This is a genomic window from Nocardia sp. X0981 (assembly GCF_977089955.1).
On sequence record NZ_OZ372435.1, the window covers coordinates 4,700,476 to 4,757,852 of the forward strand.

At 68.3% G+C, this 57,377-nt stretch carries 53 protein-coding genes and 1 pseudogene (2 of these 54 only partly in view); 24 read left to right on the forward strand and 30 right to left on the reverse strand.

Going from position 1 to position 57,377, the window contains the following annotated elements:
- Positions 1-584: the 3' portion of a sensor histidine kinase gene (locus ACYR7D_RS20635; protein ID WP_459546173.1), read on the forward strand. Its footprint begins 499 nt before the window's first position; the window shows 584 of its 1,083 coding nt (coding positions 500-1,083); the start codon falls outside the window, past its left edge; the stop codon is at positions 582-584.
- Complete coding sequence (locus ACYR7D_RS20640) at positions 581-1,243, forward strand: response regulator (protein ID WP_459546174.1); 663 nt, start codon at positions 581-583, stop codon at positions 1,241-1,243. Before ACYR7D_RS20635 ends, ACYR7D_RS20640 begins: the two co-directional genes overlap by 4 nt.
- A 134-nt stretch (positions 1,244-1,377) precedes the next feature.
- Here ACYR7D_RS20640 and ACYR7D_RS20645 read toward each other — a convergent pair whose 3' ends face one another.
- From ACYR7D_RS20645 to ACYR7D_RS20655, 3 genes are all read right to left on the reverse strand, one after another.
- The gene (locus tag ACYR7D_RS20645) at positions 1,378-1,581 is read right to left on the reverse strand and encodes a hypothetical protein (RefSeq protein ID WP_459546175.1); all 204 of its coding nucleotides are present in this window, start codon (positions 1,579-1,581) and stop codon (positions 1,378-1,380) included.
- Positions 1,582-1,701: 120 nt separating this feature from the next.
- Positions 1,702-3,153 (reverse strand): ATP-binding protein, encoded by a 1,452-nt coding sequence (locus tag ACYR7D_RS20650; protein WP_459546176.1) that lies wholly within the window; start codon positions 3,151-3,153, stop codon positions 1,702-1,704.
- Between the two features lie 11 nt (positions 3,154-3,164).
- A complete protein-coding gene (locus ACYR7D_RS20655) occupies positions 3,165-4,832 on the reverse strand; it encodes an NAD(P)/FAD-dependent oxidoreductase (protein ID WP_459546177.1) in 1,668 nt (555 codons plus the stop codon).
- Between the two features lie 229 nt (positions 4,833-5,061).
- Here ACYR7D_RS20655 and ACYR7D_RS20660 point away from each other — a divergent pair, with 229 nt between their 5' ends.
- Both ACYR7D_RS20660 and ACYR7D_RS20665 read left to right on the forward strand, forming a co-directional pair.
- Complete coding sequence (locus ACYR7D_RS20660; protein WP_459546178.1) at positions 5,062-6,282, forward strand: MFS transporter; 1,221 nt, start codon at positions 5,062-5,064, stop codon at positions 6,280-6,282.
- The gene (locus tag ACYR7D_RS20665; protein WP_459546179.1) at positions 6,279-6,668 is read left to right on the forward strand and encodes an ArsR/SmtB family transcription factor; all 390 of its coding nucleotides are present in this window, start codon (positions 6,279-6,281) and stop codon (positions 6,666-6,668) included. The genes ACYR7D_RS20660 and ACYR7D_RS20665 overlap by 4 nt, the downstream gene beginning before the upstream one ends.
- 144 nt (positions 6,669-6,812) lie before the next feature.
- On the opposite strand, the gene ACYR7D_RS20670 is transcribed toward ACYR7D_RS20665, so the two are convergent.
- A complete protein-coding gene (locus tag ACYR7D_RS20670; protein ID WP_459546180.1) occupies positions 6,813-11,468 on the reverse strand; it encodes an HAD-IC family P-type ATPase in 4,656 nt (1,551 codons plus the stop codon).
- A 96-nt stretch (positions 11,469-11,564) separates the two neighbouring features.
- On the opposite strand from ACYR7D_RS20670, the gene ACYR7D_RS20675 reads away from it, so the two are divergent.
- The 4 genes from ACYR7D_RS20675 to ACYR7D_RS20690 all read left to right on the forward strand — a co-directional run bounded on the left by ACYR7D_RS20675 (position 11,565) and on the right by ACYR7D_RS20690 (position 17,973).
- Positions 11,565-13,118: an SDR family oxidoreductase gene (locus ACYR7D_RS20675; RefSeq protein WP_459546181.1), complete on the forward strand. Its 1,554-nt coding sequence runs from the start codon at positions 11,565-11,567 to the stop codon at positions 13,116-13,118.
- A 76-nt stretch (positions 13,119-13,194) separates the two neighbouring features.
- Positions 13,195-14,265: a DNA glycosylase AlkZ-like family protein gene (locus tag ACYR7D_RS20680; protein ID WP_459546182.1), complete on the forward strand. Its 1,071-nt coding sequence runs from the start codon at positions 13,195-13,197 to the stop codon at positions 14,263-14,265.
- A gap of 334 nt (positions 14,266-14,599) precedes the next feature.
- The gene (locus ACYR7D_RS20685; RefSeq protein WP_459546183.1) at positions 14,600-16,633 is read left to right on the forward strand and encodes a TerD family protein; all 2,034 of its coding nucleotides are present in this window, start codon (positions 14,600-14,602) and stop codon (positions 16,631-16,633) included.
- A gap of 152 nt (positions 16,634-16,785) precedes the next feature.
- A complete protein-coding gene (locus ACYR7D_RS20690) occupies positions 16,786-17,973 on the forward strand; it encodes a zinc-dependent alcohol dehydrogenase (RefSeq protein WP_459546184.1) in 1,188 nt (395 codons plus the stop codon).
- Between the two features lie 79 nt (positions 17,974-18,052).
- Here the strand turns inward: ACYR7D_RS20690 and ACYR7D_RS20695 are convergent, their stop codons facing one another.
- Positions 18,053-18,790 carry a sulfite exporter TauE/SafE family protein gene (locus ACYR7D_RS20695; protein WP_459546185.1) on the reverse strand — a complete coding sequence of 246 codons (738 nt, stop codon included), beginning with the start codon at positions 18,788-18,790 and terminating at the stop codon, positions 18,053-18,055.
- Between the two features lie 288 nt (positions 18,791-19,078).
- On the opposite strand from ACYR7D_RS20695, the gene ACYR7D_RS20700 reads away from it, so the two are divergent.
- Entirely contained in the window at positions 19,079-19,537 is a 459-nt protein-coding gene (locus ACYR7D_RS20700; RefSeq protein ID WP_459546186.1) for a MaoC family dehydratase, read from the forward strand.
- A 19-nt stretch (positions 19,538-19,556) separates the two neighbouring features.
- On the opposite strand, the gene ACYR7D_RS20705 is transcribed toward ACYR7D_RS20700, so the two are convergent.
- The 5 genes and pseudogenes from ACYR7D_RS20705 to ACYR7D_RS20725 form a co-directional block, all read right to left on the reverse strand.
- The gene (locus ACYR7D_RS20705; RefSeq protein ID WP_459546187.1) at positions 19,557-20,684 is read right to left on the reverse strand and encodes an NDMA-dependent alcohol dehydrogenase; all 1,128 of its coding nucleotides are present in this window, start codon (positions 20,682-20,684) and stop codon (positions 19,557-19,559) included.
- Between the two features lie 156 nt (positions 20,685-20,840).
- Positions 20,841-20,981, reverse strand: a pseudogene (locus ACYR7D_RS20710) (SDR family mycofactocin-dependent oxidoreductase); the annotation flags it as partial.
- Between the two features lie 86 nt (positions 20,982-21,067).
- Entirely contained in the window at positions 21,068-21,781 is a 714-nt protein-coding gene (locus ACYR7D_RS20715) for a 3'(2'),5'-bisphosphate nucleotidase CysQ (protein WP_459546188.1), read from the reverse strand.
- A 114-nt stretch (positions 21,782-21,895) separates the two neighbouring features.
- Positions 21,896-22,042: a DUF1059 domain-containing protein gene (locus ACYR7D_RS20720; protein WP_459546189.1), complete on the reverse strand. Its 147-nt coding sequence runs from the start codon at positions 22,040-22,042 to the stop codon at positions 21,896-21,898.
- Positions 22,043-22,262: 220 nt separating this feature from the next.
- Positions 22,263-23,537 (reverse strand): cytochrome P450, encoded by a 1,275-nt coding sequence (locus tag ACYR7D_RS20725; protein ID WP_459546190.1) that lies wholly within the window; start codon positions 23,535-23,537, stop codon positions 22,263-22,265.
- Between the two features lie 310 nt (positions 23,538-23,847).
- Between ACYR7D_RS20725 and ACYR7D_RS20730 the strand changes: the two genes are divergently transcribed.
- Positions 23,848-24,870, forward strand: a complete 1,023-nt coding sequence (locus ACYR7D_RS20730; RefSeq protein ID WP_459546191.1) for an oxidoreductase — start codon at positions 23,848-23,850, stop codon at positions 24,868-24,870.
- A 45-nt stretch (positions 24,871-24,915) separates the two neighbouring features.
- On the opposite strand, the gene ACYR7D_RS20735 is transcribed toward ACYR7D_RS20730, so the two are convergent.
- From ACYR7D_RS20735 to ACYR7D_RS20750, 4 genes are all read right to left on the reverse strand, one after another.
- The gene (locus ACYR7D_RS20735) at positions 24,916-25,788 is read right to left on the reverse strand and encodes an acyl-CoA thioesterase (protein WP_459546192.1); all 873 of its coding nucleotides are present in this window, start codon (positions 25,786-25,788) and stop codon (positions 24,916-24,918) included.
- A 149-nt stretch (positions 25,789-25,937) separates the two neighbouring features.
- Entirely contained in the window at positions 25,938-26,699 is a 762-nt protein-coding gene (locus tag ACYR7D_RS20740; RefSeq protein WP_459546193.1) for an SDR family NAD(P)-dependent oxidoreductase, read from the reverse strand.
- Between the two features lie 125 nt (positions 26,700-26,824).
- Positions 26,825-27,913 carry an ADP-ribosylglycohydrolase family protein gene (locus ACYR7D_RS20745; protein WP_459546194.1) on the reverse strand — a complete coding sequence of 363 codons (1,089 nt, stop codon included), beginning with the start codon at positions 27,911-27,913 and terminating at the stop codon, positions 26,825-26,827.
- A 107-nt stretch (positions 27,914-28,020) separates the two neighbouring features.
- Positions 28,021-29,247 carry an oxygenase MpaB family protein gene (locus tag ACYR7D_RS20750; RefSeq protein WP_459546195.1) on the reverse strand — a complete coding sequence of 409 codons (1,227 nt, stop codon included), beginning with the start codon at positions 29,245-29,247 and terminating at the stop codon, positions 28,021-28,023.
- Between the two features lie 65 nt (positions 29,248-29,312).
- Here ACYR7D_RS20750 and hpnE point away from each other — a divergent pair, with 65 nt between their 5' ends.
- The 7 genes from hpnE (at position 29,313) to ACYR7D_RS20785 (ending at position 36,697) form a co-directional block, all read left to right on the forward strand.
- Entirely contained in the window at positions 29,313-30,695 is a 1,383-nt protein-coding gene (gene hpnE, locus ACYR7D_RS20755) for a hydroxysqualene dehydroxylase HpnE (protein ID WP_459546196.1), read from the forward strand.
- A 70-nt stretch (positions 30,696-30,765) separates the two neighbouring features.
- Positions 30,766-31,287 (forward strand): SRPBCC family protein, encoded by a 522-nt coding sequence (locus ACYR7D_RS20760; protein ID WP_459546197.1) that lies wholly within the window; start codon positions 30,766-30,768, stop codon positions 31,285-31,287.
- 142 nt (positions 31,288-31,429) lie between these two features.
- Complete coding sequence (locus ACYR7D_RS20765; RefSeq protein WP_459546198.1) at positions 31,430-33,655, forward strand: acyl-CoA dehydrogenase; 2,226 nt, start codon at positions 31,430-31,432, stop codon at positions 33,653-33,655.
- 32 nt (positions 33,656-33,687) lie between these two features.
- A complete protein-coding gene (locus ACYR7D_RS20770) occupies positions 33,688-34,074 on the forward strand; it encodes a hypothetical protein (RefSeq protein ID WP_459546199.1) in 387 nt (128 codons plus the stop codon).
- Between the two features lie 86 nt (positions 34,075-34,160).
- The gene (locus ACYR7D_RS20775) at positions 34,161-34,820 is read left to right on the forward strand and encodes an Rv0361 family membrane protein (protein WP_459546200.1); all 660 of its coding nucleotides are present in this window, start codon (positions 34,161-34,163) and stop codon (positions 34,818-34,820) included.
- Between the two features lie 529 nt (positions 34,821-35,349).
- Positions 35,350-36,324, forward strand: a complete 975-nt coding sequence (locus tag ACYR7D_RS20780) for a GlxA family transcriptional regulator (RefSeq protein ID WP_459546201.1) — start codon at positions 35,350-35,352, stop codon at positions 36,322-36,324.
- A 40-nt stretch (positions 36,325-36,364) separates the two neighbouring features.
- Positions 36,365-36,697 (forward strand): hypothetical protein, encoded by a 333-nt coding sequence (locus ACYR7D_RS20785; protein ID WP_459546202.1) that lies wholly within the window; start codon positions 36,365-36,367, stop codon positions 36,695-36,697.
- Positions 36,698-36,725: 28 nt separating this feature from the next.
- Here ACYR7D_RS20785 and ACYR7D_RS20790 read toward each other — a convergent pair whose 3' ends face one another.
- The 3 genes from ACYR7D_RS20790 to ACYR7D_RS20800 all read right to left on the reverse strand — a co-directional run bounded on the left by ACYR7D_RS20790 (position 36,726) and on the right by ACYR7D_RS20800 (position 40,027).
- On the reverse strand, positions 36,726-38,078 hold the full coding sequence (locus tag ACYR7D_RS20790; protein ID WP_459546203.1) for a CoA transferase: 1,353 nt from the start codon (positions 38,076-38,078) through the stop codon (positions 36,726-36,728).
- 100 nt (positions 38,079-38,178) lie between these two features.
- Complete coding sequence (locus ACYR7D_RS20795) at positions 38,179-38,556, reverse strand: DUF2784 domain-containing protein (RefSeq protein ID WP_459546204.1); 378 nt, start codon at positions 38,554-38,556, stop codon at positions 38,179-38,181.
- Positions 38,557-38,596: 40 nt separating this feature from the next.
- Positions 38,597-40,027 carry an SDR family NAD(P)-dependent oxidoreductase gene (locus ACYR7D_RS20800; protein ID WP_459546205.1) on the reverse strand — a complete coding sequence of 477 codons (1,431 nt, stop codon included), beginning with the start codon at positions 40,025-40,027 and terminating at the stop codon, positions 38,597-38,599.
- Between the two features lie 205 nt (positions 40,028-40,232).
- Here ACYR7D_RS20800 and ACYR7D_RS20805 point away from each other — a divergent pair, with 205 nt between their 5' ends.
- From ACYR7D_RS20805 to ACYR7D_RS20815, 3 genes are all read left to right on the forward strand, one after another.
- Positions 40,233-41,378: an acyl-CoA dehydrogenase family protein gene (locus ACYR7D_RS20805; protein ID WP_459546206.1), complete on the forward strand. Its 1,146-nt coding sequence runs from the start codon at positions 40,233-40,235 to the stop codon at positions 41,376-41,378.
- Between the two features lie 115 nt (positions 41,379-41,493).
- A complete protein-coding gene (locus ACYR7D_RS20810) occupies positions 41,494-42,057 on the forward strand; it encodes a TetR/AcrR family transcriptional regulator (protein ID WP_459550228.1) in 564 nt (187 codons plus the stop codon).
- A 117-nt stretch (positions 42,058-42,174) separates the two neighbouring features.
- Entirely contained in the window at positions 42,175-42,930 is a 756-nt protein-coding gene (locus ACYR7D_RS20815) for a hypothetical protein (RefSeq protein WP_459546207.1), read from the forward strand.
- Positions 42,931-42,964: 34 nt separating this feature from the next.
- On the opposite strand, the gene ligD is transcribed toward ACYR7D_RS20815, so the two are convergent.
- The 6 genes from ligD to ACYR7D_RS20845 all read right to left on the reverse strand — a co-directional run bounded on the left by ligD (position 42,965) and on the right by ACYR7D_RS20845 (position 47,606).
- The gene (gene ligD / locus ACYR7D_RS20820; protein ID WP_459546208.1) at positions 42,965-43,975 is read right to left on the reverse strand and encodes a non-homologous end-joining DNA ligase; all 1,011 of its coding nucleotides are present in this window, start codon (positions 43,973-43,975) and stop codon (positions 42,965-42,967) included.
- On the reverse strand, positions 43,972-45,057 hold the full coding sequence (locus tag ACYR7D_RS20825) for an ATP-dependent DNA ligase (protein WP_459546209.1): 1,086 nt from the start codon (positions 45,055-45,057) through the stop codon (positions 43,972-43,974). Before ACYR7D_RS20825 ends, ligD begins: the two co-directional genes overlap by 4 nt.
- Positions 45,058-45,162: 105 nt before the next feature.
- Entirely contained in the window at positions 45,163-45,546 is a 384-nt protein-coding gene (locus ACYR7D_RS20830) for a cold-shock protein (protein WP_459546210.1), read from the reverse strand.
- A gap of 26 nt (positions 45,547-45,572) precedes the next feature.
- A complete protein-coding gene (locus tag ACYR7D_RS20835; RefSeq protein ID WP_459546211.1) occupies positions 45,573-46,679 on the reverse strand; it encodes an SPFH domain-containing protein in 1,107 nt (368 codons plus the stop codon).
- A 25-nt stretch (positions 46,680-46,704) separates the two neighbouring features.
- A complete protein-coding gene (locus ACYR7D_RS20840; RefSeq protein WP_459546212.1) occupies positions 46,705-46,932 on the reverse strand; it encodes a hypothetical protein in 228 nt (75 codons plus the stop codon).
- 50 nt (positions 46,933-46,982) lie between these two features.
- Positions 46,983-47,606, reverse strand: coding sequence for a TetR/AcrR family transcriptional regulator (locus ACYR7D_RS20845; RefSeq protein WP_459546213.1), 624 nt, complete (start codon positions 47,604-47,606; stop codon positions 46,983-46,985).
- A 169-nt stretch (positions 47,607-47,775) separates the two neighbouring features.
- Here ACYR7D_RS20845 and ACYR7D_RS20850 point away from each other — a divergent pair, with 169 nt between their 5' ends.
- On the forward strand, positions 47,776-48,483 hold the full coding sequence (locus tag ACYR7D_RS20850) for a phosphatase PAP2 family protein (RefSeq protein ID WP_459546214.1): 708 nt from the start codon (positions 47,776-47,778) through the stop codon (positions 48,481-48,483).
- 10 nt (positions 48,484-48,493) lie between these two features.
- Here ACYR7D_RS20850 and ACYR7D_RS20855 read toward each other — a convergent pair whose 3' ends face one another.
- Genes ACYR7D_RS20855 through ACYR7D_RS20870 form a run of 4 tightly spaced genes read right to left on the reverse strand, consistent with a single transcriptional unit; the run spans position 48,494 to position 53,923 of the window.
- Complete coding sequence (locus tag ACYR7D_RS20855; RefSeq protein WP_459546215.1) at positions 48,494-49,813, reverse strand: pyridoxal-phosphate dependent enzyme; 1,320 nt, start codon at positions 49,811-49,813, stop codon at positions 48,494-48,496.
- Positions 49,810-51,309 carry an alanine racemase gene (locus ACYR7D_RS20860; RefSeq protein ID WP_459546216.1) on the reverse strand — a complete coding sequence of 500 codons (1,500 nt, stop codon included), beginning with the start codon at positions 51,307-51,309 and terminating at the stop codon, positions 49,810-49,812. Before ACYR7D_RS20860 ends, ACYR7D_RS20855 begins: the two co-directional genes overlap by 4 nt.
- The gene (locus ACYR7D_RS20865) at positions 51,270-52,589 is read right to left on the reverse strand and encodes a heavy-metal-associated domain-containing protein (protein WP_459546217.1); all 1,320 of its coding nucleotides are present in this window, start codon (positions 52,587-52,589) and stop codon (positions 51,270-51,272) included. Before ACYR7D_RS20865 ends, ACYR7D_RS20860 begins: the two co-directional genes overlap by 40 nt.
- Complete coding sequence (locus ACYR7D_RS20870) at positions 52,586-53,923, reverse strand: aminotransferase class V-fold PLP-dependent enzyme (protein WP_459546218.1); 1,338 nt, start codon at positions 53,921-53,923, stop codon at positions 52,586-52,588. Before ACYR7D_RS20870 ends, ACYR7D_RS20865 begins: the two co-directional genes overlap by 4 nt.
- Before the next feature lie 112 nt (positions 53,924-54,035).
- Between ACYR7D_RS20870 and ACYR7D_RS20875 the strand changes: the two genes are divergently transcribed.
- Entirely contained in the window at positions 54,036-54,452 is a 417-nt protein-coding gene (locus ACYR7D_RS20875) for a pyridoxamine 5'-phosphate oxidase family protein (RefSeq protein ID WP_459546219.1), read from the forward strand.
- Positions 54,453-54,498: 46 nt separating this feature from the next.
- Here the strand turns inward: ACYR7D_RS20875 and ACYR7D_RS20880 are convergent, their stop codons facing one another.
- The 3 genes from ACYR7D_RS20880 to ACYR7D_RS20890 all read right to left on the reverse strand — a co-directional run bounded on the left by ACYR7D_RS20880 (position 54,499) and on the right by ACYR7D_RS20890 (position 56,316).
- Positions 54,499-54,933, reverse strand: a complete 435-nt coding sequence (locus ACYR7D_RS20880) for a CBS domain-containing protein (protein WP_459546220.1) — start codon at positions 54,931-54,933, stop codon at positions 54,499-54,501.
- A 98-nt stretch (positions 54,934-55,031) separates the two neighbouring features.
- Positions 55,032-55,286, reverse strand: a complete 255-nt coding sequence (locus ACYR7D_RS20885; RefSeq protein ID WP_459546221.1) for a hypothetical protein — start codon at positions 55,284-55,286, stop codon at positions 55,032-55,034.
- Between the two features lie 232 nt (positions 55,287-55,518).
- The gene (locus tag ACYR7D_RS20890; RefSeq protein WP_459546222.1) at positions 55,519-56,316 is read right to left on the reverse strand and encodes an SAM-dependent methyltransferase; all 798 of its coding nucleotides are present in this window, start codon (positions 56,314-56,316) and stop codon (positions 55,519-55,521) included.
- Positions 56,317-56,667: 351 nt separating this feature from the next.
- Between ACYR7D_RS20890 and ACYR7D_RS20895 the strand changes: the two genes are divergently transcribed.
- A complete protein-coding gene (locus ACYR7D_RS20895; protein WP_459546223.1) occupies positions 56,668-56,886 on the forward strand; it encodes a DUF397 domain-containing protein in 219 nt (72 codons plus the stop codon).
- Positions 56,887-56,969: 83 nt separating this feature from the next.
- A protein-coding gene (locus ACYR7D_RS20900) for a helix-turn-helix domain-containing protein (RefSeq protein WP_459546224.1) crosses the window boundary here: on the forward strand, positions 56,970-57,377 show its beginning. It continues 480 nt past the right edge of the window; only the first 408 of its 888 coding nucleotides appear in the window; the start codon lies at positions 56,970-56,972; its stop codon lies off the right edge, out of view.

Sequence of the window (57,377 nt, forward strand, 5' to 3'; positions counted from 1 at the left end):
TCGCGCGGGAGCTGCACGATTCACTGACCCACCAGATCTCGGTGATCAAGGTGCAGGCCGAGGTGGCCGTCCACCTGGCCCGCCGCCGCGGGGAACAGGTGCCCGAAGCGCTGCTGGCCATTGTGGAGGCCGGGCGCGAGGCGTCCCGGGAACTGCGGGCCACCCTGGAAGCTCTGCGCGACGAGCGCGAACCCTCGCATGGGCTCGACCGAGTGGCGGAGCTGGTGGACCGGGTCCGCACGACCGGTCTGGACGCCCGGTTGACGGTAGCGGGCCGGCGCGGCACGCTACCGGCGGCCGTGGACCGGACCGCCTACCGGATCGTCCAGGAGTCGCTGACCAACATCACCCGGCACGCCGCCGCCGAAACCGCGTCGGTCCACATCGACTACCGGCCCGGCTCCCTCGTGATCCGGGTGGACGACGATGGCCGCGCCGCACCGGGCACCGAACCGGTACCGGGCGTGGGACTGCTCGGGATGTACGAGCGGGTCACCGCACTCGGCGGCCGGTTACAGGCCGCGCCCCGGAGCGGAGGCGGGTTCGCCGTCCGGGCCGAGCTGCCCGTGGACGGGGCGCCGTGATCCGCGTCCTGCTGGTCGACGACCAGCCGCTGATCCGCAGCGGTTTCCGCGCCCTGCTCGATATGGAGGACGATATCGAGGTGGTGGCCGAGGCCGGCGACGGCGCGCGAGGTGTCGAGCTGGCCCGCCAACACCTGCCCGATATCGCACTGGTGGATATCCAGATGCCCGTCGTGGACGGGGTGGAGATGACCCGGCGCATCGCCGCCGACCCGGCCTTGGCCGAGGTGCGCGTGGTGATCCTGACCAACTACGGCCTGGACGAGCACGTTTTCGACACCTTGCGCGCGGGCGCGGCCGGATTCCTGGTCAAAGACATCCACCCGGAGGATTTCCTGCATGCCGTCCGGGTCGCGGCCCGTGGGGAGGCGCTGCTCGCGCCCTCGATCACGCGCAAGCTGATCGATCGGTACGTCAGCCGACCACCGGCCTCCGGGCGGCCCCCCGCTCTGGCCGGGCTGACCAACCGTGAGCGGGAGGCGGTCGCCCTCGTGGCGCAGGGCCTGTCGAACGACGAGATCGCCGCCCATATGGTCATCAGTCCGCTGACCGCCAAGACCCACCTCAACCGGGCCATGGCCAAACTCCACGCCCGCGACCGCGCCCAACTGGTCGTGCTGGCCTATGAATCCGGGCTGGTGACCCCGCGCCGGACCTGAGCCCACCTCGCGCCGGGCGGATATCAGTCGCCACAGGCCCCGCAGGAGATGTCGAGCTGGGTGGCGGTGAGCGCCACCGCACTCACCCCGGCTGCGCCCGCCCACGCCGAGCCGCAGGCGGGCCGGTTCCCGGATCACCCTCGCGACGAGATCTGCTGCACGCCCCAACTGTTGCCGTCGGGGTCCTCGAAGAAGACGAATCCGACATTGTCGAGTGGGTCCGGTGTGGGCGAAGGATTTGCGCCCAGCACCTGGACATCGGTGACCGCGACGCCGCGCGCCACCAGTTCCTTGTGCGCCTGCTCGATATCGGGCACGACCAGCTGGAGTCCCTTCACGGAGCCGGGCTCCATCTTCGGGACCGCGCCTTCACCGATGACTATGGAGCAACCGGATCCCGGCGGTCCGGCTGGCCGGCCGGGCCGCGAACGTCGCGCGGTGGCCGGTGTCCTCCGGCGTCAGTGATCGCCGGTGCGCTCCTCGGGTGCGGACTCGGGCCGGGTGAGCGGCAGCCACACCGTGAACCGCGTATCACCGGGGCGGGAATCGACGCGAATATCCCCGCCGTGCTTGTTCACCACGATCCGGAACGAGATGTCCAAACCGAGCCCGGTGCCCTCACCCACCGGTTTGGTCGTGAAGAACGGCTCGAAGATCCGGTTCTGCGCCTCGGCCGGTACACCGGGGCCGGTATCCGAGATCTCCACTACCGCGCAATCGTTGTCGAGGCGGGTCCGCAGTGTCAGCGTGCCGCCGTCCGCCATCGCGTAGACGGCATTGTCGATCAGGTTGGTCCACACCTGGTTGAGTTCGGCGGCATAGCAGGGGATCTCGGGCAGCCTTCGATCGTAATCCTTCACCACCTCGATCGAATCGCCGATCTTGCGGCTGAGCATCACCAGTGTGCTGTCGAGCAATTCGTGCAGATCCACCACCTGGAACGGGGCCCGATCCATTTGCGAATACTGTTTGGCCGCGTGTACCAGGGTCGAGATCCGGCCGGTGGAATCGGCGATCTCGTTCATCAGCAATTCGGTTTCGATGGTGTAGTTCAGCCACCGGAACGCACCCTCGAGCACCTGGGCGGCCGAGCCCTCCAGAGTCGCCGCGACGCGTTCGAGCCAGTCGGTGTCGAAACCGGCCTGGACGAAATTGGGCGCCAGCTCCCAACCGTCGCGAATACCGTGGTCGTCGAGCCAGGCACCGAGCAGGTCCTCCCGATCCGCGGCCTCGATCGGCGACAGCTCCGGTGCCTTGGCCACCTGCGCCGCGGCCTCCTCCTGTAACCGGACCAGTGTTTCCAATACCGCGGTGTCGAATCTGCCCTGGGCCATCATGGCCAGTTTGTGCCGCATACCCGCGATACGGTCGCGCAGACCGGAGGTCGCGCGGACCGCCGCCGCCGCGGGATTGTTCAGCTCATGGGTCAGTCCGGCCGACAGCGACCCCAGCGCGAGGAGGCGTTCCCGTTGCGCGATCCGCGCATTGGTGTTGCGGTTGCCGAAGAACGCTCCCTCGAGCAGATGCACCGCCATCGGGAACCAGGTGCGCATCATCCGGGCGAAGATCTGCGCGTCGAGCACGAAGAACCGGGCTGTCCGGGTGGCGTAGAGGGAATTGCTGTAGTGGGTTTCGGCGCGCTCACCCAGATAGGAGGTCCAGGCTCCGGCATACGAGCCGCGATGGGCGGTGTGGACCATCTCGATTTCGCGGCCCCCCGACAGTTTGGTGAGCCGTACTTCGCCGTCCATCAGAACGTAGAAGCATGTCGCCGGGTCGCCCTCCCGGTACACCGGGCCGGGCTCGAGATGTTCGATACGGCCGTCGGCGCACAACCAGGCGAGCTGATCGTCGTCGAGTTTCTCGAACAGGAACAGTGTCCGCAGTTCGGTGGGATCGCAGATACTCATCCTCGGCCTTCCTACGCCAGGTATCGGTGCACGAGCATGACGGCCATGGCGCCTTCGCCGACCGCGGAGGCCACCCGTTTGGCGGATTCGGCGTGCACATCGCCGGCGACGAACACGCCCGGCACGCTGGTCTCCAGATGATGCGGTGGCCGCGGGAGCTCCCAACCCGCCGGCCGTTCGCCGTCGACGAGCAGATCGGGACCGGCAAGGACGTACCCGGCATCGTCGCGGTGCACCACGCCGTCGAGCCATTCGGTTTGCGGGGCGGCCCCGATGAACAGGAACAGCCGCTCCGCGGGGGCTTTTTCCTCGGTGCCGGTCCGGTTGTCCCGCAGTACCACGGTGTGCAGGTGGTCGTTGCCGTCGACCGCGATCACCTCGGTGCAGGTATGCACCCGGATGGTGGGCACCTGGGCGATCTGCTGGATCAGGTAGTACGACATGGACTTCTCCAGCGAGTCCCCCCGGACGACCAGGTGGACCGTGCGCGCGTGCCGGGACAGGAACATCGCCGCCTGCCCCGCCGAATTCGCACCGCCGACGATATAGACGTCGTGCCCGGCACATTCGGCGGCTTCGGTCATCGCCGAACCGTAGTAGACCCCGCGTCCCGTGTACTCGGCCACACCGGGCGCGGGATGCCGGCGGTAGTCGACGCCGGTGGCGATGATGACCGTATGGCCCGAGAGCGTGCCGCCGTCGCCGAAGCGCACGGTGCGGGCCGAACCGTTCACCTCGAGCCCGACCACCTCGCGGGTGGTGACCACCTCCGCGCCGAACTTGGCTGCCTGGCGCCGTGCCCGGTCGGCCAGCTGAGCTCCCGACAGGCCGTCCGGGAACCCCAGATAGTTCTCGATTCGGGAACTCTGTCCCGCCTGGCCCCCGGTGGCGGTGCGTTCGACCAGGACGGTCCGCAGCCCCTCCGAGGCGCCGTAGACGGCGGCTCCCAATCCGGCGGGGCCACCGCCGACGACGATGAGGTCGTAGAAATCGCCGGCCGGTTCGGTGCTCAGCCCCACGCTCGCGGCCAGTTCGCTGTCGCTGGGCTGGATCAGCGCCTGCCCGCTCTGGGTGATCACCACCGGGCAGCGGCGCGGATCGGCTCCGGCTGCCTCGAGCAGCCGCGCCCCTTCGGGCTCCTCGGCCGGGAACCAGCGATAGGGCAGCTGGTTCCGCGCCAGGAACTCCCGGATCTGCGACGAGCGGGGCGACCACCGATTGCCGACGATCTTGGTGCCGTGGACGGGGCGGTGTTCGCTGCTGCGCCAGGCGTCGAGCAGGCCGTCCAGGACCGGGTACAGCTTCTCCTCCGGGGGATCCCAGGGCTTGAGCAGGTAGTGGTCGAGATCGATGACGTTGATCGCATCGATGGCGGCATTGGTATCGGCATAGGCGGTCAGCAGTACCCGCCGGGCGTAGGGGTGGAGATCCATGGCCTGTTCGAGGAATTCGATACCGTCCATACCGGGCATCCGGTAGTCGGCGATGAGGATTGCGATGGATTGACCGCGCAACTTCATCTCCCGCAGCGCCTCCAGCGCCTGCGGACCCGATTCGGCCCGCAGGATCCGGTAGTCGCCGCCGTAGCGGCGCCGCAGATCGCGGACGACGGCCCGGGATACCCCCGGGTCGTCGTCGACACTGAGAATGGCGGGCTTGATGGCAGCGGGGGAACTCACCTGACGAGTATGGCCGTCGGTGGCCCGGCGCGCTGCACGACAACCGTTGCCCGCTTCGGCTCGGGTCCCGGCCGCTCGTCGTGGCCACGGTGGTGCGGAGGCGGTCCGGGTTCATCGGGCCCCGGATTCGGCCCGGCTCCCGGGCGTCCCGATCGGTAAGGTACCTTCTTCAGGTGCGCACTTGCGCACATGATGTAGATTTGGGAAGGCCGGACAAGGAGCACAGACCTTGCTGCACGTATTACAGGACAGGGTGTTCGGACGATTGTTCGGCGCTCAGGTGGTCGCGCTGGTAGGGACCGGCCTGTTGACCGTCGCGCTGGGCCTGCTCGCCTACGATCTGGCCGGTGGGGCGGCGGGGGAGGTACTGGGCACGGCGCTGGCGATCAAAATGGTGGCCTACGTGGTGGTGGCCCCGGTGATCGCGGCGGTGACCGGCCATCTGCCGCGGCGCGCCGTACTGGTGACCGCCGACGCGGTGCGAGCGGTGGTGGCGGCGGCTCTTCCGTTCGTGGACCAGGTATGGCAGATCTATGCGCTGATCTTCGTGCTGCAAGCCGCCTCGGCCACCTTCACCCCCGCGTTCCAGGCGGTGATCCCGCAGGTGTTGCCCCGTGAGCGCGACTATACGGAGGCGCTGTCGCTGTCCCGGCTGGCCTACGACCTGGAAGCGGTGGTGTCACCGCTGCTGGCCGCCCTCGCGCTGATCGTGCTCGACTACCACGCGTTGTTCACCGGAACGGTCGCCGGGTTCCTCCTCTCCGGGTATCTGGTGGTGACGACCCCACTGCCCACACCGGACCCCCGGCCCGCCGCACCGCTGACCGCCCGGATCGTGCGGGGTACCCGCCTGATATCCGCACAGCCGGTGTTGCGCGGGTTGCTGGCCTTGGATGTCGTCGTAGCGGCCGCGACCGCGCTCGTACTGGTGAACACCGTGGTCTACGTGCGCGATCTGTTCGCCGGAACCGATACCGGTGTCGCGGTGGCACTGGGCTGCTACGGCGCCGGATCGATGCTGATCGCGCTGCTGATGCCGCGGCTGCTGGCCGGGCTACCCGATCGTGCGGTGATGCTGGCCGGGGCCGTGCTGACCGTGGCCGGACTGGCCGCCACCACCGTGCTGCTCGTGGTGGGGCCGCCCCTCGGCCTGGTGGCGCTCCTGCTGCTGTGGAGTGTGCTCGGCGCGGGTACCTCATCGATCGTCACCCCTTCCGCGCGGCTCCTGCGCTACCGGACCCAGCCGCAGGAGCGGACCGCGGTGTTCACCGCCCATTTCTCCCTGTCGCACGCGGCATTCCTGCTCACCTACCCGGTGGCCGGCTGGCTCGGTCCCGCCGCGGGTCACGGTATCTCCGCCGCCGTCTCGACGGTGATCGCTACACTCGCAGCAATCACCGCCACGCGGCTGTGGCCCGCCAGCGAGCCCGCCGCGGTGGCAGCGCGATGAAAGTGGTGACACTCATGGCCGACCACCCGGCGCGGCGTCCGGCACGGACCCCTGCCAGCCTCACCCATCCGGTCTCACCCGACCCGGCGCACCTCGGTGCCGCCACCGCCATGTTCCAGATGCTGTCCGACCCCACCCGATTGCATCTCCTGTGGCTGCTCACCCACGGCGAAGCCGATGTCACCGCCCTCACCGAAGCCTCCGGGGCCTCCCGCACCGCCGTCAGCCAGCATCTGGCCAAACTCCGTTTCACCGGTCTCGTGGACACCCGCAAAGAAGGGCGCCGCGTCATCTACCGTCTGCGCGGCGGCCACCTCGCCCGGCTCGTCCAGGAGGGCCTCAACCATGCCGACCACATCATCACCGGGGAACCGCCCCACGAATAGGTTCCGATCGCGGAGATATGTCCCGGCCCCGGCGAACGATACGTGGCGGCAGCGGCGCGCCGAGACCATGTTCTCGCCCCGGCGCGCCCGGACCCGGATCCGCCTCGGTCCGCCACATCCGCGGAACAGAGGCGGATCTCGCGGTCACGCTTCCGCCGCGGTCTCCGTGCCGCCTTCTTCGGCCTGCGCACCGGTATCCGGCACCGCTGCCAACTCCCCGGCCGCGGTCCCGTCGGTTTCCACCGCGGGCAGTAGCCGCGGCAACAGCGTCGAACCCGCGGTGGCGGCAGCCGCGGAAGCAGTCGCCAGCGTCCAGCCGACCGGTCCCAGCGGAGTGCAGCCGAAATACGTACCGACACCCGGGGTCATCACCACCACGCCGAGGACCGCACCACTGGCGGCGGTGGTGAGCCAGACCAGCGGACTGCGGTAACCGGCGACCAGTGTCTGGCCGAGCTGGGTGCCGATGAGGGCCACCAGTCCGATGGTGTCGGCGCGGCGTTGCGTCCCGGTGTAACGACCGGCCATCCACGCCACCGAGGCGCCGGTGGCCGTGGCGATCCCACGGACCGCGATGGTGCGCACCAGGTCGGCGCCCAGATGGGCCGGCGGGATATCGGCGAGCTGGCGGGCGCGTTGCTCCACCCAGTCGTCCTCGGGATCGGTTTGCTCCTGGTCACCCGCCAGGGCCAGCGCCAGCGCCGGGAACATATCGGTCAGCAGATTGACCAGCAGGAACTGCCGGGTCCCGAGCGGGGCGCGGCCCCCGACAGCGGTACCGAACAGGGTGAAAGCCACCTCGCCGGCATTACCACCCACCAGTACCGCCACCGCGTCCGCCACCCGCTGCCACATACTGCGGCCCTCGACCAGCGCATGCAGCAGCGCGCGCGGGTCCGGTTCGGTGAGCACCAGATCGGCCGCGTTACGGGCGGCAGCCGATCCGTGGGCCGCGATACCGATTCCGATATCGGCGGTGCGGATGGCGGCGGCGTCGTTGCTGCCGTCACCGGTCATGCCCACCACGTGGCCGGTGCGTCGCAGGGCGGCGACGATACGCACCTTCTGCTCGGGATCCACTCGGGCGAAAACGGTACTGCGCTCGATCAGCTCGGTCTGCCCGGTGTCGTCGAGAGCGTCGAGATCGGCTCCGGTGGTGACGGTATCCACGGTGATACCGAGTTGCCGGGCCACCGCCGCCGCGGTGACCGGATGGTCGCCGGTGATCATCCGGACGACCACCCCGTTCTCCTCGAGAGCGCGGACCAGATAGGGGGTTTGCGGACGCGGCGTATCGGCGATACCGAGGAAGCCGAGCAGCGTGAGCTTTTCGACCGCATCCTCCACATCGCCGGGATGGTCGCTGAGATCACGCCGGGCGACCACCAGAACGCGCAGGCCCTGCTCCGCGAGATCACGCACCATCGCGTCGGCGCGTTCACGCAGCCGGGGCGTCAGTTGCGCATCGGATTTCGCCCCCTTGCGCACTCGGGTGCAGCGCGGCAGTACCACCTCCGGCGCGCCTTTGACCACCAGCCGCAACCGGTGGGCGGTCTGTCCGAAGGTCGCCGCGTATCCCCGGTTGGATTCGAACGGTATCTCGTCGATGGGGTCCCACTGCCGGGTGTCCGAACCCAGCGTCTCCTCGGCGGCGTCGAGTACGGCCCGGTCGGTGGCGTGCAGGACCGGTCCGTCCTCGGGGTCGGGGCACGCCCGCGCGGCGGCCCGCAGCAACCGCCGGACGTCCTCGGTATCGGCATCGGGCGACCACTGTTCGTCGATATCGGCGAGAGCGGTCAGGCGTAACCGGCCCTCCGTGAGGGTCCCGGTTTTGTCGAAGCACAACGTATCGACTCGGCCGAGGGCCTCCACCGCGCGATTGGCGCGTACGAGGACGCCGTAGCGGGACAACCGCCGGGCCGCGGCGAGCTGCGCCACGGTGGCGACCAGCGGCAACCCCTCGGGGACCGCGGCCACGGCGACACCCACACCGTCGGCGATCGCCGCCCGCAGGGTGCGCCCGCGCAATCCGCCGAGAGCGGTGACGATCGCGCCGCCGGACAGGGTCAGCGGTAACGCCCGGTCGGTCAGCGCCCGCAGTTGCGCCTGCACGCCGCCCTTGTCCGGCGGCAACGCCCCCGCGGTCGCCCGCCCTGCCTGGGTGTCGGCGCCCACCGCGACCACAACCGCCAGCGCCTCTCCGCTCACCACCGTGGTCCCCTCGAAGACGAGACAGGCCCGGTCGCCCAGCGCCGCGCCCGGAGTGGCCTCGACGCGCTTGGGCACCGTCACCGATTCGCCGGTGAGCCCGGATTCGTCCATTTCCAGATCATCGGCGCGCAGCAGCCGGGCATCCGCGGGCACGACCTCGCCGGCCCGTACGGTGAACACGTCGCCGACCGCCAACCGGTCGGCGGGAACAGAGACCACCGGGGGATCCTCGGCCTCGATATCGGCCCGGAGGACGATACGGCCGGTCAGCCGCTCACCCTCGATGAGTTCGTGCAGTTCGTTCTCCGCGGCCTGGCGCTGACGCGCGGAGATCATCGCGTTGACCGTGAGCACCGACGACAGCAGCACCGCGTCGGAGGGGGAGCCGAGAATAGCGGTGGCGGCGGCCCCGACGCCGAGGACCGGAGTCAGCGGATCGGCGAGTTCCCGGCGCATATGCCCCAGGTAGGCCGTCAACGGTGCCATCCGGCTCGCCAGCACGCCGCGGGCCTCCGGCTGCGCGGTGATCCGGTCGTCCGGATGTTCCGGTTCCGGGAGCCGAGCCAGTACCTCGTCCGGTTCCAGGGCATGCCAGGGCAGCAGGGGCGCCGGTGTGTCCGGGATTCCGCCGCGGACCGCGCGGAAACCGGTCATCGCGCCGCTGAACAGGCCGGCGAAGTTGGCGGCGATCATCGGCGCGGTCCGGGAGCGGGCGGCCGGGGCGGCGGCCAAGAGCAGACCGGTGAGACTGCACGCCGACAGCGCCAGGGTGCGGCCGCGTTCGCTGACCTGCCGGGCGGGTTCCACCGCGGCCAGTGTCTGCTGGACCTGTCCGAGATCGCGGCACAGGATATCGGCCGACCAGGGAACCGGGGAGGCCTCGGTTGCGCAGCCGATCAGGCCGATGGCCACATCGGCGTGGTCGAGTGCCTTGTGCGCGCAGCTGCTGAGTACGGCGACCGTATGCCCGTCCTGCTGTAGCCGCTGCACATGCGCACTGATCGAATTGCGGGCGGAAACGAATTCATCGGCGAGACCGCGCAGTTCGTTCGCATCCCGATGCGCGGCCAAGACGACACGTAGTCCCGCCCGGCGCGCGGTGTTGAGCACCTCCTGCGCCCGCGGGTCCAGTTCCCGGCCGACCAGCACCCGGCCCAGGACCCGATCGCCGTGGCGTAGTTCGCGCCAGACCGGCCGGCTGGTGGCGCCGCGGTCCGGGGCGCCGGAGTTCGGGCGTACCAGCCGGATGGGTTGGCCGTTGCCTTCGGCGCTGCCGCCGCTGTCGTTGCTGTCCCACAGCAGTCGCTGGGCGGTGCTCCAGATCCGGGAGACCGGCCAGTCCTCATGGTCGGATTCGGCATCGAGGACGATCCGCCGGGAGATGACGAGGGCGTCGCCGTCGGCGACGAGGGCCGTCAGGCGATCCAGGCGTCGCCACGCCGCCGGATGCAGGGTCAGCACACCCGCACCGGCCAGCGCGGTCGATACCGTGGCGGCGAAGACCTCGCGACCGGCCCGGGCGGCCTTGGGAGCACCCAGCATCAGCGCATCCGGCACATCGGTGGTCCGGCCGACACCGGCCAGCATGGCGGCCCCCGCGAGCGAGGCGGCCGCCATCTCGTCGGCGACCCGTTCCACCGGGCCCTGCGGCATATCGATGGGCCGCCGGTAGGGCGGTAGCGGTTCGGCGACTCCGAAATGGTCGGCATCGACGATATCGGTCTCCCATTCCCGCCACTGCGCGTGGCGGGCCACGGCCTCGGTGAGCGCGAACCCGCGCTGTACGGTATCGGCGAGCAGGTTCGTCACCCCGCCCGTCGCGCCCTCGCCGAGTGCCGTGCCCGCGGCGTTGGCGATGGCCAGGAGGAGGTCGGTGCGGGTGTTGCCGAGCCTTTCCTCCAGATGCCCGCGCAGCCGCGGCTGGGCGTCGGTGAACGCCGCCACCGCCCGTACCCCGCGCATCAGGCCGCGCATCGGCAGCACCGTGCCCGCCGCGGAGATCGCGATGGCGCAGATATCTCCCGCGACCTCGATGGCCGCGGCCAGCACCGGCTCCCGGTCGGCGGGGAATTCGGCGGCCCGGCTCCAGCCCTCGTCGGCAACATGGGATTCCTGCTCGACCTCTTCCACCACGGCCAGCAGTTCGTCGAGGTCCGCGCCGGTGGACAGCGCCGTGACGATACGTCCGGTCACGGCATTGACCCGCCACCATTCCACGCCGCGCAGCCGGCTCAGATGCTGATCCAGCGCGCGGGTGACGGCCGAGCCGTGGCCGTTGTCCAGACCCTGGATCTCGATGGTCGCCCGGTCCTCGCAGACGGTGACCCGGCGCTGCGCGCGCCGGTCCCGCGGGTCGAGCAGCGCGGTGAGGTCGTCGCGCAACCGGTTGACCCGGCTCGGGGCCAGGGGCGCGACGCCGGCGGACACCATCCCGGCGGCTTTCTCGACGGTGCGTAACGGCGTTTCGACCACCTCGAGCCCCGCTTCCACGGCGCGCTGTGCTCCGGTGCGTGCCACCGAGGTGACGGCGGAGGCGGGGGTGGTGATCCACCAGCGTGGAGACAGCATGTTGCGCGCAGAGGGGGCCATACTGGGGCATCTACCCCGCGTATGCCGGTGCAAACGCTCCCGGCGACCGTTCGGGGACGGCGGTGACCGAGCAGCACCGAGGTGAGGAGTCGTCTCATGCGTTGTGTCGTATTCGGAGCCACCGGTTACCTCGGTGGGCGGCTGGTGCCGGAGCTGCTACGCGCCGGTCATACGGTGCGGGTGCTCGCGCGTACACCCGGGAAACTCGCCGATGCCCCGTGGCGGGACCAGGTGGATATCGTGCGCGGCGATGTGACCGTGGCGGAGGATCTACGGCGGGCGCTGGCCGGGCAGGAGGTCCTGTACTACCTGGTCCACTCCCTGACCCGGTCCGATTTCGACGAGGTGGACCGGCGTGCCGCGTCCCTCGTCGCCCACGCCGCGGCGTCGGCCGGGGTGGAGCGCGTGGTCTATCTCGGCGGCACGAATCCGGCCGGTGTAGCACTGTCGCGGCACCTGTCCTCGCGTGCCGAAGTGGGCCGTATCCTGCTCGACGGCGCCGTCCCGGCGATCGTGCTGCAGGCCGCGGTGGTGATCGGTTCCGGTTCGGCCAGTTTCGAGATGTTGCGCTACCTCACCGAGCGGCTACCGGTGATGGTCACCCCGCGCTGGGTCCGTTCACGTATCCAACCCATAGCGGTCCGCGATGTGCTCTACTACCTCACCCGTGCGGCCGGTGTACCCGGCACGGTGAACGGCGCGTTCGATATCGGCGGTCCGGATGTCCTCACCTATGAGGAGATGATGCGTGTCTATGCGGAGGTGGCCGGGCTCCCGCGCCGGGTGATCGTGCCGGTACCGGTACTCACCCCCTGGCTGTCGGCCCAGTGGATCAACCTGGTGACCCCGGTACCGAAGGCGATCGCGGTACCGCTGATGGAATCGCTGGTGCACGATGTGGTGTGCGGTGAGCACACCATCGCCGACCATGTACCCGACCCGCCCCAGGGGCTCACCGGTTACCGGCGTGCGGTGGAACTGGCCCTCACCCGGATCCGGGACCTGGATGTACCGACCCGCTGGTCGGACGCGGGGCCCGAACCGTCCGAGCCGCTGCCGACGGACCCGGAATGGTCCGGTGGCTCCCTGTATCAGGATGTCCGGGAACGGCGGACCACAGCCGATCCGGCGGCGTTGTGGTCGGTGATCGAAGCGATCGGTGGGGAACACGGCTGGTACTCCTTCCCGCTGGCCTGGTCGCTGCGCGGGTGGCTGGACCGGCTGGCCGGCGGGGCCGGGCTGCGCCGCGGCCGCCGTGATCCGCACCGATTACACGAAGGGGAGGCGCTGGACTGGTGGCGGGTGGAGCGTATAGAACGGCCGTCCCTGTTGCGTCTGCGCGCGGAGATGCGAGTGCCGGGGCGGGCCTGGCTCGAATTGGGTGTTCGCTCCGCGGATTCCGAGCCGGGGGCGGTCTATCGGCAGCGGGCCGTATTCGAGCCGCGCGGGCTGGCCGGTCACCTGTACTGGAAATCGATCGCGCCCTTCCACGCCGTGATCTTCGGGGGTATGACACGTAACATCACGGGCGCCGCGGAGGCGGCCGGCGGCCCGGACCCGGGGGCCCGGCCCGGTGGTGTACTGGACCGGGTGTGGCGGCTGCGAGGACGGAACGTGGCCGGCCGGGATTCTCCTGCGCGCGGCCGGTGAGGACTCTGCCCCGGGCGGCCCCGCCGGGTGACACGGCCGTCGTAACGGGTCGGATACCGCCGCTACGCTCGCCGGCATGTCGTTGGCATGGTTACGTTCCCACGCGGTGGCCTGGTCGCTGCCGCGGACTCCGCTGTCGTTGCCCGAGGCCCTCGCCGAGATGGAATTCGTGCAGGCCGATCCGATCCGTCATCCGGCCCGGGCCCAGGATCTGATCCTGCGGCACCGGGTCCGGGGTTATCGCGTGGGTGATCTCGACCGGAACTACCGCGCTCTCGGCATCGACGAGGACGTGCTCTACGCCTACGGTTACACCGTTCCCCGGTTACGGGCGGTACTGCATCCCCGGCGCCATCCACGCGGGAGGGACGGCGCATTCCCGCACGACGCGCGCTCGGCCGAAATCCTGGAGTTCGTCCGGGAACGCGGTGTGGTGCATCCACGGGATCTCCAGGCACATTTCGGGCACCGCGGTGTGGTCAACGCCTGGGGTGGAACCTCGTCGGCGACGACGGTGGCTCTCGAGGAACTGCACCGGTACGGCCTCCTGCGGGTAGCCGACCGGGTGTCCGGTATCCGGCGCTACGAGGTGGCGCCGCAACCGGATCTCGTCCTCGAGCCGCGGGCGCGCCGGCGTGAACTGGCGCTGCGTATCGCCCGCACTCTCGCCCCCGCCACCGAATCCACGCTCGCCGCGACGGTGAACCGCGCGGTGCGTCCCCTCGGCGGAGCGACCGGATCGGCCACGCTGCGGGAGCTCCTGGACACCGGTGAACTGTCCGCCGTCAGGGTCGACGGTATCCGCTATCTGTGGCCCGCCGACCTGACCCCCACCGACCGGACTCCGCCGGCACGGGTGCGTTTCCTCGCCCCCTTCGATCCGCTGGTCTGGGACCGGCAGCGGTTCGGCCGGATCTGGGGCTGGGACTATCGATTCGAGGCCTACACCCCGGTGGCGAAGCGGATTCGCGGGTACTACGCGATGCCCGTGCTGTGGCGTGACCGAGTGATCGGCTGGGCCACCTGCGCCGGCCGGGACAGCGAAGTAGAAGTGGGTTTCGTGGACGGCGCACCGAAAGGGAAAGCCTTCGCCACCGCACTCGACACCGAGATCGGCCGCCTGCGGGATTTCCTCGCCGAGAAATAGGGCATGTGAAAGCCCTGCAGACGAAGGTATCGGCTCGCGGTTTCCCGTGCGGGACAGCGGAGCGCAGCACGGGGCCGGTGCTCTTGGGTAATTCGCTCATCAGGGGTATGCCCTGCCTCGGTTCTCGTTCCGAGTTCGCTGGGCCGTGGATTGGGTGGCGTGCTTGTCGGGATGAGAAGGGCCCACCGTGCCGCCGCCGCTTCCTGCCTTTGATCAGTGAAAAATTATGTGCAACCTAGCTTTTCGGGTACTCGTCGCGTAACGATGCGCCCGCTTCCTTCGATCCGTGTGTGACACATAACACGTTCAACTGTGGATCGAGGTGGGGATTCGAATGTCTCCGATGCTGTCCAAGGGGCAGAATATGCCGCTGCCCGGGGATGCCGTGCAGATTGATGTGGTGCTGGGCTGGAGCGAATCGGAGGTGGAGGTCGACGCATCAGCGCTGCTCCTGGACGCCACCGGGAAAGTGCGCGCGGACGCGGATTTCGTGTTCTACAACCAGCCGGAAGCGCTCGACGGTGCCGTGCGCTTCCTCGGCGTCAGCGTCACCGAGGAGGGGGCGCAGGCCCGGCTCGCTCTCGATCTCTCAGCAATACCTGATGAAGTCTGCACACTCGCGCTGGCAGGCAGCCTCACCACCGGAAATTTCGGTGGCCTGGGCAAACTCGCCTTTCGCGTGGTCGACGCGGCGGGCCGCGTCCTCGCCGAATACCTGACTGCCGATGCCGTCACGGAATCGGCGTTCGTATTCGGTGAGGTATACCGCCGGGCCGGAATCTGGAAGGTGCGTGCGGTGGGGCAGGGTTGGGACACCGGACTGGCGGGTCTCGCCACAGATTTCGGAGTTGTGATCGAGGAGGATGAGCGCCATGACGAACTCATAGGTGCGCAAGGCGATATCGCCCTCACGGAGGAGGCCGCTCCGGCTCCTGTGACCGTGATCGGCGTCCGCGCCAGGAGCGACGAGCGACCCGACGGCCCGGATCCGCGCCCGGAGTCCTCGACGTCCCGCGGTGTCCGTACAGCGAAGCGGGCAGCACGCAAGAGCAAGCCGGTCGAGTTCGTCCTGGCCGAGAGCGATGCCTGGCAGCCGGCGCGATTGTTCTCGGTGGCGGGTATCGGTGCTGGTGACGAACAGGAGCGCCGCGCGACCTCGGCGCTGGTGGCGACCATGCAAGCGGTGCGCCCCTTCGCGCGGGCGCTGTGCGCGCGGATGGGTGCCCCTGCCGGCGCCTTCGAAGGTTATTTCGAGGTTCAATACGAGCGCGGGGACGGCAAGGTGATCCCCGACGCGGTGTTGCGCGTCGCGCGGGGGAGCAAACTGTGGACCGGTCTCCTGGAGGTCAAGACCGGGAACGGCAAACTCCGCCGGGAACAGCTGGAAAGTTATCTCGACGTGGCGCGCAAGAAGAAGTACGACGCGGTCATCAGCCTGTCCAATGATATCCCTGCGGGGGCGGGGGAGTTGCCGGTCGACGTAGATCGCCGAAAGCTCGCCAAGGTCGCACTGCGGCACCTCTCATGGGCCGAGGTGTCGCATGAGGCCCGCCGGCTCCTCGCCCATGGTGGGGTCGAGGACTCCCTGCAAGCTTGGCTGCTGGGTGAGTTCTTACGGTATCTGACCCATCCCCGGTCCGGAGCGGTGGAATTCGTGGACATGGGCCGGCACTGGGTCGCTGTGCGTGATGCCGTCACCGCCGGCACCCTGCGCGGTGGAGATCAGAAAGCGCTGGCCGTGGCGGAGCGGTGGGTCTCGCTGTCGCGGCATCTCGCGCTGCGGATGACAGCCGAGCTCGGGGTGACGGTGAAGCACGTCCTGCCACGTCGGTACAGCACCGATCCGGCGGCCCGCAACGCGGCGGTGGCCGAGCGACTCGCGGCCGAAGGCGGATTCGAATCGATCCTGCGCATACCGGACACAGCCGGAGATCTCATGGTGATCGCGGATGTGCGGACGAACAAGATCCGCTGTCGTACTACCGTTGCGGCCCCGGATGAGGGGACGGCGTCGCGCCGGTTGTCGTGGCTCCTGCGGCAGCTTCCGGAGGCACCTGGGGCCGTGCGGGTCGAGGCGGTGTTCTCCGAGCGCGGCAACGAAGTATGCGAGCATCTCGACACCGTGCGGGCGAACCCGAAGGTCCTCACCAGCGGGCGGTCGGGTGAGATCGTCTCCTTTTCACTGGAGCAGAGCTTTCCCATGGGCAGCCGTCGCTCCGGCACGGCTGCCGGCTTTGTCGCCAGTGTGACCGCCTCGATCGATAGTTTCTACGGGACCGTGGTCCAGCCGTTGCGGGAGTGGACGCCCGCCGCTCCGAAACCTGTCGAACAGCCGCCGGACTCTGCCGGTGTGTCGGTCGGAGAGTAGAGGAGGCGTCGCCGTCGGGCCTCGTAACGCCTGCCTGCGGACATGTTTGCCAGGAGGGGGCCCGGGTAGCCGGGGAGCGTATCGGCTCCGGCGGGGTGGCGGCCTGCGCGAGTGGAAGCCCTGCCGGAGCAATCGGACTCGGAGGAGTGGATATGCGGGCGGTGACCTGGCAGGGCAAACGCAAGGTAGCGGTCGAAAAGGTTCCGGATCCGGTGATCCGGGAGCCGCGGGATGCGATCGTGCGGGTGACCTCCACCGCTGTCTGCGGTTCCGATCTGCACCTCTATGAGCTGCTCGGGCCGTATATGACGCCCGGCGATATTCTCGGGCACGAGCCGATCGGCGTGGTAGAAGAGGTCGGTCCGGAAGTGACGAACCTGTCGCCCGGGGATCGGGTGGTGGTGCCGTTCCAGATCAGCTGCGGCCGCTGCGAGATGTGCGGGCAGGGTCTCATGACGCAGTGCGAGACGACACAGGTGCGGGACGAGGGCTGCGGTGCGGCGCTGTTCGGCTATTCGAAACTGTACGGCCGGGTGCCGGGTGGACAGGCGGAATATCTGCGGGTCCCGCACGCCGATTTCACGCATATCCGGGTACCCGAAGGGCCGGACGACACCCGTTATCTGTACCTGTCGGATGTCCTGCCCACCGCTTGGCAGGCCGTGGAGTACGCCGCTGTGCCGGAAGGGGGGTCGGTGACCGTGTTGGGTCTCGGCCCGATCGGCGATATGGCGGCGCGTATCGCGCAGCACCGGGGCCTGCGTGTGATCGGTGTGGATCTGGTGCCGGAACGGCTGGAGCGGGCGGCGGCGCGTGGTATCGAGACCATCGATCTGCGCGCGGTGGGCTCCGGTGTGGGTGAGGCGATCCGGGACCGCACCGACGGCCGCGGCACCGATGCGGTGATCGACGCGGTCGGTATGGAGGCGCACGGTTCGCCGCTCGCGTCGACAGCTCAGCGAGCGGCCTCGTATCTGCCCGCGAAGGTGGCCCGGCCCACCATGGATACGGTGAGTGTGGACCGGCTCGCGGCGCTGTACAGTGCGATCGATATCGTGCGGCGCGGGGGCACCATATCGCTGGTCGGTGTGTACGGCGGCGTGGTGGACCCGGTTCCCATGCGTACGCTGTTCGACAAGCAGATCCAGTTGCGGATGGGGCAGGCCAATGTGAAGCGGTGGGCCGATTCCATTCTCCCGCTGCTCGACGACAGTGATCCGCTGGGTGTGGATACCTTCGCCACCCATCGGGTGCCGCTCTCGGAAGCACCGGATGCGTATCGCATGTTCCAGGAGAAAGCGGACGGCGCGGTCAAAGTCGTACTCGACCCTGCCGCCTAGCTGTAGTTCCCCGTGAGGTTGTGAACGCGGGCTGCGGGAGTTTGGCCGCCGAGGCTCGTGTGTGGGCGGTGCTGCTGGCTCAGGCGAAGGCCAGGTATCCCGCCAGCCCGATGCCGCAGAGGGCCACGCCTGTGCGTACGGCGGTCGGGGGCAGCCGGGCCACGAGCGGCGGGCCGCACCAGCCGCCGGCGAAGGCACCGAGGCCCATGGCCGCCGCGGCCGCCCAGTGCACCGGCCCGAAGACGGCGAAGCCGATCGCGGCGACGAGGTTGGCGACCCCCGTCAGCACGCTTTTGAGGATGCTGGCCCGCCACATCGTTTCGGAGGTGCACACCAGGATGAGGGCCAGGAACATCACGCCCACCCCGGCCCCGAAGTAACCGCCGTAGAGGCCGACCACCGCGGTCGCCAGCGGATACAGGCGCGGGAAGGTCCTACCGCCGGCCAGCGCGCGTAGTTTCGGCTGGAGCAGCAGGCTCGCGGACGCGGCGGCGATGAGGACCGGTACCACGGCGGTGAAGATTTCCGCCGGGGTCGTCAGGAGTAGAGCGGCGCCGCCCAGCCCGCCGAAGGCGGCGCACGCGGCGTGCAGGGCCAGTGTCCGGCGGTTGCCGGTGAGCGCCGCGCCCGCCTTCGCTGTGGAGCCGGCGCCGACGGCGACCAGGGCGACGGTATTGGTGACATTCGCCGAGACCGGCGAGAGGCCGGCGGCCAGCAGTGCGGGGTAGGAGATCAGCGACGCGATACCGGTGACGTAGCCGACCAGACCGGCGAGGAATCCCGCGACCGCGACGAGGGTGAAAGTGAGCGCTGTCAACGTGGCGGTCTCCTGGTGGAACGGCTGCCGACGTGGTGTGCCGCCGTAGCGGGCGGCGCGGGATCGGGCCGGGGGCGATCAGCCAGCATAACGGCCGTACGGTTCGGGGCTGAGCGCGGGCGGGGTATGGGAACTGTAGAGGAGGCGGTGGCGCCCTCGGGTGCCAAATTTGCGACTTGTATCCACAATGTCCCAATTCATGCTTGAACTCGGCGGCGAAGTGCGGAATACCTGGGAGAGTTGTCGATATCGCGACAGCGCGTGGTACGGGACCGAAGGAGGCATACTGTGCGCACATTCACCGGCAAGGAGCAGGTACTCGCCGCGGTGGGGGAGACCCTGGGATCGAGCGACTGGGTGGAGGTCACCCAGCAGATGGTCGACCTCTTCGCCGAGGCGACAGGAGACCACCAGTGGATCCACGTCGATCCGGAGCGGGCGAAACGGGAGAGCCCGTTCGGCGGGCCGATCGCGCACGGCTATCTCACCCTCTCGCTGCTGCCGCTGCTCGGTTCACAGATCTTCGGCTTCGAGAACGCGAAACTCGGGATCAACTACGGTTCCGACAAGGTCCGATTCCCGAGTCCGGTGCCGGTGGGTGTGAAGGTGCGCTCGACCGCGGTTCTGGTGGACGCCCGCGAAGTGGCCGACGGCGCGCTACAACTGGTGGTGCGGCACACGGTGGAAACCGAGGGCGGCGCCAAGCCCGCGCTCATCGCGGAGGCGGTGAGCCGGGTCGTCTTCTGATCCGTGCGCCGGTCACATTTCAGCGGTCGGCATCGGTGAAGCGGATGACCCCGCGAATATTACGGCCCTCGAGCATGTCGGTGACACCGTCGTTGATCTGTTCGAGGGAATACTCGCGGGTGATCATATCGCCGAGGCCGAGTTCACCGAGTTTGTAGAGCGCGAGTACCTCCGGGATGAGCAGTTGCGGATTTCCGCCGCCGAACAGGGTGCCGCACAGGCTCTTCTGCTGAAAGGTCAGCGCGGACAGGTTCATCCGGGGGTTGGTATCGGAGGCGTCTCCGGTGGCGGCGAGTACGCAGGTACCGCCCTTCGCGGTGACGCGCATCCACTTGGCCAGATCGTGGCCGTCGCAGCGGCCGACGGCCACGATCACCGTCCGGCACATCTGCCCGCCCGTGACCTCCGAGATACCGCCGATCGCCGAATCGATATCGGAATAGGTGTGGGTGGCGCCGAACTTCGCGGCCTGCGCGCGTTTGGCCTCGATCGGATCCACCGTGAAGATGCGACGGGCTCCCGAGATCACCGCCGCCTGTACGGCGGCCGTCCCGACCGCGCCCGCGCCGATCACCGCCACGTCCTCGCCGGGGCGGACGGTAGCGGTGTTCACCACGGCGCCGTACCCGGTGGTGACGCTGCAGCTGGCGAGGCAGGCGATATCGAAAGGGATCGACGGGTCGATCTTCACCACCGAACTCTTGTGGACCACCGCATACGGTGCGAAAGCGCCGATCAGCGAAGTCGGGTGCACATTGTGCCCGCGTGCGCGAATGCGGAAGGTGTCGTCGGAAACGGCACCGCGGGTGAGTAGGTCCTGCCCTCGATCACACAGGTTGTGGTGACCGGATAGACAGGACTGGCATATACCGCAGGCGGGAATGAAGGAGAAGACCACGTGATCGCCCACGCTGAGCTGTTCCACCCCGGCGCCGGCCTCGACGATCACCCCGGCGCCCTCGTGGCCGCCGAGAATGGGGAATTCCGCGGTGGGCACATCGCCGCTGGCCAGACGCTGGTCGAACTGACACAGCCCGGCGGTTTCGACCCGGACCTTCACCTCCCCGTGCTGCGGGTCGCCGATCTCGATCTCCTCGACCGACCACGGCTGCGCGTAATCCCAGATCAATGCGCCCTTGGATTTCATCGGCTTCCCTTACTCGTCGTGGCGGTGCCGCGGTGCGCGGCAGTACCCAGGTTGCCCGATAATCATATTCTCGGAAAGAGAATATGAGATTTTCCCGGAGTTCGGTGGATGATCACCGCGATACCGGCCCGGCGCCGCCCGAATCGCCGCGCCCCATCAGTACCGGGCGGAGCCGAGGTCGACCGAGATACCGCTCGCGGTGACGAACCGGGACTCGTCCCCGGCCGGTCGGCACACCGCATCCGGGATGTCCTCCGGCTGGGCCACTCCCTCCGGTAGCAGCGGGGTGTTCATCCCCGCCGGCAGTCGACGGGGTTCCGCCGCCCGGAGCCCCGCGCGCACCCGGACGCGGGCGGCGGACGGGGCGGGGTAGATGAGAAGCGCTATGTAGTGAGCGCTTTGACGGCGAGCTCCGCCAATTCCGGGCGGCAGATCAGCAGATCGGGAAGGTAGGGGTCGGGGCTGTTGTAGCGCAAAGGAGTTCCGTCGATCCGGGAGACATGGAGTCCGGCCGCGGCCGCCACGGCGACCGGGGCACAGGAATCCCATTCGTACTGTCCGCCCGAATGCGCGTAGATATCGGCGACCCCGCGCACCACCGCCATGGCCTTGGCGCCGGCCGACCCCATCGGTACCGCGGTCGCCGAGAGCCGGGCCACCAACTGCCGGACCTCGAACGAGGGGCGACTGCGGGACAGTGCCACCCGCACGGTACCGGCCGGCGGCGGTGGCGCCGGGGTGGGCGGGTTGCCGGTGTGCAGCACCAGCCCCTCGGCGGGCAGTGCCACGGCCCCGGCGGCGGGCGCCCCGTCCACCGCCAGCGCCACGTGCACCGCCCAGTCCGAGCGCCCCGGTTCGCCGTATTCGCGGGTACCGTCCAGCGGATCGACGATCCATACCCGGGACCGTTGGACGCGGGCGGTATCGTCCGGCGATTCCTCCGAGAGCACCGCGTCGTCCGGGCGTTCCCGGGCCAGGCGGTCGAGCAGAAAGGTGTTGGAGCGCTGATCACCGACTCTGCCGCCGAGGTCGCGGATGCCGAGCAGGAGTTCGCCGGCTTCTCCGGCCAGTGCCGCGGCGAGCGCGTGGTCGTCCATGGGGGTCCTTCCCGGCGGTCCGTACCGCCCAGATCCATATACCACGCTGTACCGGGCGGGTATCGCGCGGCGACACCCGAGGACCGGGCGCCGGGTGCGGGCGCCGGCGGGCGATCAGTAGGCGATGAACAGGATTTCGTCGCGCGTGTAGTCGTGGCCGGGGTGGTTCTCGGTGAGGTGTTTGCGCACGTTGTCGACCAGTTCGTCTTCGTTGGCGCCGGTGAGGTGTTCTCCGCAGGGGCAGTTCAGCCGGGTTTTCATCAATAATCCTCTCGTTGCGTGGAGCGGTCGGGGTCAGCGTACGTCTCCGCGCTCCACGATGCCCGGCATCGGCGGGGTGCCCGGGTGTATCCAGGGCTTTCCCGGATACCGGGCCGTCGGCGCGTAATCCGCGGCGTTCCGGGTCGCGGCCACCGCTCGTGCGGCGGCGATATCGACCGGTATGTCGTCGCGGCCGCCGGTGTGCGGTGCTCGGGGGAACTCAGGCCGGTCGAACCGGCAGGCGTTTGATGCCGTGGACGAAATCACTGTGCACATATTCCGGTTCGCCGAGCACCACCTCCGGTACGCGGGTCAGCAGCTGCTGCAACAGCAGGCGTAACTGCAACCTCGCCAGCCAGGCGCCCAGGCAGAAATGGGCGCCACCACCGCCGAAGCCGGCGTGCGGATTCGGTCCCCGGGTGATATCGAAGATATGCGGTGCCTCGAGGGCGGTTTCGTCGCGATTGGCCGAACAGTAGAACAGAACCAGTTTCTCGCCCGCCTGGATCCGGGTTCCCGCTATCTCGGTGTCCTCTACCGCATGCCGGGCGAAATGCAGCACCGGCGTCGCCCAGCGGATGAACTCCTCGATGGCGCCGCCGATCCGGCCGTCGAAATCCTCGAGCAGCCATTCGCGCTGGGCCGGATGGTCGGCCAGGGCCTTGAAGGCGTGGGAGATGGTCTGTTTGGTGGTGTCGTTACCCGCGGAGGCGAGCAACACCATGAACGCACCGATCTCTTCATCGGTGAGCCGGTGTCCGTCCACCTCGGCGGCCACGATGGCCGACATCAGATCGTCGCGGGGAGCGCGGCGGCGCCGCTGGGCGAGTTCGGTACCGGCGTTGTGCAGAATCCCGAACTGGGTGGTGAAGAACGCGGCGCGGTCCTCGGGACTCGCGTACTCCGCGTCGCTGGACCCGAACATCGCCTCGGCCGCTTCGGCGACCGCTTCCTGGTCGGCCCGGTCGATACCGATCATCGCGGAGATGGTGCGCATGGGCAGTTTCCGGGAAACGCTGCGGACCAGGTCCGTGGTGCCTCCGTCGCGCAGGTCGGTGAGGAACTCGTCCACGATCTCGGCGGCGTGGGCGCGGATCTGGAATTCTGTGCGCCGCACCTGCTTCGGGGTGAACGCCGAACTGATCAACCGGCGGTACCGGGTGTGCCGCGGTGGGTCCATGGTGAGGAAGAAGGTGGTGGGCCGCTGTAGTTCCACGGGCAGCGGGTCCATGCTGATCCCCCGGGTCGAGGTGAACAACTCGGGGTGGCGGCTGATCCGGGCGATATCGTGATACCGGGTTACTGCCCAGTAGCCGGTCTCGGTGTGGGGGAACACCGCCGGTGGTGGGGCGTGCCAGGTGAGTCCGGGTTCGGCGCGTAAGCGGGCGAAGGTCTCGTCGCGGGTGGGGAAATCCGCGGCCCAGAAGGCCGGGTCCGAGATATCGAGCCGATGATAGGGGCGCTCTGTCGCCGGAGCGCTGTCGGCAGGGTTCATGAGCGTCTCCGAGCTCGGCAGACCATGGATCCGGCGCGACGGGCAACGGCGCCGAGCGCGCGCCGGTAGTGACACTCTAGAGCGCATCGCGGTGGCCGATGGTCGCTTCCGGCGAATCGGGTCACGGGTGCCGTATCCGCGGTAGCAGGTCCTGGGGTGGGACTCCCGGTGGTGTATCCGGCCGGAGCGGTGCTCGTGAAAATGCTATTCTCCATTATGGAGAATTACACTATAATCAGCCTGCACCTGCTGCCGGAGGGGCGCCGCCCCGATCCGGGTGGCATATACCGCGCGGGAACGGGATAGTGGCGTGAGCTCTTCGAACGAACCGTGGACAGTGGCGGATGCGCCCGATCAATCGGGCCGTATCGCGGTGGTGACGGGGTCGAACACCGGGATCGGACTGGAGGTGGCCCGGGGCCTCGCCCGCTGCGGCGCGGCGGTCGTGCTCGCCTGCCGCAACGATGCCGCTGCCGCGCGGGCCAGGGCCGATATCGAGAATTCGGTACCCGGCGCCCATATACGGGCGGTGCACGTCGATATCGGAAACCTGGGTTCGATCGAGGCCTGCGCGCGGCGGCTGCGCGGCGACCTGCCCCGGATCGACCTGCTCGTGAACAACGCGGGAGTGGTGGCTGGGACCCGCACGCTGACAGCCGACGGTTTCGAAAGTGATTTCGGGGTCAACTTCCTGGGGCATTTCGCGCTGACGGGCCGGCTGATCGAGCTGGTCACGGCCGCACCGGCGGGCCGGGTCGTCAGTGTCAGCAGTCTCAGTCATCGTCACCGCACGGCGGCGCTGGATTTCGACGATCTGCAGTCCGAGCGCAGCTTCGGGCGGTTGGTCACCTATTCACGGTCGAAAATGGCCACCACGACGTTCATGGTCGAACTGCAGCGGCGGCTACGGTCCGCGGGTGTACGGGCCCTCTCGGTGGGCGCGCACCCGGGCGGAGTGCGGTCCACGATCCTGCGCGATCGGAGTGTGCTGGTCCGGATCGCCTACAGCGATACCGTGATGACGCTGGCGCGGCTGGTGACCCAGACCCCCGCGCAGGGGGCACTGCCGATCTTGCGAGCGGCGCTCGACCCCGGTGCGGCGGGCGGTGCGTTCTACGGTCCCGCGAAGCGGTGGGGGCTGGTGGGCCCCGCTGTGCCGGTCGCCGCCTCGCCGCTGGCACATGATCCGGACAACGGACGCCGGCTGTGGGCGACGGCCGAGCAACTCACCGGGGTGGTGTTCCCGTTCGGCGAGAACGTACCGCGCTCGCCCGCCGATATGCCCGTCCGCCCGGTACCCCCGTCACCGGAAGCCGCCGGCGAAAGCGCATAGCGCCCCCCGGATACCGGCGCACGCCGGTTCCGGTAGCAGACGATCTCACCGCGGCCGGATCAGGCCCTCCTGCATCGTGGTGGCACACAACCGGCCGGACCGGTCGAGGATCTCGCCGTGTGCGAGCCCACGCGCCCCGCCGGACCAGCGGCCGTACTGGTCGTGCAGAAACCATTCGTCGACGCGGAGCGGCGCGTGGAACCAGATCGAATGGTTGACGGTCGCCACCTGTAGGTCGGTGTCCCGCAGTGCCGGGCCGTGTGGTCCGGTGGTGGCCGAGAGCAGCAGCAGATCGCTGATGTACATCAGGCAGGCGGCCTGACCCAGCGCGATATCGGACACGGGTCGCCGGGTGCGCAACCAGACCCGCTGCCGCGGTGGGCTCGCCTCGCCGCGCATGGCGTGTGCCCGTGCGGGCGGGTCCGGGAACCGGGCATCGATGCCCAGGGCGTTCAGGAAGGTCGAGGTCCACTCCAGTGCCGCGGGATGCCCGGCGAACGTCTCCGCGAGGCCGGGTACCTCCTCGGGATCGGGGGTGTCGAGCTCGGCCATCTGGTGGGTGAGCCCGTCTTCGCGGCGGTGGAAGGAGGCCAGCATCGTGAAGATCACCCGCCCGTGCTGGCTCGCCTCCACCCGGCGGGTGGAGAACGAACCGCCGTCCCGGACCGGTGTCACCGCGAACTCCGTGGGGATCGTGGTGTCGCCGGGCCGCAGGAAGTAGGTCTGCGCGGAATGGATCGGCCGGTCTTCCGGCGCGGTGAGCCCGGCGGCCAGCACCGCCTGCCCCGCGACCTCACCGCCGTAGCTGCGGCGTGCGGGGCCGTCGTGGGTGCGTCCACGGAAGCGGTGTTCCTCGATACGTTCGAGGGCGAGCCGGTCCAGTAGTGATTCCGCCGGGCGGACGGATTCCAGGGTCATGGCCACCTCCAGTGGTGCGAAGTGCGGCCACGAGCCGCGGCGTTCGAGCTACCGTGCGCTCTCATTATGGTGTCGCGCCGCGATACCACCCCCGTCGCCCCGGCCCGGCGCCGGGGGCCGAGCCGGGGCGTGCGGGGGTGGGTGCGGGATCATTTGGGCGCGAAGCGCATTCCGGCGTCCAGGCGCAGGCACTGTCCGTTGAGCATCGCGTTGTCGACGATGGCGCAGGCCAGTTTGGCGTATTCCTCGGGTCGGCCCATACGCTTGGGGAAGGCGTTGCCGGAGACCAGCGGGGTGACCATCTCTTCCGGAACCCCGGCCAGGATGCCGGTATCGAACAGCGACGGCGCGATGGCGAGTACCCGGACCCCGACCGAACCCAGATCGCGGGCCATGGTCAACGCCATACCGGCGATACCGGCTTTGGCGGCGGTGTAGGCGACCTGCCCGATCTGGCCTTCGAATGCCGCGATGGAGGCGGTGTTGACGATGACACCGCGTTCACCGTCGCTGTTCGGCTCACCCTGGCTCATATGCCAGGCCTGGAGCCGGTTGAGATTGAAGGTGGAGATCAGATTGAGGTCGATGATCTTGGTGAAGGATTCCAGATCGTGGGGCCCGGTCTTGGACAACGTGCGCTTGGCGATCCCGCCGCCGGCGGTGTTCACCGCGATATCGAGGCCCCCGAGCCGGGCCACCGCGTCGGCCAGCACGCCTTCGATACCGGCGTGGTCGGTGACATCGGCTTCGAAGAAGGAGCCCCCGAGGTCTGCCGCGACCTTGCTGCCCTCGGCGGCTGTCCGATCGATGATCGCCACGGTGGCGCCCCGCGCCGCGAGTAGTTCGGCGCTGGCCCGCCCCATGCCGGAGGCGCCGCCCACGACGACCGCGCGTGATCCCTGAATCTCCATATTCCCTGTCCTTCTCGGTGTGAGTGCCGGACGCACTCGCCGAACGGATACGGGCCTACGTTATAGCGGGTGGGCGATACCGGACGGTGCTTTTCGCAGAAGCATCGATGAAAGTGCCGCCGCGGTCAGCCGGTGACCGCGGTGTCGAGTGGGTACCGGTCGCCGGTCCGGGATCTGTTGCCGTAGTGGAAGGTCACCACCAGATCGTCCGCCACCTGGACGAGGACATCGCGCCCCTCCACGGCACCCACCCAATCCATCGGCAACGCCGACAATCCGTGCCGGGCGCCGAGCAGGTTGCCGGTCACGGCTCCGGTGGAATCGGAGTCGCCGGAATGGTTCACCGACAGCAACAGCGCGCCGCGGATATCGCCGGTGCGTTCCGCGGACAACGCGCAGTACACCGCGACGGCGAGGCATTCCTCGCCGACCCAGCCCTGCCCCACCTCCTCGACCCCTTCCGGTGTCGCCGGTCCGGCTCCGGCGAGCCCGATGGCACGGCGCAACGCCCCGTGTGCTTCGCTGGCCCCGGGTATCGCGTCGAGCCGCTCCATGGCCTCCGCGAGCGCGGTGCGCAGATCCACACCCGCCACGAGCCGATCGACCAGCATCGCGAAGGCACCGGCTGCCAGGTAACCGGTCGGATGACCGTGCGTCAGCTGACCGCATCGTGCGGCGAGCGTGAAGGCCGGTTCCGGGCCCAGGCCGGCCATCCCGAACGGTGCGGACCGCATCACCGCGCCGCAGCCTTTGGACCGGGGATTCACGGGCCCGGGTTCACCGACCGGCCGCGGTACGAGGTAGGCGCGCTCCTGCTGCTGCAGACCGCTCATACAGGCGTTCCCCGGGGCGCGGACCGCGTAGAGGAACGGCAGCCCGGCCAGCCAGCCGTCCGGCGCGGGCGCGGGGTGCGGTTCCCGTTGCGTTGCCAGCCAGCGCAGATAGGCCCGCTGCACGGCGGGGACAGGGTCGGCGTCGGGTGGGCAGCGTAGCAGTCCTTCGGCGGTGAACAGGGTCATCTGAGTGTCGTCGGTGATCTGCTGCGGCGCATCCGGCGAGGGGCCCGGCGGAAAGCCGGTGATCCCGTCCGCGCCGTGGTCGCCGCGAATATTCGCCAACGAGCGGAATTCGATGGGCCATCCCAGGGCGTCGCCGACCGCCCCGCCCAACAGCGTTCCGCGGACCCGGTCGACGAGCGTCTCGTAATCGCGCACGAGTGGGGATCCTTGCAGCTGTGCTCGTGCGGGCACAACGTTGTGCCCTGGAGGGCCGGAAATCCGCGTGCTCGACCATGAGCGCCATTGTTCTCCACCGCGGCTTCTTACGCGGTGGACTGAAGATGATGCGCCGCCATACCGACCGTGGCGGGGCCGGAGCCCACCAGCAAGCGTTTGAACGCTTCCTGCTCCCGAAGGCCACGTTCCTCGGCGCGGGCGCGCGCTGCCGGGCTCATCCGGGTCAGTATCGTGCGGGCGAGGTTGACCGGCATCCGTAGCAGTGGGTACCACGGTGGTACATATGGCGGCAGGCCGAGTTCCCGCATGGCCCTGGGGCCCAGATACATGCTGGAGATCGACAGATGCTGCGCGCGGGCGATCCGGCCGCGCAACCAGGGCAGATTCGGATAGTTCCAGGTGAGCGGATCATCGGCCATCGGCAGCGCGAGCTGACGGGTGGTCTCGTCCGGGTTGGTGATGGCGGTCATGCAGTGGTACAGGATGCGGACGCTGTCCCGGAACCCGTTGGGCAGCCATTCGTCCGCGACGCCCATCAGCCATCCCACGTAGCGAGCGAGGTGGGCGGCCGCTTCCCGATCGGCCCGGGAGGGCGCGATACCCATCGGTATACCGCCGATGAACGGGGCGATGAGCGCGCCCACCAGGGTGGCGGCCATATCGGTCTGGTTGATCGGCAGTCCCCAGGCCTCGGTATCCCAGTCGGGCATGGCCGCTACATGCCGGCGGACCAGCGAGTGCACGAATCGCACATGCAGGGTGGAGCGGTAGCCCGGACCGAACTTCTCCATCCCGTTCTGGACATCCAGCGCCCACTGCATCGTTTCGGCGAACCGTTGGGCCGGGCCCTTTTCCAGGGCTCCGGTCCGCAACAGGGTCTTGTTGAATCCCGAGGCGAGGTAGCCGCCGAGGAAGGAGACGTCACGGGCGAGGTACAGCCCGTCGTAGCCGCCCATACGGAGCACCCGTTCGCCGCGGTGCAGTTTCTTCTCGTCCAACCAGGGCGGGCTCGTCTCCACGGCGGTGAAGAATGTGCGCAGTGGTTCCGGTGCCTCCGGCACCGTATCGATGCCCGCGGTCAGGGCCTGCTCGAAAAGCGGCCGGGTGACGGCCATTCCGGTGCCGGTCATCCAGTCGACGAGTGTATCCATCGGTTCGTCGCCCACCAGCAGGGATGCGCCCATGGCGTCCCATCGGCCGGCGTCGGGTGCGCCGATACCCATCAGCATGGCGAAAGGTCGCAGGCCGGGTACCCGGACGGGACCGGCGGGGTGTCGGGTGGGGATGCTCGCACCCGTGTTCTCGGAACCCATGAAACGAATGTAGTGATTGCGTTACATTGTGTCAAAGAGGAGTGCCCGACGTTCTGGAGACACAGATGAACGATCCCCGCCGCTATGTCGTGATCGGAGGCGGCCTGGCCGGGCTCGCTTCCGCGGTATGGCTGGCCGAGGCCGGTGCGCGGGTGACGCTGCTGGAGCGGCGTGCCCGCCTCGGTGGCCGGACCCAGGCGATGCGGGCCGCCGAGGTCGGTGATACCGCCGACAACGGCCAGCATGTTCTCGCCAGTGGCTATCACAGCCTGTTCCGGTACCTCGAGAGCGTGGGCACGCGGGCGTATGTGGAATTCCCGGGCTCGGGCACGCTGCGCTGGCCGGGGGGACGCGCGGTCCTGTTGCACACCACCGGGTTCCGTGCGTGGAAAACCCTCCTGGGCGCGCATCCCGACGCGGGCCCCCTCGCCCGGCTGCGGGCGCTGCGGGCGACTGTCGAACTGGCGCGCCAGGCCCTGTTCCAGCCGGCCGATCTCGGTGATATCACCACCGCGCAGTGGTTCGACCGAGTGGGGATGCCGGCCATGGCGCGAGAAGCGCTGTGGGACTGGCTCGCGCTCGGTATCGCGGCCGAGCCGGTCGACCGGGAATCGGCGAAGGTTTTCGCGGATGTACTGGCCACCGGTATCCGGATCGGTGTCCGGGACCGTGTGGGGGTCACCATCGGTTATCCCACGGTGGATCTGGACACCCTGTACATCACCGGTGCGGAAAAGGCGTTCGAGAAATACGGAGTCCAGGTGCGTTACCGCACCGTCGCCCGCAAGGTGATCATCTCCGGGGGGTCGGTGACCGGCGTGCAACTCGCCGACGGCACGGAGATCCCGGCCGACGCCGTGGTGTGCGCGGTACCCAATTCCCGTATCCACGGCCTGCTCGACGATCTGCCCGAACACGCCGAGATCTACGCGGCGGCCGACAAATTGGGCAGCACGCCCATCGTCAGTACCAACCTCTACCTCGATCGGCCGTTGCGTACGAGAACGGCGATGGAGGCCCTGATCGGCGGCACCGGTGTGATCGACGAGGTCTTCGATCGGCAGCGGATGCACCGGCGCGTCCCCGACGGTGCCTGGCTCTACTGCCTCACTACCAGTGGCGCCTACGAGCAGATCCACAAGAGCAACGACGAGATCGTCGCGGAACAACTGGATCTTATCCGGCGCTACTATCCGGAGGCGGCCGCGGCGAACCTCGTGCACGCGCAGGTGGTGAAAATGCCGAGGGCCACCTTCTCGCAAGTACTCGGGACGGACGGCCTGCGTCCGGACCAGCGGACCTCGGTACCGAATCTGGTGCTGGCCGGTGATTGGACCCGCACCGACTGGTCGGCCACCATGGAGAGTGCCGCGCAGAGTGCCGAACGGGCCGTGGCGGCTCTGCTGGCCCACGATTCCCCGGGTGCCCGGGCCGGCGACCGGCGATGACACGCGGCGTCGCCCTTTTCCCGGCCGCTCTACGATCGACCCCGACGGGAGCGGACAAGGAGCTACAGCCGTGGTGAAGATAACCCGGACCATCGAGGTCTCCGACAGCGTTGTGGTGGACATCGATCCGGAGACCGCCTACGACGCGGTTACCGACGTGACGCAAATGGGACGGTGGAGTCCGGAGAACACCGGGGCGGTGGTGCCCGAACCGGGACGGCCCGCCTATCCCGGAATGACCTTCGTGGGCTCGAACCGCCGGGGTCCGATGCGCTGGCGTACCGAATGTGTGGTGCTCGAGGCCTCCCGGCCGAGCCGGTTCGTTTTCGAGGTGCGCCGGTGGGGGTTGTGGAAACCGCTGCTACCGGTGGATGTCGCCACGTGGGAGTACCGGTTCGAACGGGTCGCCGAGGGGACCCGGATCACCGAGACGTGGTACGACGACAGGAAGACCTGGCCGGATACTCCGGCACTGTGGTTCGACCGCATTGCCACCGGCCGGCGCGGATTCGCCGAATTCCAGAAGGACAACATCCGCCGTACGCTCGTGCGGCTGAAGCGGGAACTCGAAGCCGATCGGCACGGCCGGTGACGTTCCGGCCGGAGTCGCGGTGATCTCCGTATACGCGACCGAGGACGCCGAACGACTCCACTCCGAGTAGAACGTGTTCTAATCTGGGTACGGTCCCGGAAACGGGACAGTATCCCCGAACCCGTCGACCGGAGTGAGAACCGTGCCCGTTGCCCTGACCACCGACCAGGTGGCGCTGGCCGAGACCGTCGCAGGATTCGCCGGCCGCCACGCCGGGTGTGAGTACACCAGGAAGAACACCGGAAGTCTGAGACAGGGCGCGCTGCCCGGATTCTGGCCGGACCTGGTGGCACTCGGGCTCACCGGCGTCCACCTGCCGGAATCCGTCGGTGGTCAAGGCGGCACGCTCGGCGAACTGGCGGTGGTGCTCGCCGAATCCGGTCGTGCGCTGCTGCCGGGGCCGCTGGTGCCCACCACGGTCGCGAGTGCGGTACTCGCCGCGGCGCGGGAAGGCGAAACCGTCCGTACCGGTCTGCGGAAATTCGCCACCGGTGCCACCGGCACGGTGATCCTGCCCGAGCACGGGATCGGGTTCACGCCGGGAACGGGCGCGCACGACCACTCCGGGCCGCGGCTCACCGGCGAGACCGGCCCGGTGCTCGGCGCGGCCGCCGCCGAACTGTTCGTGGTAGCAGCGGCCTCCGCCGCGGAGACGCGATGGTTCCTCGTCGAACGTGCCGCCGCGGGAGTCGAGGTCGACGTACGCGACGGAGCCGATCTCGGCCGTGATATCGGTGTTCTCCGCTTCCGCGACGTCGCCGCCGCACCCGTGGAACTCGACAGCGAGCGGGCCGTCGATATCGTGGTGGCCCTGTTCGCGGTGGAGGCCGCGGGCGTGATCCGCTGGTGCAGTGAGACCGCGACCGATTACGTGAAATCGCGTCGTCAGTTCGGCCGTCCGATCGGCGCGTTCCAGGCTGTACAGCACCGCACCGCGCAGCTACTGATCACCGCGGAACTGGCCGCGGCCGCGGCGTGGGATGCCGTACGGGGACTCGGGGACGAGGCTCGTCAGCGCACCCACGCGGTGGCGGGCGCGGCGCTGACCACCCTCGGTAACGCGGTGCACGCCGCGGTGGAATGTCTCGCCCTGCACGGCGCCATCGGATTCACCTGGGAACATGATCTGCATCTGTACTGGCGGCGGGCCATCGCGCTCGCCGGGCTGGCCGGTCCGGTGGAGACCTGGGAACGGCGTCTCGGTGAGGTGGCGCTGCACGGTCCACGTACGTTCACTGTGCCGCTGCCCGAAACGGACTCCTCCTTCCGGGAGTGGGTGGCGGAGATCCTGGACCGGGCCGCCGCCCTGGACAACCCGGCTCCCTCGAAGATCGGCGACGACGATGCGGTACGGCCCGGCCCGCGCCGTACGCTGCTGGCCGACAGTGGTCTGGTGGCGCCGCCGATGGCCCGGCCCTACGGTATCGAGGCGGGCCCTCTCGAACAGTTGATCCTGCAGGACGAGTACGACCGGCACGGTATCGCCCAGCCGTCCATGGGTATCGGCCAGTGGGTGGTGCCGATCGTGCTGCACCGCGGTAGTCCCGAGCAGCTCGCCCGTCTGGCCGCACCGGCGCTGCGGGGTGAGGAGATCTGGTGCCAGCTCTTCAGTGAGCCGGAGGCGGGTTCCGATATCGCGTCGCTGAGCCTGCGCGCCACCCGGGTCGACGGCGGATGGGAATTGAACGGACAGAAGATCTGGACCACCCTAGCCCATCGTGCCGACTGGGGTCTGTTGCTGGCGCGGACCGATCCGGACGCCGAACGCCATCGCGGCTTGACCATGTTCCTGGTCGATATGCACGGAACCGGTGTAGAGGTGCGTCCCATCACCCAGGCCAGCGGTGATGCCGAATTCAACGAGGTCTTCTTCGACAATGCTTTCGTACCCGACGATATGGTGCTCGGTGAACCGGGTCAGGGCTGGTCGCTGACCCTGGAGACATTGGCGCAGGAGCGCCTGTTCATCGGCGGTGTCCGGGATCCCGGGCACGACCGGCGTATCCGGGGCATCATCGAGCGCGGCGAGTACGCCGGTGCCCGGGATGACGCCGTCCGTACTCTCGGCCGGATCAGTGCGCGCGGCGCCGCCATCTCGGCGCTGAATCTCCGGGAAACGATCCGGCGCCTGGACGGGCACGGTGTCGGTCCCGCCACGAGCGTCGCCAAGGCCGCCGCGTCCATGTTGCACACCGCGGCCGCCGCCGCGGCGCTGAATCTCATCGGCCCCGCGGCGGCGTTCGGGGAATCCGTTTCCGAGCCGGTACACCACGAACTCGATATCCCCACGTGGGTGATCGGCGGGGGAACGCTGGAGATCCAGCTCAACACCATTGCGACGCTGGTGCTCGGGCTGCCGCGGAAATAGCGCCCGGCGCGGGCTCGGCGGCGGAAACCGGCGTGAAGGGTAACTATCTGCGTCCCAGCATCACCGCCGCGGGCCTGGATCCCGATGCCCTCGGCGCCTCGGCCGGCGGACCCGGATCGCTGGAATTCCTGAACTCCGGCGAACCCAAGGCGTGGCGTGATATCTGGGGTGCAGGACACGGTATCGGAGCGGTGGACGAGATACGGCCGGCCGCGGTGGTCGTCGACCGGGCGCCGGCGGCCGCTCCGGCCCGCGGGGATCCGCACTCGCCGCCGCGGAACGCGGCGAAATCCTTCGGTGAGCTCGCCACCGGCCCGGGGTGGACCCGGCCGGATCGCCACACCTGGGAAGGTGTATCGGAACTCCGCTGCCCGCACAACCGTCGAGCGTTCGGACGATATGCCCCGATTCGGTGTTAACGCCACGGTGTTGTAGGGAAATTAGTGTGAGGACGCGGCGTCATACCGGTGTCGTGCAGCAGAGAGCAAGGAAACAGGTCTTCCGAATGGGTCACCCGCACAATCCGTACCAGCAGCCCGGGCAGCCGATACCGCCCGGACAGCCCTACCCGGGGCAACCCGGTCCGGGACAGCCGTATCCGGGGCAGCCGCAGTACGGGCAGCCCTACCCGCCGGGGCAGCCGTACGGGGCGCCGGGCGGCTACGGCCCTCCGCCCCGGTCCGGAGGCGGCGGCGCCAAGATCGGGCTGATCATCGGCGGTGTGGCAGTCGTACTGGTCGCCGTCGGCGCGGGAGCCTTCTTCCTTCTCGGCGATGGCGGCGGTTCGGTGGTCGGTGGCGGTTACGACGATCCGCGCGATGTGGCGCAGGCCTGGGTGGATCAGGACGGGGACGCCGAAGATCTGGTGTGCGCGGCGGATATGGACGAGATCTCGCAGTACGAACAGCAGAATCCGACCACGCCCACCGATATGCCCGATATCGATATGCCCGAGTCGAAGACCACGTTGAAAAGCGTCGATGTTCCTGCGGGCAGTGATTCCGGAACTTTCACCATGGAGATCTCCATGGAGGTAATGGGCACCGAGAGTACCTCCACCATGACCTACGACCTGGTGAAGGAAGACGGCGGTTGGAAGGTATGCGGGATCCTGGATCCCGATATCGAGATGGACGACTCGGGCTTCGGCCTGGGCGGAAGGTAACCGCGGCGCGCCGCACTCGCCGGGGTGATCCACCGCCGCGACGAGCGGATGCAGCAACCCCGCGCCGGGAACGAGCCTCGTTCCCGGCGCGGGGCGTGTACGAGTGGATGGCTGCGGCGCACCCCGCAGTGCCGCAACCATGCACTCGTACACGCCGGATCGGACGCGGGGCCTGCGGTGAATGTTCCCGCTGGTGCGACTGTCCTCGGCTCCCACACCTGGGAAGGATGGGTCGGACACGCACCGGGGTCGTCGGGTACCACGGTCGCGCGGCGCGTAGCGCTCATCGCCGGCCGTTCACCCTGGTGTCACCGTGATCGCGCAAATAAGCGCCGGTCGCTGGGGGAGGCGACCGGCGCCGTTCGTGACCTCGACCTTACGGGTCCCCCGGGTGATGGCAGAGGGGCGGACGCGACAGGAAAGGATCTGTTTGCGACATGTGCTCGCGGAGGGGATGATGCGGTGACTCGCCGAATCGAAGAAACCGATTGGTTCCGTATTGATCATTCGGTAACCGTATTATCCGGTCGTGGATATCGGAATCTTCGTTGTGGACGGCGTAGCCGATTTCGGACTGGGCGCACTGCTCGGTGCGTTCGGTATGGCCAACACCCTGCGTAAGGATCTGGAGGACCCCCCCGCCCCGTGGAACGTCCGCGTGATCTCCCTGGGTAGGTCGGTGCGTTCCGGTGGGGGCACTCTGGTGCCGACCACACCACTGCACGAGGTCCCGGAACCGCTGGACGCCCTGACGGTGCCGGCGGTGAACCTGCTGGAGCCGGAGCCGTTGATCGATTTCGTCTCGGCACCGGTGCATACGCGGATACTCGACCATATCCGCCGGGCCGGTGCGGAGGGAGTGCATCTCGCCGCGGCCTGCACCGGCACGTTCTTCCTCGCCGAAGCCGGGGTGCTCGACGGCCGCGCGGCAACGACGAGCTGGTGGCTCGGTACCCATTTCCGCGGGCGTTACCCCCGGGTGGAACTGGACGAGAGCTGCATTCTCTGCCACAGCGACGGGATCACCACGGCCGGGGCCTCGCTGTCGCATATGGACCTGGCGTTGTCCCTGGTCTATCGCAGCAGTCCCGAGCTCGCCGAACTGGCCGGTCGCTACCTCGCCGTCGGGGACCGGGTCAGCCAGAGCCCCTATGTCATACCCGAGGTCGTCGCCCGGGGCAATCCGCTGATCGCCGGATACGAGCGCTGGGTCCGGAGCCATATATCGGAACAGTTCCTGATCACTACGGCGGCTCGGGAGCTGGGTGTCACCGAGCGCAGTCTGCAACGGGCCACCCGCGCCGCACTCGGTATGTCACCGAAGGACTTCGCCGACGAGATCCGGCTCGACCGCGCCACCCAGTTGCTGCGGACCACCGGGCTCACGGTGGGCGCGGTGGCCCGCGAAGTGGGTTATGTCAACGCGAGCGCCCTGCGCGCGCTCGCCCGCCGGCGACGCGGAATATCGTTGGCCGAGATCCGCGCCAACCGTCCCCGGCAGTGAAAGGGATACCTGCCCGGCGACCTGTCCTTACACTGGCCGCATGTCTGTTCGACGGCTGATCGCCGCCTCCGTGTTCGTCTTCGCCATCCCTTTCACGGTGGCCGCCTGTACCGCCACCGGATCGGGTGCCACGAGTGAATGCCAGGTCAGTGGCTGTACCGTCACCTTCGACCGCGGCGTGGACGCCCGGATCAGTGTGCTCGGCGTGGACGCCGAACTCACCGCGGTGGAAGGCGATATCGTCACCCTGACCGTGGCGGGTCAACAGGTGAGGGTGCCGCGCGGACAGACCGAATCCGCGCAGGGCCTGAATCTCACGGTGCAGGAAGTCACTCCGGACAAGGTCGTGGTCCGGCTCGCCACCGGTCTCTGATCCACCGGGTGAAAACACCCCGGCGGGCTCAGCGCTGCTCCGCCACCGGAGTCTCCGACCAGCTCGGCTGGGCGCGACCGTAATCCGGCGCCGGGAAGGGATAGTCCGGAAACTCGGCCAGTGCCGGTGCGGCGGTGACGATCCGGTCGTGCGTCACCGTGGTGTGCGCTCCCGGCGTCGCCGGGGCGGGATGGTCGGGAGTTCGCCCCCGTTCGGACAGTAACCAGGTCGCGGTCCGCGCCAGCGACACCCGCACATCACGACCGTATCCGTCCACCCTCCGGGCGGCGAGCGCGTCCACGAGGCCGGCGGCGAGCAGATAGCCCGAGGCGTGATCGAGAGCCTGGGCGGGTAGGGCGCCGGGCACCGCGGATGCGCCCTCCACCACGGCGATCCCGGTGGCCGCCTGCACGATACTGTCGAAACCACGGCGGCCCGCCCACGGACCGGTGAAACCCCACGCACTGATCCGGCCGTGGATCAATCCCGGTCGGCCGGTGAGACCCAGTTGCTCGAGCGCCCCGGGACGGTACCCCGTGACCAGCACATCGGCGTGGTCCAGCAGCCCTTCCCACTGCGCGCCCGCCGCGCGGAGGTCCAGGAGAGCGGACCGCTTGCCCTGGCAGGTATCGGCGTACTGCCACGGAATCTCCGGGAGCCCGGGCGGATCCACCCGCAGCACCTCGGCGCCGAGCAGCGCCAGCGCCCTGGTGGCGACGGGTCCGGCGATCACCCGGGTCAGATCCAGCACCCGCACCCCCTGCAACGGCTGGTGCGGGGTCCCGGATACGGGCAGGCTGTAGCGCCGCCGGTCGCTGCGCTCCACCAGCGCCACCAGCGGACCGGACGCCGCCGCCCCGGCCTGCGGTCCCGCCCGCCACTGCGCTTCGTCACGCACTCGTACGGCGATCGCGCCGCGGGCAGCCGCCAGTTCCTCCAGATCGGCCGCGCGAATCATCGCCATCTGGGCTTCGGCGAGTTCGATCGGTGCGTCGGTGGGTAGGTCCAGCGCGGCCAGCAAGCGCGCCCGGTGATGTGGATAGTTCGCGTGTGTGCGGACCCAGCCGTCGAATGTGGGAAAGAAACCCGAGAGATCGGCGAAACCGCCGGCGGGCGCGCTGTCGATGCGCAGCAGGCGATCGCTGGTGAACGATGCCGCTATCCGCTCCGGTTCCAGCCGATGCCGGATGGGGGCCGTACCGGTGACGTGCCGATAGCGGTCGGCCGCGGCGGTGAAGGCGCGTATCGACCCGGCGGCCAGACCCCACACCGGTAGGGTCGCCGCGAGATACGCTCCCGGCTCCGGCCACTCCGCCGGCGCCGATTCGCCGACGCCCGCCCCTTTTTCGTAATCACGAACCAGCCGCGCACCCACATCCACCGCATCGAGCGTACTGGCTCGCGACCCCGGCGATCCGTGGGACATCCGACACCGCAGCACTTTTCACCCCACCGCAACCGGCCGGGCACCGGGGTATCGTTCAGCCCGGGATACCGGCGGTGGCGGGGTCGCGCCGGATACGCCACCAGCCGACCCACGAGACCAGGACGCAGGCTGCCACCAGGAGCTGAACCTCGACGAGCATGCTGTCCGGGTAGATCACGCCGGTCAGGTAGTGGTCGATGAAGCCCTCCGGCGGGAGTTCCGGTGCCCCGGCGCGCCGGCGGGCCCAGTTCTCGGCGTACGTGAGCGGACAGTCGTAGCCGATCGCGACCGTACCCAGGCCCCATGCCGCGGCCAGTCCGTGCAGCCAGATGGTTCGCGGCAGGCGCCAGGCAAGGAAACCACCCGCCACCACGTAGCCGATGAACAGCAGATGCACGGTGACGGTCAGATCGGCGAGGAGCCGGTACCACACCCGTCCAGGGTATGTCCTCGATCTCGCCGCGGCATCACAATTACCACGGGGACGGTCGATAATCCTTGAGGAAACAGCCGTAGAGGTCTTCGCCGGCTTCGCCGCGGACGATCGGATCGTAGACCCGCGCCGCGCCGTCCACCAGGTCCAGTGGGGCGTGGAAACCCTCTTCGGCGAGCCTGACCTTGGTGTAATGCGGCCGCTCGTCGGTGATCCAGCCGGTGTCCACGGCGGTCATGAGAATCCGGTCGGTGGTGAACATCTCGTTCGCGCTGGTGCGGGTCAGCATATTCAGCGCCGCCTTGGCCATATTGGTGTGTGGATGGCCGGGACCCTTGTAGCCCCGCGAGAACTGGCCCTCCATGGCCGATACGTTCACCACGTACTTGCGCCGGGCCGCCGCGGCCGCCAGCGCCGGGCGCAGCCGCGACACCAGGATGAACGGCGCCACGGAATTGCACAGCTGCACTTCGAGCAGCTCGGTGGGATCGACCTCGCCCACCGTATGTACCCAGCTGTTGGTATGGGCGAGATCCGGGACCAGCCCGCCGGCATCGATGGCCACACCGCGGGCGATCCGGTCGGGGGTCGCCGAGCCCGCCACCAGAGCCAGTTCGGCCACCTCGGCACCGGTCAGGGCGGGAGCGAGCGAGGCCGTGAGCGCGGTCGGATGGGCCTGGGTGGTCTGGCCGAAGGTGACCTTTTCGGGGAGTTCCCCGACCGGTAGCGGGCCCGATTCGGCCGTGGCCAGCGCACTGTAGGCACCGGGGGAGCGGCGCACGGTCTGCGCCGCGTTGTTGATGAGGATATCCAGCGGACCCTGGGCGGCGATATCGTCGGCCAGCGCCACGACCTGGGCGGGGTCGCGCAGATCGATACCGACGATCCGGAGCCGGTGCAGCCAGTCGGCGCTGTCGGGCTGGGCTGTGAACCGGCGGATGGCGTCGTTGGGGAAGCGGGTGGTGATGGTGGTGTGCGCGCCGTCGCGCAGCAACCGCAGCGCGATGTACATGCCGATCTTGGCGCGGCCCCCGGTGAGCAGTGCGCGCCGGCCCGACAGATCGGTGCGGGCATCGCGCCGGCGATGGCTCATGGCCGCGCAGTCCGGGCAGAGCTGGTGGTAGAAGGCGTCGACGCGGGTGTACTTCTCTTTGCAGATATAGCAGCCGCGGGGCCGCAGCAGGGTACCGGCGGTACTGCCGGTGGTGGCCGAGCTGATCGGTATACCGGCGGTTTCGTCGTCGATCCGGTTCGGTGAGCCGGTGGCCGTGGCGGCGACCACCGCCCGGTCGGCGGCCAGTTTCGCCTGCCGGGCGGCGGTGCGGCGCTGGCGTTTGAGGTGTTTGAACATCTGGCCGACCGCGCGCTGCACCGTGATCGAATCCGGATGGTCGGTCTCCAGCCGGCCCGCCTGGTCGAGTACCCGCAAACAGGTGGCGAGGTCGTTCGGATCGATAGTGGTCTCGGCCATCGGTGCTGGGAAATTCCTTCGTGAGCTGGGAGAGCGTGGCCACTATTGTGGCAAAACCGGCAGTGGCGCCGGTGGGCGGGCCATCGGGTCCACCGGCCTCGGCCCGCCACTTCGTTGACATACCGCCAATAGTGCGGGAAAGTCGATCCGAAACGATCCGGCGCCGCCGCGCCGGGCTGGGTGATAACGGATAGAGGACGCGGATATGGCACGCCCCGCATGGAGCGACGACGAGGTCGAGGCGGTACGGGAACTCGCCCGCAACTACTTCGAAAAGGAAGTGGTGCCGCACGAGGAGAAGTTCATCGAACAGGGCCACCCCGACAAGTCGCTGTACCGGCGGGCCGGTGAACTCGGACTGCTCTGCCCCGCGGTGCCCGAGGCGTTCGGTGGCGGAGGCGGGACCTTCGCGCACGAGGCCGCCATCATCGAAGAGCAGGTCCGCGCCGGGGACGGTGCCCTCGGTATCCCGGTGCACAGTTCGATCATCGCGCCTTATCTGGCCGAATTCGGTTCCGAGGAACTCAAGAAGCGCGTCCTGCCCAAGGCCGCCAGCGGTGAGATGGTCCTGTCCATCGGAATGACCGAACCCGGAACCGGTTCCGATCTGCAGGCGATCAAGACCCGCGCGGTACGCGAGGGCGACGAATACGTGATCACCGGTTCGAAGATCTTCATCTCCAACGGCTGGCTCTGCGACGGTATCGTGATCGCCGCCAAAACCGATCCGGAGAAGGGCGCGGCCGGAGTCTCGCTGCTGTTCGCCGAGGTGGGGGACGATACGTCCGGATTCACCCGAGGGCGCATCCTGTCCAAGATCGGTGGAAAGGGCCAGGACACCGCCGAACTGTTCTTCGACGGTCTGCGCGTTCCCGCCGCGAACCTGCTGGGCGGGGTCGAAGGCCAGGGCTTCTATCAAATGATGCAGTTGCTGGCACAGGAGCGACTGGTGACCGCGATCATGGCGGTGGCGATGATGGAACGCGCCGTGGAACTCACGGTCGAATACACCAAGGGCCGTGAGGCGTTCGGTAAACCGCTGTTCGCCATGCAGAACACCAGATTCGAACTCGCGGAGTGCGCGACCATCGCCCGGACCAACCGGGTGTTCCTCGACGACTGCATCTCCCGGCATCTGAAGGGCGAACTCGATATCCAGTCCGCCGCCATGTCGAAATACTGGTCCACCGATCAGCTCGGTATCGTGGTGGACCGCTGCCTACAGCTGTTCGGCGGGTACGGCTACATGACCGAATACCCGATTTCCCAGCTCTACACCGGCGCCCGGGTACTGCGCATCCTGGCGGGCAGCAACGAAGTGATGAAGGACCTCATCGCGCGTGGGCTCTGACCTCGAACCCCGCTCCGCCGCCGTCTCCGCCGGACCCGTTGCCAACGGGTCCGGCGGAGACGGCGCGCAGGTCCGGCGCCGCCGCCGGCTCGAACCCGACGAGCGCCGGGCCCAGATCCTGGCCCGGGCCATCGAAATGTTCGGTGAACGCCCCTACGCGGCCGTATCCACGGCGGAACTGGCGCAGCGTGCCGGTGTGGCCCGCGGTCTGATCAACCACTACTTCGGGAACAAACGGGACCTGTACCTCGCGGTGGTGCGCCGTATGGTCACCTTGCCACGCGCCGACGAATTCGCCGTACCGACGGGCAGTACCCGGGAACGGATCGAGGCCAGTGTGCGCTGGCTGCTGGACACGATCTCCGAACACGGCAGTACCTGGGTGAAGGTGACAAGCCACGAAGGTGTCGGCGACGACCCCGAGGTGCAACAGATCCTCGATGCCGCCGACGACGCCGCCGCGCAGCGCCTGCTGATGATGATCGGGCTGCCCGATACCGCCGCGCACACCGAACCCCGGCGGGCCATGGTGCGCGCCTATGGGGGACTGGTGAAGGTGGCGGGCCGGGAATGGCTCACCCGGGGCACCATGACCCGCGAGCAGGTGCACGCGCTCCTGGTGGACATGCTGAGCACCCTCGTCACCGAATCGCTGCCCCGGGTGGCCGCCGAGAACTGATCCGGCGGCAGCGAGCGATTCCGGGCCCCCTGCCCGGAATTCCGCTTATTCTTTGCGGAGTGCCGGGTGGGGTCCGTGGTCGGGGGATCCGCCGGTAACGGCTCGAAGGGATCGTTCATGGCAAACTCGCAGCGCTGGGCGGTGCAGCGGTGGCCGGAAATACCACCGGATCACGAGCAGGAGCCACCACGGGGGCAGCGGTGGCGCGGAGAGCGGTGGGAGGAGCCCGAGGACCATTTCGATGAGGAGCTGCCACGCACCGAGCGTGAGCGTCCGATCGTCAACCCCTACGCGGTCATAGCGCTGGTCGCCGCTCTGCTGTTGCTCTTTCCGGTCGCACTCGTCTTCGGGTTCATCGCGTTCGCCCATCCACGGGGCCGGCTCATGGCCGTCGCGGCACTCCTGCTCGGCGCGGCCGAAGTGACACTGCTCGCGGCTTTCGTGATCCTGCCGCGGGAGCAGGTCTCGGATATGTATGCCCGGGCCGAAGATGCCGTCGGCGATCCGACCGGTACGCGGGAGCCGCCCTCTTCGGCCCCCGTCGGCCCGTCGGCCACGGTCGTGCCGGTACCCACCGAGCACCCGGCCTCACCCACGGCGACCGGGATCGACCCGGCCGGTGTGCCCCCGGTCGCCCGGCTCGACACCGCCTGCCCCGAGCCGGCCCTGGTGGGTGCCGCGGTGGACGGCAGTACGCTCCTGTGCCTGACCGATCCGGGATCGGTCACCGGCTACCAGTGGTCGGGGCCCTATCGTGTCGCGGCACGGACAGCGGACGAAGGCGGTACCTGTTCCGGCCCCGGCACCGCCCGTACGGTCACCGGACACGCCCTGGTGTGCGAGAACGATACCTGGGTGCTGTGGGTGTCGTAGCGACCGCCGGCCGCGCGGTGCCGGGCCGGAGATCTCACCCGGCGGGGTCGGGGCGGCGGGCACGGCTCGGCTGGACCCGCGGTGGTTCGTTGGGCATCTTCGGGTACTGCGGGGGCCAGGGCGCGTCCATCAGACCGGCGGCCGTATCGCGTTCCGCCATCGCCAACAGCGGTTCGATGGACTGTGGGGCGCGGTGCTCCCACGGGTCGCCGTATTCGGCGAGGCGGGACGGAACGGTGGCGATGGTCAGCTCCTCGGGAACCACCGTATCCAGTTCCGGCCAGGCCAGCGGGGTGGAAACCTGCGCGCCGACCTTGGGCCGGACACACCAGGCGCCGAACACAGTTTTGTGCGGGGCGTTCTGGTTGTAGTCCACGAAGACCCGGCGGCCGCGCTCCTCTTTCCACCAGTGCGCGGTGATCTCGCCAGGGAACCGTCGCTCCAACTCGCGGGCCAGCGCGACCGCGGCGGCCCGGACCTGATAGCCGTCCCAACGCGGTTCCAGCGCGATGTAGAGATGCAGACCGCGTGAACCGGAGGTTTTCACCCAGGTCTCGATACCGAGTTCGGCGCAGAGTTCACGGGTGCGGATCGCGGCGGCACGCAGTTCGTCGAAGCCGATGCCCGGCGAGGGGTCGAGATCGATCCGGAGTTCGTCGGCGATCCGCAGATCGGGCACCCTGTTGGGCCATACGTGGAAACCGAGGCACCCCTGGTTCACCGCCCACAGCACATGGGCCAGATCATGGGCGACCAGCGCATCACTGGTCGTACCGTTCGGCGTGGAGACCTCGACGGTGTGCAGCCAGTCCGGCGCCGATTTCGGTACCCGCTTCTGGAACCAGGATTTCCCGGCGGCGCCCTCGGGATAGCGTTCGAGCAACAGTGGGCGGTCGCCGTTGGCGCGGAAGAAGGCCGAGGCCACGCTTTCGTAGTAGCGCACCAGGTCGAGTTTCGTTTCCCCGCGGCGGGAGAAGTACACCTTGGACGGATTGCTGATGGTGAGCGGACGACCGGCTGCCTCGATCTCGACGGTTTCCCTCATTTCGCCACCGATGCGCCGAAGATCTCACGCAGTTCGGCCGGCGCGGCTTCCTCCAGCTGGGCGTACGTGCACGACTCGGGGGTGCGGTCGGCCCGGAAGCGGACCAGCCGGCCGCCGTGCCGCAGCCGGCCCGAATGCAGATGCTCGTAACGCACCTCGGCCACCAGCTCTGTGCGCAGGGGTTCCCAGGACAGATCCTTACCGCCGCTCCAGCGGCTGATCCCTCCGGGCATCGCCCCGGCGGAAGCGGCCTGTGCGGCGACATCGGCCCAATCCCGCCACGGGTGCCCCGCGAGGGCGTTTTCCCGGTAGGGCGCGAGTTCCTCGATCAGAGATGTGCGCCGGGCAGCGGTGAAACTACTCGCCACCCCCACATGGTGCAGGTTCTTCTCGTCGTCGTAGAGACCGAGCAACAGCGACCCCACCCCCCGGCCGTCCTTGTGCCAGCGGAACCCCGCGACCACGCAGTCGGCGGTGCGTTCGTGCTTGACCTTCAGCATCACCCGTTTGTTCTGCTGGTACGGCAGATCGTCGGCCTTGACCATCACACCGTCGAAACCGGCGCCCTCGAATCGGGTGAACCAGTCCCGGGCGGTGTGCGGGTCGCCGGTGAGCGGGGTCAGATGCACCCGATCCGCCGTGGTATCCAGGATGGATTCGAGCAACCGGCGGCGTTCGGTGAACGGTGCGGGGGTGAGATCTCGGTCCCCCAGCGCGAGCAGATCGAAAGCGACGAAACTGGCGGGGGTCTCCACGGCGAGTTTGGCGATCCGGGAAGCCGCCGGATGCAGCCGCTGCTGGAGCACATCGAAATCCAAACCGTCCGCGGTGACCATCACGATTTCCCCGTCGACCACACAGCGCGGCGGCAGTACCTCCCGCAGCAGGTCGACCATCTCGGGGAAGTATCTGGTCAGCGGCTTGTCGTTACGGGACCCGAGTTCTACCTCGGCGCCGTCACGGAACACCACGCAGCGGAAACCATCCCATTTGGGCTCATAGCTGAGCCCGGGGCCGGGCGGTATCCCGGGTGCGGTTTTGGCCAGCATGGGCCGGACGGGCGGCATCACCGGTAGATCCATACGGTCCTCCTCGGGTCGAGTTCACCCGTATCGACGTCGCGACCGGCGCCGATTCATCGGGCCCGATGATAGGAGTTCGCACCGACAGGCGGCCGGCGCACCGCGTCAGTCGTCGATCCAGCCCTGTTCGGCGGCGAATTCGGTGAGCCGTTCGCGGATGGCGAGGATTTCCCCGGCGGTGAGCGCCGGGGAGGCGTCCAGGAGCAGTTCGGTGACGAGGACGGTGTGTTCGGTGGCCGTGAGCCGCGCGCCTTCCCGCACGGGCTTCGGCCGGGGGCCGTGCCCCCGTGGCGCCCGGAGGTTGATCGCCTTGGGACCGCGATCCCCCTCCGTGATATCGAATTCGAACACCCGGCCCTGGCGGAGTTCGTCCTCGCCGAGGCCGATATCGTTGACGTGGACGAACACGTCGGGTCCACCGTCCTCGGGCCGGATGAAACCGAATCCCCGCGATCCGTCGAACGACACCAGTTTCCCGCTCGCCACCACACCGCTCCTCGCCGCAGTTTATGCGGTCACTCTATATCCGGTTTTTCCTCGTTGTCGGCGATCAGCGCCTTTTGCAAGGAGTTGAACACGGTGAGCCCCTGCCCGACCATGCCGTTGAGCAGTTCGCCGACCCCATCGGGGCCGTTGAGGACGGTCAGATTCGCATTCGAGAGTCCGCGTGCGGCCTGCTCCACGATCAGCGGCAATTGTTCGATCAGCATCTGGTCGAGCGCGATCCGGTTGTGGGAGGCCGCCGCCTCGGCCTGGATCCGGGTGCGGTCCGCTTCGGCCTCGGCCAGGATGCGGACCCGGTCGGCTTCGGCCTGCGCCGGTTTCACCACCTCGGCCTGCAGCTGCTGTTCACGCAGTTCGGCTTCCTTACGAGCCTGGGCGGCCTGCGCGGTCAGCACCTCCTGCTGGGCCAGGGCCGCGGCCAGCGGGCCGGCCGCAGCCGCCTCGGCCTCGGCCTTATCGATATCGCGCTGGTAGCTGGCCTTGAGGATAGAGGTCTCCCGGGAGTACTCCGCCTGTTTGCGCAGCGATTCCTGTTCGGCCTCGGCCGAGCGCTGGGCCGCCTGCGATTCGGCGATCTGCGCGTCCCGGTGCACGGCCGCGTTGTGCGGTGCGGCGAGCGCGGAGATATAGCCCAGATCGCCGTCATCGATGGACTGGATCTGGAAGGAATCCACCCACAGGCCGATATTGCTCATCTCCACCTTGGAAGCGACCAGGACCTCGTCGGCGAGGCGCTGACGCTCCCGGATGATCTCCTCGACGGTCATCGAACCCACGATGGAACGCAGGTGACCGGAGAAGATCCGGCCGGTCAGCACCGACATCTCCTGCTCCTGCTCGGACAGGAAGCGCTGTGCGGCATTGACGATGGAGGCGGTGTCGTTGGCGACCTTGAAGGCGATGACCGCCCGGACCTGCAGGACGATGGCCTGTTTGGTGACGCAGCGTTCGGCGATCTCGGCCTCGAACATGGCCAGGGACAGATAGCGAACCTTACGGAAGAACGGCACCACCCAGGCGCCGCGGCCGATGATCACCCGGAAGGGCGCGGCATCGCGGCTCTTACCGCCGCTGACCAGCATCGCCTCGTCCGGATCCGGTACGTGGTAACCCAGCACGTATGACTCCTCACGTCTTCAGTTGCTACGGCGCCGGGTCCGGGACAAGAGGAATCCAGGGCACCACATCGGCGATGCGACCGGAATCGACGGCGACGACCAGCACGGTACTACCGGCCGGGATGGCTTCGGCGGCGCGTGCGATGTATCCCTCGGTTCCCCCTCGAACGGCCACCAGGACCTCTCCCAGCATCCCGGGGCCGCGGATCGGCGTGATCAGCTTACCGGTCGATCCGACGACTTCGTCGTGCAATTCTCACCGATCTCCTTGCCGCGGTGCGCTTTCCACACACGGTCGTCACCCTACTGATACAGCCCGCGATACGCGCCGAGCATGGCCACGAGATGGTCGACGATTTCCGCGCGATCGGCGCGCAGCGACCCGTTGAGCCAAGCCGAGAACATGCCGGCGTTTCCGCTGGCCATGGTGACGGCCGCGAGCCGGCGCCGTACCGGGTCTTCGATCCGGGTGAACAGGTGATCCTGGATCAGCCGGGTGAACGCGGGCATCACCGCGATGGTGGTCTGCCCGAGACCGGTGCTGGAATACGGCTCCACCAGGAACAACCGCGATTTACGTGGATCCTCGAGCACTTTGTCGACCAGGGCCTCGGAGAGCGCGCGATCCCGGGAGGAGTCGTCGGCGACCGCGAAAGCGGTCATCGGCTCCAGGAAATCGTCTGCGACCTGCCGGTACAACACATCGAGCAGTTCGTCGCGGCTGGCGAAGCTTTCGTAGAAGTAGCGATCGGTGAGGTTGGCCCGGCGGCATACGGCTCGCATGGTGACCCCGGCCGCGCCGGACTCACCGATCAGGTCCAGCGCGGCCTCGAGGAGCGCTTCGCGTCGTGCCTGCTTCCGTTCCGAAAGCGTGGTACCACCCCAGATCCGAGGTCCGCCGTCGTCCGATCGCTGATCTGCATGCACCCGTCCACAGTAGTGTGCCGCGCTCGGTGTCCCGGTACACCGTGGGACCGTGACGGCAGTGCCGGTCCGGGTGCCGGGCTTCCGGCGTGGTGGCGGGGCAGCTCCCGCGCCGGCCGTCGGGGTGGTCGCGCGTGCCCGGTAGTCGCGGACAGCGGTGGAGGGGCGGTGGATGGCTATCGTGGAGCATGTGGTCCTGCTTGCTCTGATGCTGTTCACAGTGGTTGCGGCCATCACCGGACTCGTGGTGGCGGGTGTCTCTTCCGGGATCGATCACGCGGTACACGAAGGAGTTCTCGATCGGCGTGGCGAACCGCTCACCACGATCGCCACCGTTGTCACCCATGCCGGGGGGTCGGTGGCCATGTGGACGCTTGCCGTCCTCACCTGCGGATTCCTGTTGTGGCGGGGCCGGCGGGCCGATTTCGCGCTGGTCGCGGGGGTGGGTGCTGCCGCGGCAGTGCTGGTACCCGTGTCGAAACATGCGGTCGGCCGGCACCGACCCCCGGCCGCCGATCGACTGGTCACGGTGGGTGAGCTGGCTTTTCCCTCCGGGCACAGCGTCGGCTCGGCGGCCGTGCTCGGCGTGCTCGCCATGCTGTACTGGGTGCGGACCGGGCATCGCAGGACGGCCCACGTCGTCGTCGGCAGCGCACTGGTGTTCGTCGTACTGGTGGGGCTGTCCCGGATCTACCTGGGTGTGCACTGGGCCACGGATGTGCTCGTCGGCTGGTTGTGCGGCGCGCTACTCGTCGTTCTCGGGGCTCTGCTGCGCGGTGCTGCGGGATATCCGCTGTCGCGGCCGGACGGCCGGGCGCCCGGGGCCGGTGCCTCCGTTCCGCCCCTGCGGGCCGGAGCGCCGGGCAGCGGCCGCGGTTGAGAACGGGTTCTCAACCATTTCGTTCCAACGGGAGCCCGGCCGCACGCCATCCCGCTACACCCCCGTCGAGGCTGTAGGCGGTATGCCCGGTACGGCGTGCGGTCGCGGCGAAGCGCCGGGAGATATCGCCGGTGGGGCAGGTGAAAACCACCGGGTGTGTCCGGGAGAACGGTGTGCCGTGCGCGAACAGCGCGGTGAGCTGGTCGTCGGGGATGTTGACGGCGCCCGGGATATGCGCGATGCGATAGGCCATGGCACCCCGGGTGTCGACCACGACCGGCCGTTCGGTGGCGGCCAGTTCGGCCAGCTCGGCCGGTGTGAGCAGGGGAGCGGCGGCGATCTCCGTGGGCTCCGGCGCGATGTGCTCACCGGTACGGCCGAACAATTCGGGGCGGCGCTGCCGGATATAGGAGAGATAGGGCTCGAGCCGATCACAGATGATGATCACCGCCACCACGGGTGCCCCGCCCCGGTGGGGCCGGCCCAGCACCTCGCGCGCGGCGGCGTAGGCCGCGCCACTGGTCGGACCGGCCAGCACCCCGTGACCGGTGGCGAGTTCGAGGGTCGCCTCTATCGCCGGACCGGATTCCACGGTGACGATCTCATCGTAGAAATCCGGCTGGAACAGGCCCACTTCCCACATCTCCCGTTCCGAGCGGATACCCGGAATGAAATCGCTACGCTCCGACACCACCGCGACCGTGCGCAGTTCGGGATGGTATTTCCGGAGATAGGTTCCCGTACCGCGGGTCGATCCGGTGGTACCCAGACCACCGAACAGGTAATCGATGCGCTCGATTCCCGCTGCGGTGAGGTCGTCGTGGATCTCGCGGCCGGTCCCGTCGTGATGCGCCGCGATGTTCTTTTCGCTCGTGTACTGCGACAGATGCCGGAACCGGCCCGGCTCGGCGGCCAGGGCGGCATCGATCGCGGCGTAGACGTCGTTCGGTGTGGTCGGGTCCGGGCATTCCGACAGGCCGGGTAGTTCGACGATCTCGGTGCCGAACAGGCGGAGCAGATCCCGTACCTCACCCACCTTGATCCGGTTGGTCATGGCGCGCAGACCGATCCCGTGGATCGCCCCGAGTATCCGCAGCGCCTTGGCGGTGTTCCCGCTGGAGGCCTCGATCAGTGTGCGGTCCTCGGCGCGCAGGGTTTCGAGTTCGTCCCGCAACATGGCCCAGGCCACCCGGTCCTTCACCGAACCGAACGGGTTCTGCGATTCCAGTTTGGCGTAGAGTTCGACGCCGTCGAGCCGGTGCACGGCCGGATCGAGGCGGAGCAGGGGAGTATCACCGATCAGTTCGGTGATGTGCCGGTAGATCGTCACGAAACCTCGGGTGTGTCCGACCCCGTGCCGGGGTGCGCTGGCCGGTACTCGGCGTCGGGGGTTGTCCGGAAGCGACCGTCACGCTGGTGAACAGCCACTTTTTCCGGTAGCGGGTGCATAGCGGCCATCGCTGCCGACAAATCCATGTGGTAGGCCGCCGTATTGGGGAAAACCAGCAGATCACCGGGCCGCGGCCGCCACGGCAGCCGGACCGTACGGGTACTGATGAGATCACGCTCGAGGCACAACCGGCCGGCCAGGAAAGCCCCGACCGGTTCCGCTTCCGGAGCCGGCGTCCGGCCCGCCAACAGCAGTGGATCGACCATCACTTCCTGATCGGCCGGGGTCACCGTGTCCCGGCTCAGATCCACGTGTACGAGCAGGGCGCCGTCGGCGGCCTCTTTGACGAACTCGACGCCGGCCACCGTGAGCCCGGTATGGTCGGCGAGGGCTTTGCCCGGTTCCAGCCACAGGTCGAGCAGGTTGTCGGCGATCACCCGGGAGATACTGCGCCCACCGTGCCGCTCCAACGGCGCGGCGAGGAATTCGGCCAGCATATCCGTGGCGGGAACGGTATTGGCGTACTTGTGGAACACCGGTGTACCGCGTACCGCACTACCTTCCACGTGGTAACCGAAGGTGTTGTCACCCCAGCTCATGCGGCTCCCTGATCCGGCGAGCGCGGCGCGTAGGCGGTGTGTGTATTCGTCGAACCGGGTCACGTCGGCGGTGAACACCTGCCGCAGGCCACCCCCGATGTCCAGAACCGACGGCATCAGGTCGTGGGCGTAGGCACGTTCCAGCAAGGCCAAGCAGGTTTCGGCCGCCCGCACACGTTCGGTGATCTCGCCCGTGTCCAAGTGGAAGGCCAGGCCGCGGAAATCCAGTCGGTTCCGCTGCCCGGCCAGCGTCGCCAGTGCCCGTTCCACCCGGTGCACGGGGATCCCGAATCTGCTCATCTGCGAACCGGGGAACCCACTCACCCGCAGCAGGACGGGCACGGGGGCGGCTGTTGCGGCGAGCCCGGCCAGTGTCTCGAGTTCCCACTCGTTGTCGACATTCACCGTCACCCCGGCGTCCGCCGATTTCCGTAACAGCGGTTCGCCTTTCGGACCGGTCACTTCGATACGGTGGGGTGGGAAGCCGGCCGAGAGCGCTGATTCCAGTTCTTCCGCCGAGGCCACGTCCACGGCGATACCCCGTGCCGCCGCCGTGCGGACCAGCGCGCGGGAACGGTTCACTTTATGGGCGTAACAGATGCGGTAACCCACGCGCGCATCGTCGAGAACAGCGCTCAGCCGGTCCAGATTCCGCTCGAAGACCTGTGGGAACAGCAGGTGTACGGGAGTGCCGAAGCGGTCCAGTAGCCGGTCGAGGGCCGCGCGCTCGTCCAGGAATTCGCGTACGAGCGGGTCCCAGTACGCCGGTAACGCGGGCGGGGCGTCCACCGCGGGCGTCACGGTGCGCTCGGCCGTGTCGCAGGGGTGGCGTCGCATGGTCGATCCGGTCTTCCCGGCGGCGGTCCCGGCCGGTCGGTAACGGGGTTGTAGCCGCCGTCACGTAATGCCTCGAAGGCGCGGGCCCTGTTGCGCGGGCTACGGAATTCCGCTGTCACCCGTTTGGCGTCGAGATCGATCTCCAGCACCCGGATATCCATGGATTCCAGCACCCCGCCGATCGTCCGGACGCAGTGTTTACACGTCATATCGGGGACATAGAAGACCCGATCCTCTCGGGCGACGGGCCCATCGTCTTCGTGGTCGGCCGCCGGTACGGCAACGGTGGTGCACCGGGGGACGATATCGGTGAAAGTATCGACGAAACGCCGCACCACGACGGGCAGCACGCTGTAATTCTCTCCGTCGATCCGATGTGTCATCGCGGCCAGGCACGCCGGATGTTCGCCTGCGGGCAGGAGTGCGTACTGCCGGGAGATCAGATCCAGGTCGTCGTGGTAGCGGGCGATCGCCTCCGCGACGGTCGAGCCCTCCTCGGTGGTGGCCCGGTGCATCACCCGATGGGCGTCGGCGATGGTGGCCTCCTTCATAGCGCGCAGAGTGGCCACGGAGCCGGTGGAATAGCGCAGTGAACCGTCCGGTCGTACCCGCAGGGTCACTGGGATCATGCCGCGCCGGTAGGTGGAGGCCTGCAGTTCCCAGAACCATCGGGTGGCGACAGCGGTGAATATCCCGGAATCCAGCATCCGGCGGGCGAATTCGGCAGCCGTACGGTACGGGGTCTGCCCGGCCAGCAGGGCGTGCTGGGCCAGGGCCCGCCCGGCGGATTCCACACCGACCCGGAGAATATCGAGGGGATCGTGGTCGGTGGTGGTGCCCGCGAGTACGCCGAGTTCGCCGGGGCCGAGCCGCGAAATCCGCTCGGCCAGCGCGGAATCGGCTTCCATATCCCGCCAGAGGGCGAGAACGGTCTCACGTACGGCGATCGGCATGGACGGACCTGTTCCGTCGGTACGGTAGAACCCCGTATTCGGCACCCCGGCACTGTCGGTCCAGGTCATCCGGTGGGTCGCGGAGGTGACCTCCGCGGCGCGGCAGGGCCGCATGAAGCGTTCCAGATACAGTCGCTGCGAGAGCGTGAGGTGGCTGTCCGTATCGGGCCGGAGCGGTGTGGCGGTGTACTCGAACCGCAGATCGCGGGCGGGCTCGCGCGGTGCGAACAATCCCGGGCGGGCCAGTTCGGCCAGGACCTGCGCGGCGGCCCGGCGGTCGTACCGGGCCGCGCCGGTGTCCACGGGGGCACTGGTTTCGGTGTTCATCGCAGCTCCTCGGCCAAGGCGCGGATACGGCCGGTGAATCGGTCGATATCGTCGAGCCCGTTGTAGACGTGGGTACTCACCCGCACCGACTCGGGATCACCGGCGGTCTCGGGTACGCAGTGTGTTCCGGTGCGGACGAGGAAGCCGTATTCGGCGAGTACGAAGCCGAGGTCGGCCGCGGAGATCCCGTCGAGGGTGAACGAGACGATGCCGTGGCCACCGTGCTCGCCGTCGTATGCGGGGCCGGGGAGGAAGACCAGGCCCGGGACGTCCCGTAATCCACCGATCAACCGGACGGTCAGCGCACGGTTGTGGGCCGCGATCGCGGACATACCGTAGGACTCGAGGACCTCGAGCGCCGTACCGAGCGCGAGGATGCCCGCGATGTTCGGCGTGCCGCCCTCCAGCAGGCCGGGCATCCGGCCTCCGGTGACACCGCCGGGGCCGAGCTGCGCGTCCGTGCCACCACCCGGGAGGAACGGACGCAGTTCGGAGTGCGTGCGGCGGTGACAGTACAGGACACCGGTACCGGGCGCGGCGAACATCTTGTGCGCCGCGAAGGCCGCGAAATCGGCTCCCAGCGCCGTCACGTCCACCGGTAGATGACCACCGCTCTGGCTGCAGTCGATACACAACCGGACCCGCTCGGGGATGCGCGAACGGATTTCTTCCAGGGTGGTGACCGCCCCGAACACATGGTGCAGATGGGTGACGGTGAGCAGTCGCGTCCGCGGGCTCAGTTTCTCGGCGATATCGGCGATATCGGCTTGCCCCGCACCGGTGACCCGATAGGGCACCAGTTCTATTCGGCGCCCGAATCCGGCCAGCGTATCCCGGAGCAGGTGCCACGGGTGGATATTGGCGGCGTGATCCCGCGGGCTGTAGAGGATCTCGTCGCCGTCGCGGAGGGCGCTTTGTCCCCACGCCAGCGCGACGGCGTTGAGCGCGGCCGTCGCACCACCGGTGAAAACGATTTCGTCCGGATGGTCCGCGCCGATGAAACGTGCTGTGCGGGTGCGGACCTCGGTGATACGCCGGGTGAGGGAGGTGGCCCACGGATAGGTACCGCGGGCCGCGTTGGCAGTGGCCCGGGCATGGTAGTCGTGAACGGTATCGATAACCGCCTGCGGTTTCTGCGTCGTCGCCGCACTGTCGAGGTAGATCTCGGCGGCGGTGGTCAAGGCCGGGAAGGCGGCGCGCGTATCCGGCGGAAGCAGGCCGGATTCGCCGGCCGCGAAACGGGTGGGGGTCGAAGGGGCCGGTCGGCGCAGAGATGATCCCATGGCGATCGTTCCTTCCACCGAACCGTCCGGACTGCGAACAACGATACTCATTATCGGTATTTCCGCCCAGTGCGCTTGCCGGGCAGTCGGTTTCGCCGGGCCTCGTGGCAGTGGCCGGTGGCGCCGGTCCGGAATTGTCGGTGGCCGGCGCTAGGATGCGCCCATGGCTCTCACCGTGGAAGAACGCCGGATGTTCCTGGCCGAACCGCATATCGGTGCGCTCTCGGTCTCCGCGGGGGCGGATCGCGGTCCGCTCACGGTACCGATCTGGTATCAGTACACGCCGGGTGCGGAATTGTGGGTGCTCACCGGCCTGGAGTCGGTGAAGATGCGCCGGATCCGGGCGGCGGGGCGATTCACTCTGATGGTGGAACGCATCGAGCCGACGGTCCGCTACGTCAGCGTGGAGGGCCCGGTCACCCGGACGGAACCGCTCACCGACGCGCGGCACCGGGAGATGGCCGCGCGTTACCTTCCCGCCGAGCAAGTGGACGAGTACCTCGCTCGGGCGGTCGGGTTCGGCGAGCAGGTCGCGGTTTTCATGCGGCCCGAGCACTGGTTGTCCGCCGATCTGGGCTGAGGCGCACCTGTGGCGCGGGAGCCCGATGTTTCGGGGGGCGACGGACTCAGTACCCGCCCTGGAGGTATTCCACCAGCTGTTCGCGTTCGGTCGTGAGCTCGGACAGGGCGCTCTTGACGACGTCGCCGATGCTCACGATCCCGGCCAGCCTCCCCCCGGAGAGCACGGGGAGGTGCCGTACGCGATGTTCGGTCATGATGGCGCGAAGCCCGTCGACCCGGTCGTCGGGTGTACAGGTGCGTACTTCGGTGGTCATGATCCGGGATACCGGGGCATCCAGTAGCGCGGGGCCGTGCCGGTGCAGGGCACGGACGATATCGCGTTCGGAGACTATTCCGTCGATACGGCTACCGTCGGGCGAGACGACCGCAGCGCCGATATTGTGCTCTACCAGCAGTGCGAGCAGGACGCGGATCTCGGCCTCGCGCCGGATGGTCGTCACGGCGCTGCCCTTGGTGCGGAGTATGTCGGCGATTCGCATGGTCACCATCCACATGAGCGCGGGATTCCAGAATCCCGCGTCCGGCGTCGGAAAGCCAGCACGAATCGGCATCGGCCGCGACGTGCCCCGGTGGGCGGCTATTCGTCGTCGAGTCCGGCGGAAAGATAAGCGGCGGCCGCGAGCCACTGACGGCACTGTGGACCGTGTACATCGTGGATGTGCAGGATCTCGCGCGCCTGCCGGTAGGTCAGGACCGGGGGTTCGGCGTTGCAATCGCTACCGGCGTCCGGCGCCGCATAGTGACGCAGGGATTCCGGGTGTGAACCGAGCGAATGGGCACCGGTGGCGCTTCCCAGCGCGTTCCGGTGGGGACTTCGGAATGGCTGGATCATTCGGTGGCCCCTCACGTGCGGTGGTACGGGGCGACCGGTCCGGACGGCGAATCGGCCGGAGAAAACGCTGCGTATCGCCCCTCTTGTGCGGCTGAGTTTATGTCCTCGTCGCTTACAAATGCAAGTACATCTGCAAACAACAGACGAAGTTTCGGCTCCCCGCTCGTGGCGTTTCCTCGGCGACCGTCGCCGGGGCTCGGCTTCCGGATCCGGAGGCCGAGCCGGCCGAGAGCTACGGCTTGCGCGCCACGCCGCCGTATGCGGAGACCGGACGTGCCTCACCGGTCTCGTCGCTGTCCGGTCGCCACTGTGTGATCGAGACGAAGCCCGGTTCCGCCAGTTCCAGGCCGTCGAAAACGGTGCGGATCTCGGCCCGGGGGCGCGGGGTATAGGGCGCGCCCCCGGTATCGGTGTAGTCGTGGCACAGCCGGACGTATGCGTCGCTGTCGTCGGTGCCGTCCCAGAGGACCAGGTAGCTGCCCGAGGGGGCCGCCTCAAGCACGGTGTGCACGATCCGCCGCATGTCTTCGCGGGACCGGGCGTGACCGAGCACGCCCATGAACATCACCGCCAGCGGCCGGGTGAAGTTCAGGACGTGGCGCGCATCGGCGACGATGAGTTCCGGCTGGTTGTAGTCGGCGTCGAGGTAGGTGGTGACGCCTTCGTCGGTCGTGGTGGTGAGCAGCGCGCGGGCATGCGTCAGGACCAGCGGGTCGTTGTCGACGTAGACGATCTTGGCGTCCGGGGCCACGCTCTGCGCGACCTCGTGGGTGCTCTGCATGGTGGGCAGGCCGGTGCCGATATCCAGGAACTGGCGGATCCCTTTTTCCTCGGCGAGGAACCGGACGGCACGGATGAGGAACTTCCGTGAACCGACGGCCATGGTGGTGATCTCGGGATCGATGGCGATACCCGCGTCGCCGGCGATGCGGTCGACTTCGTAGTAATCCTTGCCGCCCATCCAGTAGTTCCAGACCCGCGCGGAATGCGGGATATCGGTCCGTATCGCGGGGTGGTGATCGTCGGGCATTGCGGACTCCTCGGCGTACGTGGTCGGAAGTGTCCGGGCGTGATCGGTACCCGTCTCCCGAGAGCCGGTCGAACCGATGTCGCACTGCGACAGTACAAGATCCGGGGGCTGGCGGGTCGGTGGCCGCCATGGCGTGCCGGGTCTGTTCGGGCAGGTACCGGCGGGTTTCGGAAACGCTGTCGCCGGTATGCGGTACGCCCGAGCCGCCCCCGGAGCCCTTGGACGCGCTCTGGCGAACTTCGTGCTATCGTCTCGATGTCGGTGCAGATGCAAGAACACCTGCGAGTGCATCTGTAAGGACCGACGGTATGCGACAGTGGCGTCAGCGACCATGAGCAAGGAGTGGGTTCTATGTCGGAAGAAACCAATCAGGTGATCGGAACCTGGCGGAAGAGCACCTTCAGTAATCCGAGCGGAAACTGTGTCGAATTCGCGGAGGCGACCAACAACCTGGTCGCGGTGCGTAATTCGCGTTTCCCCGACGGCGGCGTGCTCTACTACACGCGACCCGAGATCGAAGCCTTCCTCCAGGGAGCCAAAGCGGGAGAGTTCGACGACCTGGCGGGCTGAGGGGTACGATGGGCCGTCGGCGTGGTGCGCACTGGGCTGGTGAGTGGCGCACCGTGGGTTAACCCGAAAGCGGAGACGACTCCATGATCGCAGAGCCCGAGAAACGTGGCGGCGTGCAACCCGTTGAGGCGGAACGTGGCCCTACGGTTCTACGTATCGCGCTCGGTGGCCAATTACGAAAACTACGTGAGAGCAAGAAGATCACTCGAGAAGCCGCGGGAGATGCGATCCGCGGCTCCCATGCCAAGATCAGCCGGCTCGAACTGGGCCGGACGAGTTTCAAAGAGCGGGATATCCGGGATCTGCTGACGCTGTACGGCGTCACCGATTCCGAGGAACGGGAAAGCTTTCTCGAACTCGCGCGTAAAGCCAACGAGCCGGGATGGTGGCATCGCTACGGTGATCTGCTGCCATCCTGGTTCGGTACGTATCTGGGCCTGGAGCAGGCGGCGAGCAAGATCCGTACCTATGAATCGCATTTGGTGCCCGGA

Bases quoted from the DNA above. Each gene is read 5' to 3' on its own strand.
- ACYR7D_RS20650 (WP_459546176.1), bottom strand. From the start codon at position 3,153: ATGAGTATCTGCGATCCCACCGAACTGCGGACACTGTTCCTGTTCGAG.
- ACYR7D_RS20665 (WP_459546179.1), top strand. From the start codon at position 6,279: ATGAAAGTGGTGACACTCATGGCCGACCACCCGGCGCGGCGTCCGGCA.
- ACYR7D_RS20670 (WP_459546180.1), bottom strand. From the start codon at position 11,468: ATGGCCCCCTCTGCGCGCAACATGCTGTCTCCACGCTGGTGGATCACC.
- ACYR7D_RS20675 (WP_459546181.1), top strand. From the start codon at position 11,565: ATGCGTTGTGTCGTATTCGGAGCCACCGGTTACCTCGGTGGGCGGCTG.
- ACYR7D_RS20680 (WP_459546182.1), top strand. From the start codon at position 13,195: ATGTCGTTGGCATGGTTACGTTCCCACGCGGTGGCCTGGTCGCTGCCG.
- ACYR7D_RS20685 (WP_459546183.1), top strand. From the start codon at position 14,600: ATGTCTCCGATGCTGTCCAAGGGGCAGAATATGCCGCTGCCCGGGGAT.
- ACYR7D_RS20690 (WP_459546184.1), top strand. From the start codon at position 16,786: ATGCGGGCGGTGACCTGGCAGGGCAAACGCAAGGTAGCGGTCGAAAAG.
- ACYR7D_RS20705 (WP_459546187.1), bottom strand. From the start codon at position 20,684: ATGAAATCCAAGGGCGCATTGATCTGGGATTACGCGCAGCCGTGGTCG.
- ACYR7D_RS20715 (WP_459546188.1), bottom strand. From the start codon at position 21,781: ATGGACGACCACGCGCTCGCCGCGGCACTGGCCGGAGAAGCCGGCGAA.
- ACYR7D_RS20720 (WP_459546189.1), bottom strand. From the start codon at position 22,042: ATGAAAACCCGGCTGAACTGCCCCTGCGGAGAACACCTCACCGGCGCC.
- ACYR7D_RS20725 (WP_459546190.1), bottom strand. From the start codon at position 23,537: ATGAACCCTGCCGACAGCGCTCCGGCGACAGAGCGCCCCTATCATCGG.
- ACYR7D_RS20735 (WP_459546192.1), bottom strand. From the start codon at position 25,788: ATGACCCTGGAATCCGTCCGCCCGGCGGAATCACTACTGGACCGGCTC.
- ACYR7D_RS20740 (WP_459546193.1), bottom strand. From the start codon at position 26,699: ATGGAGATTCAGGGATCACGCGCGGTCGTCGTGGGCGGCGCCTCCGGC.
- ACYR7D_RS20750 (WP_459546195.1), bottom strand. From the start codon at position 29,247: ATGGGTTCCGAGAACACGGGTGCGAGCATCCCCACCCGACACCCCGCC.
- hpnE (WP_459546196.1), top strand. From the start codon at position 29,313: ATGAACGATCCCCGCCGCTATGTCGTGATCGGAGGCGGCCTGGCCGGG.
- ACYR7D_RS20775 (WP_459546200.1), top strand. From the start codon at position 34,161: ATGGGTCACCCGCACAATCCGTACCAGCAGCCCGGGCAGCCGATACCG.
- ACYR7D_RS20785 (WP_459546202.1), top strand. From the start codon at position 36,365: ATGTCTGTTCGACGGCTGATCGCCGCCTCCGTGTTCGTCTTCGCCATC.
- ACYR7D_RS20800 (WP_459546205.1), bottom strand. From the start codon at position 40,027: ATGGCCGAGACCACTATCGATCCGAACGACCTCGCCACCTGTTTGCGG.
- ACYR7D_RS20805 (WP_459546206.1), top strand. From the start codon at position 40,233: ATGGCACGCCCCGCATGGAGCGACGACGAGGTCGAGGCGGTACGGGAA.
- ACYR7D_RS20815 (WP_459546207.1), top strand. From the start codon at position 42,175: ATGGCAAACTCGCAGCGCTGGGCGGTGCAGCGGTGGCCGGAAATACCA.
- ligD (WP_459546208.1), bottom strand. From the start codon at position 43,975: ATGAGGGAAACCGTCGAGATCGAGGCAGCCGGTCGTCCGCTCACCATC.
- ACYR7D_RS20825 (WP_459546209.1), bottom strand. From the start codon at position 45,057: ATGGATCTACCGGTGATGCCGCCCGTCCGGCCCATGCTGGCCAAAACC.
- ACYR7D_RS20850 (WP_459546214.1), top strand. From the start codon at position 47,776: ATGGCTATCGTGGAGCATGTGGTCCTGCTTGCTCTGATGCTGTTCACA.
- ACYR7D_RS20860 (WP_459546216.1), bottom strand. From the start codon at position 51,309: ATGCGACGCCACCCCTGCGACACGGCCGAGCGCACCGTGACGCCCGCG.
- ACYR7D_RS20865 (WP_459546217.1), bottom strand. From the start codon at position 52,589: ATGAACACCGAAACCAGTGCCCCCGTGGACACCGGCGCGGCCCGGTAC.
- ACYR7D_RS20870 (WP_459546218.1), bottom strand. From the start codon at position 53,923: ATGAGTATCGTTGTTCGCAGTCCGGACGGTTCGGTGGAAGGAACGATC.
- ACYR7D_RS20875 (WP_459546219.1), top strand. From the start codon at position 54,036: ATGGCTCTCACCGTGGAAGAACGCCGGATGTTCCTGGCCGAACCGCAT.
- ACYR7D_RS20880 (WP_459546220.1), bottom strand. From the start codon at position 54,933: ATGCGAATCGCCGACATACTCCGCACCAAGGGCAGCGCCGTGACGACC.
- ACYR7D_RS20885 (WP_459546221.1), bottom strand. From the start codon at position 55,286: ATGATCCAGCCATTCCGAAGTCCCCACCGGAACGCGCTGGGAAGCGCC.
- ACYR7D_RS20890 (WP_459546222.1), bottom strand. From the start codon at position 56,316: ATGCCCGACGATCACCACCCCGCGATACGGACCGATATCCCGCATTCC.
- ACYR7D_RS20895 (WP_459546223.1), top strand. From the start codon at position 56,668: ATGTCGGAAGAAACCAATCAGGTGATCGGAACCTGGCGGAAGAGCACC.